General features: G+C 38.5%; 42 protein-coding genes and 1 pseudogene (1 of these 43 running past the window's edge). 16 read left to right on the forward strand and 27 right to left on the reverse strand.

Annotation, left to right across the window (positions count from 1 at the left end; all coding sequences use genetic code 11):
• The first annotated feature begins 519 nt into the window (after positions 1-519).
• Positions 520-1,542, forward strand: coding sequence for a DnaJ C-terminal domain-containing protein (locus BC008_RS24045; RefSeq protein WP_058183940.1), 1,023 nt, complete (start codon positions 520-522; stop codon positions 1,540-1,542).
• A gap of 250 nt (positions 1,543-1,792) precedes the next feature.
• Here BC008_RS24045 and BC008_RS24050 read toward each other — a convergent pair whose 3' ends face one another.
• From BC008_RS24050 to dnaG, 4 genes are all read right to left on the reverse strand, one after another.
• Positions 1,793-2,269 (reverse strand): YbjN domain-containing protein, encoded by a 477-nt coding sequence (locus tag BC008_RS24050; RefSeq protein WP_058183941.1) that lies wholly within the window; start codon positions 2,267-2,269, stop codon positions 1,793-1,795.
• A 249-nt stretch (positions 2,270-2,518) separates the two neighbouring features.
• Positions 2,519-2,950, reverse strand: a complete 432-nt coding sequence (locus tag BC008_RS24055) for a type II toxin-antitoxin system VapC family toxin (protein WP_027846394.1) — start codon at positions 2,948-2,950, stop codon at positions 2,519-2,521.
• Positions 2,947-3,192, reverse strand: a complete 246-nt coding sequence (locus BC008_RS24060; RefSeq protein WP_027846395.1) for a type II toxin-antitoxin system prevent-host-death family antitoxin — start codon at positions 3,190-3,192, stop codon at positions 2,947-2,949. Before BC008_RS24060 ends, BC008_RS24055 begins: the two co-directional genes overlap by 4 nt.
• 277 nt (positions 3,193-3,469) lie before the next feature.
• Positions 3,470-5,443, reverse strand: coding sequence for a DNA primase (gene dnaG, locus BC008_RS24065; protein ID WP_027846396.1), 1,974 nt, complete (start codon positions 5,441-5,443; stop codon positions 3,470-3,472).
• Positions 5,444-6,006: 563 nt separating this feature from the next.
• Here dnaG and tftA point away from each other — a divergent pair.
• Positions 6,007-7,365, forward strand: coding sequence for a hormogonium tapered terminus morphoprotein TftA (gene tftA / locus BC008_RS24070; protein WP_027846397.1), 1,359 nt, complete (start codon positions 6,007-6,009; stop codon positions 7,363-7,365).
• Here the strand turns inward: tftA and BC008_RS52170 are convergent.
• Positions 7,331-7,453, reverse strand: a complete 123-nt coding sequence (locus BC008_RS52170; RefSeq protein ID WP_268768245.1) for a hypothetical protein — start codon at positions 7,451-7,453, stop codon at positions 7,331-7,333. The genes tftA and BC008_RS52170 overlap by 35 nt on opposite strands.
• A 459-nt stretch (positions 7,454-7,912) precedes the next feature.
• Here BC008_RS52170 and BC008_RS24075 point away from each other — a divergent pair, with 459 nt between their 5' ends.
• Positions 7,913-8,992 carry a glycosyltransferase family 4 protein gene (locus BC008_RS24075; protein ID WP_027846988.1) on the forward strand — a complete coding sequence of 360 codons (1,080 nt, stop codon included), beginning with the start codon at positions 7,913-7,915 and terminating at the stop codon, positions 8,990-8,992.
• 517 nt (positions 8,993-9,509) lie between these two features.
• Here BC008_RS24075 and BC008_RS24080 read toward each other — a convergent pair.
• The 6 genes from BC008_RS24080 to metH form a co-directional block, all read right to left on the reverse strand.
• Entirely contained in the window at positions 9,510-10,436 is a 927-nt protein-coding gene (locus BC008_RS24080; RefSeq protein ID WP_027847094.1) for a hypothetical protein, read from the reverse strand.
• A gap of 163 nt (positions 10,437-10,599) precedes the next feature.
• Positions 10,600-11,916, reverse strand: a complete 1,317-nt coding sequence (locus BC008_RS24085; protein WP_027847025.1) for a flippase — start codon at positions 11,914-11,916, stop codon at positions 10,600-10,602.
• 321 nt (positions 11,917-12,237) lie between these two features.
• The gene (aspS, locus tag BC008_RS24090) at positions 12,238-14,043 is read right to left on the reverse strand and encodes an aspartate--tRNA ligase (RefSeq protein WP_027846926.1); all 1,806 of its coding nucleotides are present in this window, start codon (positions 14,041-14,043) and stop codon (positions 12,238-12,240) included.
• Between the two features lie 560 nt (positions 14,044-14,603).
• Positions 14,604-15,005, reverse strand: a complete 402-nt coding sequence (locus BC008_RS24095; RefSeq protein WP_058183942.1) for a hypothetical protein — start codon at positions 15,003-15,005, stop codon at positions 14,604-14,606.
• A 458-nt stretch (positions 15,006-15,463) separates the two neighbouring features.
• A complete protein-coding gene (locus tag BC008_RS24100; RefSeq protein ID WP_027847059.1) occupies positions 15,464-16,327 on the reverse strand; it encodes a M48 family metalloprotease in 864 nt (287 codons plus the stop codon).
• Positions 16,328-16,935: 608 nt separating this feature from the next.
• Positions 16,936-20,490: a methionine synthase gene (metH, locus tag BC008_RS24110; RefSeq protein WP_027842848.1), complete on the reverse strand. Its 3,555-nt coding sequence runs from the start codon at positions 20,488-20,490 to the stop codon at positions 16,936-16,938.
• 1,551 nt (positions 20,491-22,041) lie between these two features.
• On the opposite strand from metH, the gene BC008_RS24115 reads away from it, so the two are divergent.
• From BC008_RS24115 to BC008_RS24140, 6 genes are all read left to right on the forward strand, one after another.
• Complete coding sequence (locus BC008_RS24115) at positions 22,042-22,386, forward strand: hypothetical protein (protein ID WP_027842847.1); 345 nt, start codon at positions 22,042-22,044, stop codon at positions 22,384-22,386.
• 360 nt (positions 22,387-22,746) lie between these two features.
• Positions 22,747-22,905: a ribbon-helix-helix protein, CopG family gene (locus tag BC008_RS24120; RefSeq protein WP_036265212.1), complete on the forward strand. Its 159-nt coding sequence runs from the start codon at positions 22,747-22,749 to the stop codon at positions 22,903-22,905.
• Between the two features lie 416 nt (positions 22,906-23,321).
• On the forward strand, positions 23,322-24,761 hold the full coding sequence (zds, locus tag BC008_RS24125) for a 9,9'-di-cis-zeta-carotene desaturase (protein WP_027842846.1): 1,440 nt from the start codon (positions 23,322-23,324) through the stop codon (positions 24,759-24,761).
• Between the two features lie 128 nt (positions 24,762-24,889).
• Entirely contained in the window at positions 24,890-25,339 is a 450-nt protein-coding gene (locus BC008_RS24130) for an SRPBCC family protein (RefSeq protein ID WP_027842845.1), read from the forward strand.
• Between the two features lie 113 nt (positions 25,340-25,452).
• A complete protein-coding gene (locus BC008_RS24135; RefSeq protein WP_027842844.1) occupies positions 25,453-25,893 on the forward strand; it encodes an SRPBCC family protein in 441 nt (146 codons plus the stop codon).
• A gap of 203 nt (positions 25,894-26,096) precedes the next feature.
• The gene (locus BC008_RS24140; RefSeq protein ID WP_027842843.1) at positions 26,097-28,412 is read left to right on the forward strand and encodes a DUF5682 family protein; all 2,316 of its coding nucleotides are present in this window, start codon (positions 26,097-26,099) and stop codon (positions 28,410-28,412) included.
• A gap of 345 nt (positions 28,413-28,757) precedes the next feature.
• Here BC008_RS24140 and BC008_RS24145 read toward each other — a convergent pair whose 3' ends face one another.
• From BC008_RS24145 to BC008_RS24185, 9 genes are all read right to left on the reverse strand, one after another.
• A complete protein-coding gene (locus BC008_RS24145) occupies positions 28,758-29,537 on the reverse strand; it encodes a hypothetical protein (RefSeq protein WP_027842842.1) in 780 nt (259 codons plus the stop codon).
• 551 nt (positions 29,538-30,088) lie between these two features.
• The gene (locus BC008_RS24150) at positions 30,089-30,793 is read right to left on the reverse strand and encodes a uracil-DNA glycosylase (protein ID WP_027842841.1); all 705 of its coding nucleotides are present in this window, start codon (positions 30,791-30,793) and stop codon (positions 30,089-30,091) included.
• Positions 30,794-30,861: 68 nt separating this feature from the next.
• Positions 30,862-31,551, reverse strand: coding sequence for a hypothetical protein (locus tag BC008_RS24155; RefSeq protein WP_036265211.1), 690 nt, complete (start codon positions 31,549-31,551; stop codon positions 30,862-30,864).
• Positions 31,552-32,006: 455 nt separating this feature from the next.
• Positions 32,007-32,549 carry a BRO1 domain-containing protein gene (locus BC008_RS24160; protein WP_027842839.1) on the reverse strand — a complete coding sequence of 181 codons (543 nt, stop codon included), beginning with the start codon at positions 32,547-32,549 and terminating at the stop codon, positions 32,007-32,009.
• Positions 32,550-32,692: 143 nt separating this feature from the next.
• Positions 32,693-33,070 carry a bleomycin resistance protein gene (locus BC008_RS24165; RefSeq protein WP_036265210.1) on the reverse strand — a complete coding sequence of 126 codons (378 nt, stop codon included), beginning with the start codon at positions 33,068-33,070 and terminating at the stop codon, positions 32,693-32,695.
• Between the two features lie 62 nt (positions 33,071-33,132).
• Positions 33,133-35,844, reverse strand: coding sequence for an ATP-binding protein (locus tag BC008_RS24170; protein ID WP_027842837.1), 2,712 nt, complete (start codon positions 35,842-35,844; stop codon positions 33,133-33,135).
• A 183-nt stretch (positions 35,845-36,027) separates the two neighbouring features.
• Positions 36,028-37,362: a CHAT domain-containing protein gene (locus BC008_RS24175; RefSeq protein WP_027842836.1), complete on the reverse strand. Its 1,335-nt coding sequence runs from the start codon at positions 37,360-37,362 to the stop codon at positions 36,028-36,030.
• A 280-nt stretch (positions 37,363-37,642) separates the two neighbouring features.
• On the reverse strand, positions 37,643-38,668 hold the full coding sequence (locus BC008_RS24180) for an ABC transporter permease (protein ID WP_027842835.1): 1,026 nt from the start codon (positions 38,666-38,668) through the stop codon (positions 37,643-37,645).
• Positions 38,669-38,919: 251 nt separating this feature from the next.
• The gene (locus tag BC008_RS24185; protein ID WP_027842834.1) at positions 38,920-40,545 is read right to left on the reverse strand and encodes an ABC transporter substrate-binding protein; all 1,626 of its coding nucleotides are present in this window, start codon (positions 40,543-40,545) and stop codon (positions 38,920-38,922) included.
• A 627-nt stretch (positions 40,546-41,172) separates the two neighbouring features.
• On the opposite strand from BC008_RS24185, the gene BC008_RS24190 reads away from it, so the two are divergent.
• A complete protein-coding gene (locus BC008_RS24190) occupies positions 41,173-41,508 on the forward strand; it encodes a hypothetical protein (RefSeq protein WP_027842833.1) in 336 nt (111 codons plus the stop codon).
• Between the two features lie 191 nt (positions 41,509-41,699).
• Here BC008_RS24190 and BC008_RS50730 read toward each other — a convergent pair whose 3' ends face one another.
• Positions 41,700-41,984: a hypothetical protein gene (locus BC008_RS50730; protein WP_058183944.1), complete on the reverse strand. Its 285-nt coding sequence runs from the start codon at positions 41,982-41,984 to the stop codon at positions 41,700-41,702.
• 86 nt (positions 41,985-42,070) lie between these two features.
• Between BC008_RS50730 and psbB the strand changes: the two genes are divergently transcribed.
• From psbB to BC008_RS24210, 3 genes and pseudogenes are all read left to right on the forward strand, one after another.
• Entirely contained in the window at positions 42,071-43,600 is a 1,530-nt protein-coding gene (gene psbB / locus BC008_RS24200) for a photosystem II chlorophyll-binding protein CP47 (RefSeq protein ID WP_027842832.1), read from the forward strand.
• 205 nt (positions 43,601-43,805) lie between these two features.
• The gene (locus tag BC008_RS24205; protein WP_058183945.1) at positions 43,806-43,907 is read left to right on the forward strand and encodes a photosystem II reaction center protein T; all 102 of its coding nucleotides are present in this window, start codon (positions 43,806-43,808) and stop codon (positions 43,905-43,907) included.
• Positions 43,908-44,492: 585 nt separating this feature from the next.
• Positions 44,493-45,611, forward strand: a pseudogene (locus BC008_RS24210) (30S ribosomal protein S1); the annotation flags it as partial.
• A gap of 294 nt (positions 45,612-45,905) precedes the next feature.
• On the opposite strand, the gene BC008_RS24215 reads toward BC008_RS24210, so the two are convergent.
• The 6 genes from BC008_RS24215 to BC008_RS24240 all read right to left on the reverse strand — a co-directional run bounded on the left by BC008_RS24215 (position 45,906) and on the right by BC008_RS24240 (position 53,634).
• A complete protein-coding gene (locus BC008_RS24215; protein WP_058183947.1) occupies positions 45,906-47,060 on the reverse strand; it encodes a tetratricopeptide repeat protein in 1,155 nt (384 codons plus the stop codon).
• A 1,139-nt stretch (positions 47,061-48,199) separates the two neighbouring features.
• Positions 48,200-48,706 (reverse strand): sterol desaturase family protein, encoded by a 507-nt coding sequence (locus BC008_RS24220; protein WP_027845004.1) that lies wholly within the window; start codon positions 48,704-48,706, stop codon positions 48,200-48,202.
• Positions 48,707-48,811: 105 nt separating this feature from the next.
• Positions 48,812-49,783 carry an NAD-dependent epimerase/dehydratase family protein gene (locus BC008_RS24225; protein ID WP_027845003.1) on the reverse strand — a complete coding sequence of 324 codons (972 nt, stop codon included), beginning with the start codon at positions 49,781-49,783 and terminating at the stop codon, positions 48,812-48,814.
• Positions 49,784-49,861: 78 nt separating this feature from the next.
• Positions 49,862-51,001 (reverse strand): hypothetical protein, encoded by a 1,140-nt coding sequence (locus BC008_RS24230; RefSeq protein ID WP_027845002.1) that lies wholly within the window; start codon positions 50,999-51,001, stop codon positions 49,862-49,864.
• A gap of 376 nt (positions 51,002-51,377) precedes the next feature.
• A complete protein-coding gene (locus BC008_RS24235; RefSeq protein ID WP_027845001.1) occupies positions 51,378-52,664 on the reverse strand; it encodes an aminotransferase class I/II-fold pyridoxal phosphate-dependent enzyme in 1,287 nt (428 codons plus the stop codon).
• 217 nt (positions 52,665-52,881) lie between these two features.
• Positions 52,882-53,634 carry a hypothetical protein gene (locus tag BC008_RS24240; protein ID WP_027845000.1) on the reverse strand — a complete coding sequence of 251 codons (753 nt, stop codon included), beginning with the start codon at positions 53,632-53,634 and terminating at the stop codon, positions 52,882-52,884.
• A gap of 815 nt (positions 53,635-54,449) precedes the next feature.
• Here BC008_RS24240 and BC008_RS24245 point away from each other — a divergent pair.
• From BC008_RS24245 to BC008_RS24255, 3 genes are all read left to right on the forward strand, one after another.
• Complete coding sequence (locus tag BC008_RS24245; protein WP_027844999.1) at positions 54,450-55,625, forward strand: MFS transporter; 1,176 nt, start codon at positions 54,450-54,452, stop codon at positions 55,623-55,625.
• A gap of 244 nt (positions 55,626-55,869) precedes the next feature.
• Positions 55,870-56,544: a tetratricopeptide repeat protein gene (locus BC008_RS24250; protein WP_027844998.1), complete on the forward strand. Its 675-nt coding sequence runs from the start codon at positions 55,870-55,872 to the stop codon at positions 56,542-56,544.
• 118 nt (positions 56,545-56,662) lie between these two features.
• Positions 56,663-57,671, forward strand: partial view of a CapA family protein gene (locus BC008_RS24255; protein ID WP_058183948.1) — the 5' portion only. It continues 275 nt past the right edge of the window; the window shows 1,009 of its 1,284 coding nt (coding positions 1-1,009); it begins with the start codon at positions 56,663-56,665; its stop codon lies beyond the right edge, outside the window.

Here is a 57,671-nt window from a genome sequence, read left to right on the forward strand (position 1 = left end):
TAACTTACACACTTAACTTATACGTATTTTTTTACGTTCAATCTCAGCCTGAATTTTATTATGATGTATTTCAGCCTGGTTTAATAATTCTTGAAATTGCTCGTTGCTTATTCCCAGTATTTGTTTTGTGCGCTGTGGGTATTCTTGAATATAATGAAGTGGATTTTTCATTTTGGTAGACGGTGAAAACTCCGTTCTACCATTTTTTTGGCACCAAGTTAATATTCCGGACAGGTCTAATCTATAATAATTTTTTTGCTCAGGGAACTTGCTTTATGCTCCCTGTTAACTTTAGTTTCGCTAAGATAATCCCAATCAAATTACTATCGACCGGATACATCAACTCATCTATCTGGATAGTTCTTTAGGTATCATCCATCCGAATGGTTGTGGTGTTATGCGTAAGTCTGTAGAGATCCATCGTTACTTTAGAGAAATTTTAGGGAATTTTATAAGTGTAGCCCTTGGTTAGAAACTAATTTATTGCTGACCAGAATTTTTCTTAAGTAATTATGGATTATGTCTCGCAATTATTACTCTCATACCACTGCCAGTAAAATTCGAACTTGTATAAGAGCGAATCCTGGTTCGAGAGCAAAAAATATTGCTAAATTAATTGGGTTAAGACGAGAAACAGTTAACTCGTACTTATATAGTAAGCAATCAGGTGGCTTAGGAAATGAGGTTATACAGGACGAAAATTATGGCTGGCACTTGAAAGAAACTCTTAACAATGTTGTTCAAACTAGCAATAACTTATCATTTTTAACTAACACTAAGCAGTCTAGTCGAAACTTATCTCATTCACTAAACCGAGAAGTCTTATTAACTCTAAGTCTTGAGGAAGCATTTCGTGGAGGTGAAAAACGCTTTCAGTACCATGGTGAATGGCTCACAATAGATTTGCCTGCAGGAACTCGCCAACATGATAGGTTTCGAGTCTCAGGTAAAGGTGAATATGATGCTCACACTAATCAACGAGGAGACCTTTACTTAAACGTGAAGATTCTCCCTCACGATTGTTTTCAGCTTGATGGTGATGATGTACTTTATAAAGCTGTGATTAATTCTGAAGTTGCTAATTATGGAGGAGAGATTAAAGTACTAACACTCGATGGTCAAATTAATGTACATATTCCAGCAGGGATTCACTCTGGTCAGTCTCTGTGCTTGAGAGGAAAAGGATGGTTGATTACTGGAAGCAATCGGGGAAATCAGTTAATTCAAATTTTGGTAGAGCCATCTCAGAAACTAAAATGCTCAGTTAAGGAAGTTAAGACAATACTTCATCAAGATGATTACAGTACTTTGAATGATAACGAACAAGAGGAACTGCAATTACCTAAAATCTCAAATAAAGGACAGTCAGAACAGTTAAAACAAAAATTGATACAGACTCAAGGTCATTCCTTCATGGTGTTAAGGACGTGGTGGTTTTGGTTGGCTTTACTATTAGGAGGAATATTGAGTATTGGAACTTTATCACTAATTAACGGTTTACTTTTGCCATCCACAGCACCTGTGGAGAAAAACTCACGTTGATCATATAGTTATTTTTGAACATTGGCGAAGGCTCAAACCCATAACCAGTAAACTTACGTCCCGCGGACACGCGTTTAGCCTACGGTGACGGCAGATCCGCAGGTAACGTAGTTAGGTCTTCTATAGCTTCCCTACCCACGGTTAAGCCTTACGGCATCTTGGTACGCGTCTAACGACGAACGCTAACGGCGCAAGCCGCGTGCAATCCACTAATGACTTTTTACTTTTGACTTTTTACTTGCACTTAGCCCTATTGTGCAGCGGGTTCCTTTTCAACTTCTTCCACTTCACATATTGCATCTTCTGGCGAAGCTTCGGCGTAAATGACTTTAATCATTCCAAGAAAATAATCATCCATCATCGATATATTTGCATAAATCATTCTTTTGATAATGGGAAAATCTAATTCATTATCTGCCAAATAAATACTAGTTTTATAGCGAATTTCCCCATCTCTAAAATCCATTTCAAAATTACCTAAATTCATTCCATAATTTGCCCGAGTGAAGAACTCTGCCATTTCGGCGTACTTATTTTCAGGTACTTTCAATGGAGATATGGAATAAAATTTAAAATTTCTCTTTTCTTCATTGATAATTACGTAGCAGTTGTAGTTACTATTGTCCAAATCTACTGCTACTTTAAAAACTCTACCTTCTTCCACTTCTGTATAGTTCCAATCATCTTGTGCGAAGAAGTTAATAACTGATGTATATAAACTTTCCATTAGTATTTTCCTAATCTATAATAATTTTTTGCCCAGCGAGCTTATTTGATACTCCTTATTAGCTTTAGTTTCGCTACAATAATGGCAATCAAATTACTATCGACCGGATATATTAACTCATCTATCCGGATAGTTCTTTGGGTATCATCCACCCGGATAGTTATGGCGCTACGCGCAATTAAAAAGTAAGAAGTAAAAACTCAAAAATGTATAAAAACGGCAATTTGAGTGATAAGTAAGACTATTTGATTATCTGTTATGACCATTATCCCAAGGATTTAAGAGTAATACACCTGTAACCTCAAAATCTTTCACATTACGGGTCATCAAATGTAAACCATGACGTAAGGCTGTTGCTGCAATCAATCCATCTGCAGCAGCAAGAATAAATCCTTTCTTCTGTGCAATTGCTGTAATTTTACCCCAGATAGCCGCTATTTCTGAATCAATCTGTAAAACACGTTCTGCATAAACATGTTCAATATTGTTAAACCATACAGATAAATCTCGCTTACGACGACTTTCAGACAGCAGAGAAATTCCTTTACTGATTTCACCTAAAGTGATAACGCTGATATAAATATCGTTATCCAGAAGACTATCAACAGCAGTCTTAACAGACTTTAATGGTATTGGTTTGTACAGTTCGGATAAAACACAAGTGTCAAGTAAAACCCTCATAAATCCACTGTCCGCATGGAGCTTTTATCGCGTTCTAAGTCTATATCCTCCATGGTATGTGGGGGGTTTAAAAGATGTTGTTTAAAACTTGGTCTTTCTCCTATTAAGCGTTCATATTCTGCTTTTGATATCACAACCACTGTATCATTACGTCGGTGGATTATCTGTGGTCCTACGGTGAGTACTTTGTTCACCAGTTCAGTCAATCTATTCTTTGCATCCGCCAAACGCCATTCTTGCACTACGTTATTCCATAAATCTAGCTAATCTAGCTATATTGTATAACAAAATGACTAAGATTAATCCTGCAGGGTAGGGTTTAACATAACTGGTTCCTTGTCTCTGGCAAGGAACACCTTATTCGAGGCTCTGCCTCCGGTATAATTAAGAGGCGGAGCCTCTTGTATGGGTTCCAAGGCTCAGCCTTGGAACCAGACATCCAGCAAAGGCTCAGCCTTGGAACCAGACATCTAACAAATTAAATAACATTCTCATTCCCTGTTCCCCGTTCCCTTCTCCTCAAAACAAATCTGTCAGGGAAAATTGTCGTAAACGATCTAATTCCTGCAACTTCATTTTTTCCCCATAAAAAGCGTCATAATAAGATTGCCAGCGTTTGGGTTCTGCTTCTGGATCTGTTTGTTCCCAAAGTTCCAAATAGTGACGATAACGTTTTTCCCGCAATACCCTTTCCATACAAGCTGTGGTTGCGTGAACTACTTGAGGAGCACGAGTAAGTTCCTTTTCAGTTTTCTCATCAAGATGAAATAACCGGGAAACTAAACTCATCTCGATTTCAAATTCCAAACATCGGTCTTGCAATCGGGATATTAAATCTGTTTCTGCTGCAATATTGGGAGATATTTCTAAAATCTGTCGCCAGAAAAATCGATGGTGAGACAAACTAAATTGTAAATCCCGTTCTTCTAAAATTTGAGAAATTATTGGTCGCTGCAAAGGACAGTGAAGATAAATTTGCAGTAGTAATGCTTCTGCTTGTTCTAAAAGACTAGATTCATTGTTGAGAAGAGAAGATTTTCTCTGACTGGAGTTTTTATTAGAGTTTTTGTGTCCCGAACTAAAACGTTGCTTCGAACTAAATTTTGGATTCCATTCCCCCGAACTTTTCCCACTGCTAATCTGAGTTAATAGGTTCTCAACTCTTAGGGGTACCAATCTCGTATCTCCCAAACTAAGAATTTCCGCGCAATGGGAAACATAATAATTTCTAGTGTCACTGTTACTAATATTTTTCAGCAACTTCACCATTTTTTGGGAAACTTGTTGAAAATCAGTAGCTTGTTTGAGGTCACAATCTTTGGTAACTTGCTGAATCTGCCAATCTAACCACAAAGGAGCATTTGCTAATAATTGATGATAATCTTCCGAGCTATGACTTTGTAAGTATTCATCAGCATCCTTACCATCGGGAATATTGAGAATTTTCAATTGGACTTCGCCCTTATATGCAAGGTCTGCGATCGCACCAATTGCTCGTTCTGCTGCATTAGTTCCAGCTTTATCAGCGTCAAAATTAAGTATGAGTTGCTTTGAGTCGCAATAACGCAAAACTAACTTAACTTGATCTAAACTTAATGCCGTACCCAAAGAAGCAACTACATTATTAATACCTTTTTCGTGAAGTGCGATCGCATCAAAATATCCTTCCACCACCACAGCTTTATCAGATTGAGAAATCCCTGCTTTGGCTTGGTCGAGGGCAAATAAAGTTTTACCCTTATTAAATAATTCCGTTTCCGGAGAATTGAGATATTTTGGTTGGTCATCTCCCATAGTTCGACCACCGAAACCGATGGTACGTCCGAGTATATCTCGAATGGGAATCATCACGCGATCGCGAAATGCATCGTAATAACCCCCTCCTTCTTTCCGGGGTTTAATTAGTCCAGCTTTTTCTACCAATGGAGCGGGATAATTTTTATTTTCTACTAAATAACGATAAAGGGTTTGCCAACCCACAGGAGCATAACCCAAACCAAATTTTTTAATAGTTTCTGTTTGTAGTTGACGATTTTGAGTTAGATACTCCAGTGCTGACTTACTAACAGAAGGATTGCTGGGGGAATTCCACAAAGCATGTTGGTAAAACTGTGCAGTTACCGCCAAAACCTCATAAAGTTGTTCCCGTAGAGAAAGTTGGCGATGTAACTCTTGTCTTTGTTCCGGTTCGAGAGTTTTTACCTGGACTTGATAACGTCGTGCTAAATCTAACACAGTTTCAGCAAAGGAACGTTTTTCCAATTCCATCAAGAATTTAATCGCATTTCCCCCCGCCTGACAACCAAAGCAATAATACATCTGCTTGCTCGGGCTGACGCTAAAACTAGGTGTTTTCTCATTATGGAAAGGACACAAACCCAAAAAGTCTTTACCACGCTTCCGTAAAACTACGTAATCAGAGATCACCTCATATATATCTACTCTACTTTTAACTTCCTCAACAGTATCTGGGTGTAGGGAGGGGATTTGCATCATTACATGCTCAGTTCCAATTCTTAAATATCAATTAGCTGTCTTGAATAGTAGTATTTCTCATTAATTCCGGCAATTTGTAGAGACGCGTTAGCAAAGCGTTCCCGCAGGGAAACATGTCGCGTCTCTACGGGGTTTTGTAGAAAAACAAGGCTAATGGCTAACGTCACGCTGGCTGCGCTACCTACGGATTCGCTAACACAACAAATGAAAAGGAGTACTAGCTGTCAGTTATTTGCCGCTCGAATATCGGTGGCTTATGAGTTTCGACCTTATTATATTGTCGATCCTAAAGCAAGAACGATCTATAAATTTTTCAATCTTAATTATTTGAGTTTACTTATTTGAGTTTAATTGTTCGAAAGAATTATTCCATAAAATATGCCACTGAAATCATAAACGTCCGTAAATATGCGACTCGCGACGAATTAGTAATTATCATATTGTTATTGTTCGGGCAAGAGTGCTATGTAGACTTTTAAATTTTTCTCAATTTGTTTTCTCAATTTGTTTTCTCAATTTTTATTTTCGGATTTAACGATATAGAAAGGAACCAATATATTATGGGACGTATTTTTATTTCTGCAGCACATGGTGGTAGAGAAGCTGGAGGAATAGATCCAGGTTCAGTCGCAGGTGGTACAACCGAAGCCAAAGAAATGATTCAATTGCGAGATTTAATTTTAACAGAACTCAGATCGCGCAAATTTTCTGTTTTAGGAGTACCTGACGATTTAAGCGCGCGACAAACAATTAGCTGGATTAACGCCCGTGCTCGTAGAAATGATATCGCCGTAGAAATTCATGCTGACGCAGCATTTAATCCTTCTGTTCGGGGTTCCACAGTATTTTATATTGCTAATAATGAAGAACGGAGAAGACATGCGGAGTTGTTATTAGTGGGATTGTTGCGTCGCGTTCCCCAATTACCAAACCGGGGTGTAAAACCAGATACCGCTACAGGTGTAGGTCGCTTAATGTTCTGTCGTCAAGTTGCTGCACCTTCAATGTTAATGGAAGTTGGGTTTTTAAGTAGCCCAGAAGATCGTTCTTTATTGCAAAGCCGTCGGCGTGATTTTGCTGTAGGTATTGCTGATGGTCTTGCTTCTTGGAGCCGCACAATCGATCCCGGTTCTGCTCCCCCTCCTCCCTCTGAGCCGACTTATCCAGCAATTAACATTAAAATGAATGGGCAAAATTATGAAGAGCAAGGGATACTGGTTAGTGGTAATGCTTATATTCCCATAGATTTAATAGATCGTTTACGAATTGATTTATCCAAAAATCCCGACGTCCGTCGTATTACCTATCGGCGAGTAGTTTATGTCAAAGCAGTAGAACTACGAGATTTTAATGTTTCCGTTGGTTGGGATGCACCTACTCGCACTGTGATTTTGAAATCCAACTTACAAATTTGTGCTGGTAACATTGAGAGAATTATGTCCGCTGGCAATACATCTGAAGTCCAACTACAGTTATTTTTAAGAAATAATAATGAAAACTCCCTAGTCAAATTTCCCGATCTACCCAAACTTTACCGGGAAGAGGCAAGTATAGAAGGAGTTAATTATGATGTCGCCTTCTGTCAAATGTGTGTGGAAACAGGATTTTTGCGCTTTGGTGGCGATATCAAACCCGAACAAAATAACTTTGCTGGCTTGGGAACCATTGGTGGTGGTACAGATACAGCAATTTTTGAAAATGCCAGAATTGGGGTTAGGGCACATATCCAACACCTGAAAGCATATGCTAGCTTGGAGCCCCTAGTGAATGAAGTCGTAGACCCACGCTTTCGCTTTGTGACCCGAGGAATTGCACCCTTAATAGATCAACTATCTGGTAGATGGTCAGCAGATTTACAATACGGAGAGAAAATTAAAGCCATGCTCAAAAGACTTTATGAGTCAGCAGGAATCTTTTGAATTCCCCTCTTTCCACACTTCCCACACCTCCCACACTTCCCACACCTCCCACACTTTCCACACTTCCCACACTTCCCACACTTCTCACACTCCTCTCACTCGACCGATCAACCTTTTATCGGCATGCAAGTAGTCTTACCTAAATACTTAATCCCAGTTAAATTGTATTGGGATTAAGTTGACACGATCCAAATTTTAAGCCCCAAAGAATAAAGAAATATTAAATAAAATCAATTTAATATAAATTCAAAATTCATCAAAAATTTATATATGGAAAGGTTAATATCTTGACATCGCAAGTATCAGTACCATTGGGTACATACTAACTGTTTTTACACAAGTAGTATTTTTCCGAAAATCATTTAAAAAAACTCATTTATTAAGCTAAATCATAATAAATATTTATTCTTTATTCAGAAAAAATTACTCCGAAGAAATACCGTTACGAATATTTGTATAGTAAAATACTTTAAGCCTTACTAAAGGGGGGTGGAAATTTCCAGCTCTTTTGGCTACACTAAATATACATATAATCAAGGAGACTTACATGCGGATTGCTCAGGTCGCTCCACTGTGGGAAAGAGTACCGCCACCCGCATATGGCGGCGTAGAGTTAGTCGTAGGATTACTGTGTGATGAGTTAGTCCGACGCGGTCACGAAGTAACATTATTTGCATCAGGGGACTCAATCACCTTAGCTAACTTAGATTCAGTTTATCCGCGTTCTTTTCGCACAGATAAACTCGTCAAAGATTACAACGTCTACGAAGTACTGCAACTGAGTCGCCTTTACCAGCAAGCTGATAAGTTTGACATTATTCACTCTCACGTTGGCTATCCAGCCATCACTTATGCCAATTTAGTCAAAACCCCAACCGTGCACACCTTGCACGGTATTTTTACGCCTGATACCGAGAAAGTTTATATAGAGGGGCGTTCCCAGCCATACGTTAGTATCTCCAATGCTCAGCGCGAGCCAAGATTAGGGCTCAATTATGCCGCAACTGTATATAACGGTATCGATATTGATAGCCATCGTTTTTACCCAGAACACCAAGATCCTCCCTACCTAGCCTTTTTAGGTAGGATATCTCCAGAAAAAGGTACTCACCTTGCAATTGAAATTGCAAAAGCAGCTGGTATTCCCTTAAAGATGGCGGGGAAAGTAGATGTAGTAGATGTAGAGTATTTTGAAACTGAAATTAAGCACCACATTGATGGCGAGCAAATTCAGTATTTAGGTGAAGCCAATCATTTTGAGAAAAATGCCCTTTTAGGAGGAGCTATAGCAACATTATTCTCTATCACCTGGCGGGAACCTTTCGGGCTAGTGATGACAGAGTCTATGGCTGCTGGGACACCTGTGTTAGCTAAGCCTTTAGGTTCAGCACCAGAAGTTGTTGCTCATGGTAAGACAGGCTTTTTATGCGATACGATAGCAGACTTTGTGGATGCGATCGCTCGTATCAAAGAAATCGACCGTCACGAGTGTCGCAAGCATGTGGAGCAGAAGTTTAGCGTTTCCAGTATGATTGACGGGTACGAGGCTGTCTACAAACAACTCATACAAGATAAGTTTTCGTTAAATGGATACTCTCAAGAATTGATAGACAACATCATTCAGTAAAAAGAGGATGAGTTTAATAGGGGCACATCCATTTTTTGAATTCAAAACTTGAATTTGAGTTTTTGAATTTGAATTTTTGAATTTGAGTTGATGATAAGTTGTTGTTTGAAACTATAGAATTGTGTTGTGAGTGACGCTATTCCCATCCGTCTTCAACAACTTTATGTATAGACCCGTGTGACGCAGGTTGATGTTGTCACCAAGCTTAGCTTGTCTTTAATATGCCCTGTATGCATCTATTCCCGTTGTACCAGTCTTTTTATAAATCACAGTCCCCCCAATCTCTCATATTACGTCCGGCTAAACAGTTATCACATCTGTGGGGGCGAAGTAATGAGTAATAAGTAATAAGTAATAAGTAATAAGTAATGAGTAATAAGTAGTGAGTAATAAGTAGTGAGTAATGAGTAATGAGTAATGAGTAATGAGTAATGAGTAAAAGGGTTATTAGGTAATAACCGCCGTCTTTTCAATAGGGTTATATAGTAACTAATTAAGCGGACTTGATATCATCTGCTTAACCCAGTATATTTTTTTCTACCTTCTTCAAGGTTTCCTTAATTTTTGTTTTAAAAGGCATAAATACGCTAGGCTTATATAATGTTTCCTCAGTAAATTTATCAGCCTGCCAATTACGAATAAAATAGGGTGGATGTTTCAGTGGGAAAATCATTTCCATCGCTGGGATGTTAGCGTATTTACTCTTTGTATCTAAAGAATGGGTACCTTCAGTTCCAAAGCCAATATTAGAAATTAAATTGACGTTAGGAAGAATTCCCATACTGCGTTGTAACCAACAAGCGAGCGTCCATCTAGTAGCCCAACTATCCAACTTTCCTTGATAAGCAGCATCAAAAATTTTAGTCCATGTTGAAACAGCTGCAGGACTCCCTAAAATTTCTCTTAGTAAATGATTTTCCTTCACTTCGTTCCAAAGTTTCATTTCAAAGTCAAAATGACACCAAGCTCTTCGCCAACTAGCCCAACCCCAACAATGATTGTAACGGGAAAAATAATAACTATATCGGTTTATATTGCGTCCAAACTGAACATTTTGACCAGAAATTGAAGCGACTCTGGTATCAGTTTTATAGCGTTGAAGTAATTCTTCACAAAATGGGAAGAATGTCGGATGTGGGAAACAATCATCTTCTAAAATAATTGCTTCTTCTACCTGCTCAAATACCCAATCTAAACCACTCGAAACTCGTTTTGCACATCCTAAATTATTATCAGAATAATTTTTAAATACCTCACAATCCCAATCTACTCGTTCGATAATTTCTCGAGTCTTTTCACATCTTTTTACTTCATAAATATTATCAATGTGTGCCCCATCCGCAATCACAAAAAGTTGTGGTGGTTTTGCTTGACGAATTGCTTCAAAAACTTTTATCGTAGTTTCCGGTCTTTTGAATATGATAAAAGCAACTGGGGTTTTCATTTAATAAATCACCTCGACAATTCTGGAAATCCTTCACTTACCCATTACCAATTACCCATTGCCAATTACCAATTACCCATCACCAATTACCCATTACCCATTACCTAAAAATATAATAGACGTTTAAATATATGGCATGTGAGACAGGTCATGATTACCGACCTTAAATAGGTAAAAAAGATGCGATCTGGATCCAAAATAATTTTCGGGTTTGTGGATGCATTGCATTACCCAAAAATGAGGCGACTGCTTGGGATATGACAGTGGCGATCGCAGCTCCCACACCACCATATTTAGGAATCAGCAAAAAATTTAATATTATATTAATAATTGCTCCAGCTAAAGTCCGACGTAAAGAAAAATGAGTTAAACCTTCTGCAACAAACCATGGAGATGATGCAATCCCCATGAAAACAAATATACAAGCCCAAACATGAATTGCTAATATAGAGCCTGCGGCAATATAGCTTTTACCAAATAACAAAGTAATTAAACTTCCGGAAATAAAGGTCATAGGTAAAGCTATTACTAAAGCCAATACTACTAGTAACTTAATTAATTGTTTGAGCCGTCGATAGTAAATTGTTTCCGATTCTTCTTTGAATTTGTATAATTTTGGGGCTACAGAAGAGGAAATCGCTGTAGGGATAAAATACCAAACTTCAGACATCTTCGCAGCAGCTGAATAAATTCCAACAGCACCATTACCAACTATTTGTCCTAACATAATCTGGTCAATTTTCATATATATAATGATAGTTAAACCAGATAAAATTAAAGACCAACTTTCTTTCAATAAGCCTTGAGCAGTGGATAGATTCCAACGCCAAAACCGCAATGAACTACCTTCAAAGTGATACATAATTACCAACCCCAAGGCAGCTAAACTCAGTTCTGCTAGTACTGCTCCACCGAAAGCTAGTAATGGTGCTTGAATAGTAATTAAGATTATTTTGATGATTGTGACAATTATAAAAGCTGTGTTTTTGGCAATTACAGTATATTTAGAACGTACTTGTGATTGAAACCAAAGGTCAATTGTGTCGAAAGCTCTAAAAACAGTTGTAGTGGCTAAAATTGCAATCAGCCATATCGTTACTAAATCATTTTGAGGTAGTAAAGAAGCGCAGACTACAGCTAAAAGCGCAGAACTAATACCACCCAATAACCTCAAGCAGAAAGTTGTCCCTAAAATTTCTGTTTTATTTTCTGGGTCGCGGACAAGTTGACGAATAACAATATTATCTAGCCCTAAATTGGCAATTGAAGCAAATAAAGCGACAAAAGCAACAGCATAGTTAAATAAACCATATTGTTCCACTCCGAGATGACGCGCGATCCAAACTCCTACGAATAAGTTTGCACCCATGCGAAGAATGCGATCGGCAAATAGCCAGCTCGTATTTGCAATAATCGAACGCAATTCAGAACCAGATTTAAGTAGTGATAACCGTTGCCGAATTTTGAATTTATCGAACATTAACTATTTAATTTCCAAGGATTAATTGGCAACAGATATGCTAACTTTTGCTTTAAAAGTATTAATTAAATTAATAGTAATTCAGGTAAGGTGTGTTGAGCGTTTGATAATACATTATTTTAGTTGAGAAGCTAATATCAATTCGATAAATCATTGCAACAGATTCTCCGGTAGAGACGTTGCATGCAACGTCTCTACAAAATCTATCTGTCTCATTATTTTTCTAAATTGGTATAACCTTCAAACTACGAGTAGAGATGTAGTATCACCACATCTCTACAAGTATCATTAATTATCAGATTTAGAAAATCCAATTCAGATCTAAGAATCAGACTTGGGTTTGTATGTAGAAGCAACATGCAATTCTTTGAGTTGCTTGGGATCCACCTTCGAAGGTGCATCAGTGAGCATGCAACCAGCTTGTTGTGTTTTGGGAAAAGCAATTACATCACGAATCGACTCTTCACCTGCTAGTAACATAACCAATCGATCCAAACCATAGGCGATACCACCATGGGGAGGAGTACCATACTCAAATGCCTCCAATAAAAAGCCGAATTTATTATGAGCTTCTTCCTCAGAAAGACCAATTGCTTCAAACACTTGTTCTTGGATATCCCGTTGATAAATCCGCAAACTACCACCACCAACTTCAAAACCATTGAAAACCAAGTCATAGGCTTGAGCGCGAGCAGTTTTCAAGTCATCAATATCATCCGGGTGGGGAGCAGTAAATGGATGGTGTAATGCTTCTAGGCGTTTCTCATCTGCATTCCACTCAAACATTGGAAAATCGGTAATCCACAACAAATTGATTTTTTCGGGATCGATTAACCTAAATTCCTTCGCCATGAACTGACGCAATCGATCTAAAGTTTTGTTAACTGTGGCAGTATCCCCAGCACCAAACAACAATAAATGACCGGGTTTTGCATCGGTGCGACGCAAAATTTCTTGTTTTTGTTCGGCGCTCAGATTATCTTTGATTGCTCCGATGGTGTCAATTTCACCGTTTTCCCGCACTCGAATATAAGCTAAGCCCCTTGCACCAGCTTCACTAGCTTCCTTAAAGACATCACCACCGGGTTTAATCCGGACATTAGAAATTTCATTACCGCCAGGAATCGGTAATATTTTGACAATTCCCTTTTTGGCTACAGCTTCCCGAAAGACCTTAAAACCGCAATCTTTAACGACATCGGAAACATCAACTAGTTCCAAGCCAAAACGCGTATCCGGTTTATCCGAGCCATAACGATCCATGGCTTCAGCATAGGTGAGACGAGGGAAAGGTGACGGGAGGTCAATATCTTTAACACTTTTAGATTTAACGCTTTTGAAAATGTGACAGACTAAATCTTCATTCAGTGCAATAATTTCTTCCATAGACATGAAGCTCATTTCCATGTCTAATTGAGTAAATTCCGGTTGTCTATCAGCCCGTAAATCTTCATCGCGGAAACAACGGGCGATTTGATAGTACCTGTCACAACCCGATACCATCAATATTTGTTTGAAAAGCTGAGGAGATTGGGGTAAAGCAAACCATTCACCTGGGTTAGCGCGACTGGGAAGAATATAATCCCGCGCACCTTCAGGGGTCGAACGAGTTAGTACGGGAGTTTCGACTTCTATAAAACCGGCTTTATCTTCAAGATAGCGACGCATTGCTTTGACAACTTGATGGCGCAATTGAAGATTTTTTGCCATTCGTTCTCGACGCAAATCCAAATAACGATATTTTAAACGTAGTTCTTCCTTAACTGGTTCGCTATCAGCGGTAGAAACCTGAAACGGTAACTGTTTTCTAACAGCATTGAGTAACTCAATATTATCGGCGTAAATTTCTACTTCACCCGTTGGTAAGCGGGGGTTAAGAGAATCATCGGGACGTCGAGAAACTCTTCCTGTAACTTTTATGACGTACTCATTTCGCAGAGTATTCGCTTGTTCGTAGGAATCTGGGGTGCGTTGCGGATCGCTTACTATTTGGACAACGCCAGTGCGATCGCGTATATCTAAAAATATTACTCCTCCATGATCGCGGCGACGATCTACCCATCCGTACAAGGTTACGGTTTTATCAATATCTGACGCACGGAGTTCGCCGCAATAGTGAGTTCGCATAGGTATTAAATCTGAAGTCCTGGGGCTAGAAAATGCATGTTAATCTTAAAGCTTTTTGATTATCTAGCACCATATTAATTGTAAGTAATTTCTTGGTTACTGGTAATTTGTCAATATATTTTTGTCAATATATTAAAGATGTTAAGTTACGGCGCGGCGATAAAGGCGATCTAAAAATAAAACACTCTCTTATGTGTCTAAAAATCTTTGTATATTAATGTTAATGACCGCAGGTCATATTTTGAATTTTGTTAGCGGCTAGCGATAGCGTACCGTAGGTATTGCGTAACCGCAGGTTATATTTTGAATTTTGAATTCCCCCGAAGGGGGTTGACCATGTACAGTAAGGCAATAAGGTTGTATCGAAATAAGGTTTCTCTTGAACGTCTAATAACCTTTGTATGTTAATTTTGGGGCGGTGCGTTACGACGCAGCGAAAGAAATCGTCTGAAAAAGATATTCTCTTGCGCGCCTAACACACCCTACAGGTTTAAAGAGTTCTTACAAATAATAATTTGCTCAAAACCCATTACCCATTACCCATTACCCATTACCCATTATTATGATTTAGGACGTTCTGCTGTGAGTATATCCCATGCTGCTTGGGCTGCTTCTTGTAAGCGATCGCCTAAATCTTGAATTTCCTTAACGACTGAATCCCAGTTCTTTTGGGCTTCTTGTTGAATCATATCAAAAGCGTGTTCGATGCGATCGCGTTCGATAATTGGGTTATCTTCAATGGTTTGGCGCGCCTGACGCACCGCATTGAGATAAGTTTCGCGGGTCAGGGTTCCCGCTGACTGTGCTTCGACTTGGGCGCGTTTTTTAATGGCGTCAATTAATGCTTTAGTCTCATTTTTTACGTCGTCACTTGCACCAGCCATCTCTTTCTCAACCATTTCGTTAGTTTGAGGAGTGACTTCTACAATTGCGGAGGATTCTTCAATATTTTTATCAGTCATGATTTTAGATTTCCTTCTTTAAAATTTAAATGAGTCTATAAATTAAGAGAACGGGTGTTTTTTTAGAGTAATTAGTAATTTGTTTTCTGTCCTCTGTCGTTAGGCTTTTGTTATCGATTATTTGTGCACTCGCCAATTACCAATTACTACTTACCAATCAAAAGTCACAATTAAGAATCTAAGTAAGGATTTAACAATCGTCATGTGGCTAATATCAGGTAATATCAAGTCCGCTTAATTAGTTACTGTATAACCCTATTGAAAAGACAGCGGTTATTACCTAATAATCCTTCTACTCATTACTTGTTACTTATTACTTATTACTTATTACTCATTACTTTGCCCCCACAGATGTGATAACTGTTTAGCCGGACGTAATATAATACCCAGGATAAGACCTGCTAAAATGCCAGGAGCAACCTCTACACGGCGTTTGCTGTGACCTGGAGGTGCGATCGCTAAGCGCTTCTTAAGCCTTGCTGTTCTATCCTTAGTAATGCTTCAACTCTTTCTTCTGTGGAAGGATGAGTTCTAAACAGATTACCTAAGAAGTTACCAGAAAACGGATTGACAATTAATAATGGCTCAAATGCAGGGTTTGCGTCCATTGGCATTTGTCGTGCATTTGATTCTAAACGTTGTAAAGCACTGGCTAAAGCACGGGGGTTACCTGTTAATTTCGCTGCACCGGCATCTGCAGAAAACTCACGGGTACGAGAAATTGCTAGCTGAATTACTGTTGCAGCTAAAGGAGCAAGGGTTACCGTCAGAATTATTCCTAAGGGATTCCCACCACGGTCATTGTCGCGTCCGCCACCAAACCAAAGACTGTAACTTGCCATTTGTGCCACAAAGGATATTGCACCAGCAACCGTTGCAGATACTGCTTGAGTTAGGGTGTCACGATTAATAATATGGGTTAGTTCGTGGGCGATTACACCTTCTAGTTCCTCTTCAGAGAGTGCATTTAAAATTCCTTGGGTAACTGCAACTGCAGCATGTTCGGGATCGCGTCCAGTCGCAAAAGCGTTAGCACCGGAACTAGGAACAATGTACACACCAGGGGTGGGAATATTTGCTCGTTGCGAGAGTCTTTCAACCATGTGATAAAGCCCTGGTGCATCTGCTTCAGTTACGGGTTGGGCGCGGTAGGCTGCTAAGGCAATTTTGTCTGACTGATACCACGAAACTAAGTTAGTAACTGCAGCAAAACCTATGCCGGTTATTAAACCCATGGGTCCGCCAATTACGTAATAACCGATTGCAATTAGGAGACCGCTAAGTGCGGCTAACAAAGCAGCAGTTTTAAATTGATTTCCCATTATCGATATTCCTCTCCTTGTAATGCTTGCATTTGCTTTTGCAATCCCTATGACTGTTAGCATTACTCTTCGCATTTCGATTGTATCTACCCAAACTTGGATTTTCTGGGTAGGAAATGCTAATACCCAAGTACGGTTTTCCCGCTCTGTTGATATCTATAAAAATTGCAGGAGAATAGTGGGCTGTAACACCCCCGCTTTGCTGATGAATTCAGGAGACAGGAGCCAGGAGGAACCTGCTTTATGTCACAGCGAAGGAAGATGGAAGAAGGAAGAAGGAAGAAGGTTTTATGTTTGGAAGAAGCTTGTACTCCTCCCTTAGCGGATCCGTAGGTAGCGCAGCTATAGCTATAGCGTTGCGTCAGCAATGCTTGATGGAAGATTTTTTGGCTACGCACATCACGCAAGTGCGGGCTTACACTGCGTTTATGGAAAACGCGCTTCTTGACATCTTCCCTCTTCCGTCTTCCTTCAACATCCTCCGTTAGCGCAGCGTTACGTTAGTAAAAGTCGGTCAAAATGATAGTTTTTTAAGCTGTACCTCAATTGTAATATGACTTCCGACTCCTGACTTCCGACTCCTGACTTCTGACTTCTAGCTACTAAGATTACGCGCTAAAGTACTTGGCTACGGGATGATAAGTAATAATCGCTGTTGTGGACTGCTCTGGATAAATCTGTTCGCTTTCATCCATATACAGATTAATTCTGTTAGTTTCCAGCAATTCTAATTGCTTGTACTGGTCTTGAATATTCGGACAAGCTGGGTAACCAAAACTGTAACGGGAACCGCGATACCTTTGCGCCAAAGTGTCCCGAATATTATCCGGTTCTTTTGCGCCAAATCCTAATTCCCGACGAATGCGGGCGTGAGTCCATTCTGCTAGCGCTTCTGCGACTTGCACCGCCATACCATGAAAATAAAGATAATCGGTATATTGATTATCCGCGAACAGTTTTTGAGCAAATTCCGTAGCAATTTCTCCCACAGTTACTGCTTGCATGGGAAATACATCAATCATTCCCGATTCTTTTGGGGCAAAGAAATCTGCAATACACAATCTCCGCAAGGACTTTTGTCTGGGAAACTCAAAACTTGCCCTTAATTGTGCGTCCTTTATATCTTTACCACTGATTATTTCCTCATCGTAAACGTGCAATGTATTCCCCTGGGCTTGGCAAGGAAAATATCCATATATTACCTGGGGATGTAACAATTGTTCCGCAACGATTCGCTGTTTCCAATTTTCTAAAATTGGATATACTTTTTCTTCTAAGAAAACCTGATACTCTTCCTTTGATTGGTCTTTAGGTTTTCTAAACTGCCATTGTCCAGCAATCAAAGCTTGTAAATCTAAATACCAAAATACTTCCTCGATGGGAATATCCTCACCTTGAAGCCATCTTGTACCCCAGAAAGGTGGTGTGGGACGTTCGATATTTACATCAACTGCTTCAGAACGGCGAGTGTCAATAACCTGCGGTTCTTTAGGTGCTTTTTTCTTTGCTGGTTTTTCTCCCCCTGCTGACTGACGACCATTTTGAATAGCTTCTCCTTCGCTGAATTCATCTAAGAATCCTTTCGCATCATCCCACTTATTAGCAGCTTTGGCTGGCATTAATTTATCCATGAAATGCAAATCAGAGAATGCATCTTTCCCGTAAATCACCTTACCGTTATAAGTATTTTGACAATCTTCATGAACGAACTTGGGAGTCAGCGCCGCACCACCTAAAATTACCGGAACGGTAATTCCTTTCTCGTTGAATACATTTAAGTTTTCTTTCATGAAGGCGGTGGATTTTACTAATAAACCACTCATGGCAATACAGTCAGGATTATGCTTGTTATAAGCATCAATGATATTTTCTACTGGCTGTTTAATGCCTAGGTTAATTACCCGGTAACCATTGTTGGATAAAATAATATCCACCAGATTTTTACCAATATCGTGAACGTCGCCTTTTACCGTAGCGATCGCAAAAGTTCCTTTGCCACTATTACCATTTTCTGATTTTTCCATGTGCGGTTCTAAGAAAGCAACCGCCGCTTTCATGGTTTCGGCTGACTGCAACACGAAAGGTAACTGCATTTGTCCAGAACCGAACAATTCGCCCACTACTTTCATCCCATCCAATAGATAGACATTAACAATATCTAAAGGTGGATATTTTCCCATTGCTTCGGTGAGTGCTTCCTCCAAACCAATGCGTTCGCCGTCGATGATATGCTGTTTCAGACGTTCTTCAATGGGTAGACTAACATCAACGCCTTTATCACGCTTGGCGCTTACCCCTTCAAACATTGTGGTTAGTTCGCCCAAGGGGTCAAATACGCAGACATCTCCTTCAAATTTACGTTCATCGTAAATCAATTGGTGACATATTTCCTGATGTTTCTCCTCAATCTTAGAAAGTGGTAATATCTTGCTTGCACTGACAATTGCTGCATCCATCCCTGCAGCCATACACTCATGCAAAAACATTGAGTTGAGAACTATCCGTGCTGCGGGGTTCAAACCAAAGGAAACGTTAGAAACACCTAAAACTACGTGACATCCAGGTAATTCTTGACGAATGCGACTGATTGCTTCAATAGTTGCTTTACCATTTTCTCTGTCTTCTTCAATCCCGGTGGAAATTGGTAATGCTAAAGTGTCAAAGAAAATCTCATGGGCAGGGATACCATATTCTAAGGCTTGGCGATATGCGCGTTGGGCAATTTCAAATTTTTTATCAGCAGTTCGCGCCATTCCATCTTCATCAATGGTACCAATGACCACACCCGCACCATATTTCTTCGCTAATTCCAAGACTTTCAAAAAACGGGGTTCCCCATCTTCATAGTTGGTGGAATTAAGTAAACATTTACCTCCAGCAACTTTTAAACCCGCCTCCATTTTTTCCCATTCGGTGGAGTCCAACATTAAAGGTAAAGTTACATTATTAACCAGACGGGAAACCAATTGGTGCATATCTCGCACGCCATCGCGTCCCACATAGTCAACGTTCACATCCAAGATATGGGCTCCTTCTTTCACCTGGGATCTTCCCATAGAAACCAAGCCGTTCCAGTCCTCATCGTTGAGCATTGTCCGACATTTCTTGGAACCACTGGCGTTCAGCCGCTCGCCAATAATCAAGAAAGAATTATCTTGATCGTAAGGCTGAATGCCGTAAATCGAAGAAGCAGCCGGTTCCAATTCCGGTTCTCGAACTTTCGGCTTTAAACCTTCAGCAATTTCAGCTAAAGCTTGGATATGTTCTGGACGTGTCCCACAGCAACCCCCAATTACTTGGACACCCAGATCTTCGATAAAATGCATTAAGTGCATCTTCAATTCCGTTGGCGTTAACTTGTAGTGTGCTTGACCGCCAACGTTTTCCGGTAAACCTGCGTTAGGGATACAAGAAACAATAAATGGTGAATGTTCCGACAAATACTTGATGTGCGGTTTCATCAAGTCTGGACCAGTCGCACAGTTCAAACCGAGAATGTCAATTTGGTAGCCTTCTAAAATTGTCACTACGGCGCTAATTTCCGTACCTACCAACATGGTCCCCATAGTTTCCATTGTTACGGAAACCATCAAAGGACGACGATCGCCTTTTTTCGCGAACACTTCTTCTATTGCATTCAAAGCTGCTTTAATTTGCAGTACATCTTGACAGGTTTCGACAATAAATAAATCCACCCCACCATCAAACAAAGCTTCTGCTTGTTCGACATATGCAGTTTTTAATGTGTCAAAATCAATGTGACCTAACGTTGGTAACTTGGTTCCCGGTCCCATAGAACCTGCAACGAAACGAGGTTTTTCTGGAGTCGAAAATTCATTTGCAACCTGCTTAGCCAATTGAGCTGCAGTTTTATTTAAGTAATAAGCCTGATCCGCTAAGTCATATTCAGCTAATACAATGGATGTACCGCCAAAGGTATCGGTTTCGATAATATCCGCTCCAGCGGACAGAAAACCCCTATGAACCTTCTCTACGGCTTCTGGCTTGGTGTGGACGAGATATTCGTTACAACCTTCGTATTCCGCACCGCCAAAGTCTTCTGCTGTGAGATTTTGAACTTGAAGGTTTGTTCCCATCGCCCCATCAAAAACTAACACGGGACGTTCTGGACTATTCAAGTGTTCGAGGAAAGGATAAGCCATATTCTTGCACTAAGAAACCTGATTTGGAGAAAGAGATTTCTGACTCCATTTACTATTTTCCTGAATTTCGGTCGTTATATTTCGTATTAGTAAATGAAATAACAGATGTTTTTTGATTTTATATTTAATTTATCAAGCAGAATGAAACCTATGAATGCTCACAGCCAAAAAAAAATAACTCAAAATCATCAAATTCTTTCGGAAGAGTAATTTTGAAGACGAATATAGGTTGTACTGGATTGAAATGATGGGTGGGATCTGAAACGCAGGAAAAAGCTTGAGGGCTTTAGAGGTCGGGTAACTTATTTGACTTCTAACTCTAGCTGGTGGTTATTTCAAGTCGGGTCAACAACCACTCATATAAGCTAAGGTTGGAGAATACTGAAGAAACAATTTTATAGGCCATAGAGGCATAAACATAACAGATACAGAAGGTTAAGTAAAAATAACAGGCTTGTCAGAGTAATATTAGGAACTATGCTCAAATGAATTCGTAGATAAATTAAAAAATCTTTGCCTAGCTTATCCCTACAAGTTAAGGCGATGTTGTCTTTGTTATGGGAAGTTACGTGCTGCGATTTTAACTTAAAATTTTAACTTAAAGTTGTTGTTCTTAAGTAAATTCATCTAAATACTTCTTGACTAAAGACAGGTTTTATGTGAATAAACAATAATAAGATTTTTTGCTTAACTTGTTTCTTCAAGTGTTTAAGAACGAATACGCAAAGTAGAAGGAAGAGATATTAAGTGGGGTCTTGTACCCGTTTTAGGGCAAAAATGAGCATAGGAAACTTGCTCCAACATCTTCAACTTTTCCGACTTTTCCTTCTGTATTTTGTAACTTAATTTGTCCGTAGGAGTTCATCAAAATTACATCCAAAATCATTGTCAATAATTACAGTCGAATTTGTCAGTATTTTGGATATTTTATTCGCCAGATGCAAACACCATTTCTTCCCAAAAAAAACTTCCGTATGATTTCAGTTCAGTAGGAATCTATAGCTTGAAATATTTGTAGTGCAGTTATGCCCTCTAGTTTATTTGATATTAATTTCAAAATCGTACTGGCTTTAACCTATTGCACTTAAAAGTATAAGAAATCAAAAACTGCTGAATAGTAAATTGTTTAATATCAAGACAAAGATATTAATAAGTTTTTTTATAATTTTGGTTTTGATTAATTTGTTATAACTTATGAGTCAATAACCTAGATTATTTTATACAACATCAGTATTTGTTGGGACATTTAAACTTAAAGTTAATCTTAAGTAAAATATATTCGTTATTATCATGCACAGAGCTATCATGTCTTCAGGCTAAACTCTTGTTTTTATTGAATATTTTATTAATAAAAACTGAAAAAATATTAATTAATCTAATTTTTAATTAACGGTGAAACCCATGTTTTAAAAAGTATCAAAACGAATTCATTACTTCTTCCTAAATAAAGATTGGGTGAAGCGGCTAAGAGCCATAGGATATGCGGTTAAAATAGGATTATCGATTAATTCTGTTTTGAAATCGATTGTATATAATCAAAAAAACTAAGAAATGCAAACTTCATTCAGCACAAAATTAATTGATTTGGTAACGAAGAGAGAAGCTAAAAACTTAGCTTACGCTCTAAAGCATCAAATTAATAAAAACAATTTAAATCAACTTGCAATCAATATTTTCAAAACCTTAAACATTGATGAGATGTGTAATGCTTTACTCAAAAATTCCCATATAATATTAAGTCATTTTAATGACTTTCAATTTATTTTAGGGAAAAATCACTGCATGCGACAAATATATGTTCAGCTATCTGCTAAACTAACCAAAGCTTTTGGAATATGCTTTCAAGCATTGTTTAATTTTTTCTCACAAGAGATTTTTTGTGAGCACAAAACTTAGATTTGAATTTAGGTGATATTTGTGATGAGATGGCGCGGAGTAGTTTACTTGCTTGATACTTATTAATTAAGAATAAATTTCTTGCTTCTAGTTACTTTTTCCGCGTGGTTTTAATTGTTTCATTAACACGTGTAAATAATAAGCCGTGTTATAAATACTAGTGATTTCATCTGATGAATCATCTACCTAAATTTAGGTGTTCAAATTCTTTTCACCATGATTTCGATTATTAAATAAACAATATTGCAATATTGCTTTTTATTGTTTGTTTGAAGTAATCTAGTAGACAATTTTCATTTTTTATCTCTTGATTAAATGGACTCAACAACAACATACGGTAATGTAAATAATAAAAATAAAATGACAAATAAGAAATGGGCGGTCAAACGTATAACAGTGAACTTAGCAGCGCAAGAAGCGGAAAAGTTAGAAAAGTATTGTCAACAGACGGGTAGACCCGCAACTGACGTAATTAGAGAACTGATTCGTAGCTTACCTGTTGCCGAGGACGCGAAATAAATTTATCCCGTGCAGGCTAGTATCCCCAGATTACAATCATTACGTGTTGTATCACTTTGTTTTAATAGGGGATAAAATGAAACACATAAAGTTTGTAGAAGCACGGCAGTGCTGTGCTTCTAAATAATTCCCAACATCAGTCATTCGATAATTTCACCCTCATATTTGGTGTTGTGGAAAAGCTAAAAATTAAGTTAAATAAAAACATTAATATAGCAAATATCGCAACGCCAAAAAAATCACATATTGTCGAAATTTTACTTGTTTTTTCTTGTCCCTTTCTACAATTTATAGAAAGGGACTTGTAATTAAAAATGTCAGTACGACAAAATAACTGCTAAAGTTCTTGGGATGTTAGTAACTTCTGACGCGAAGACAGTTACAATTTGTAAAGAAACTGAGTAATTAAAGATTGAATGCGTGTTGCAATAGTAGGTGCAGGACTAGCAGGACTAGTAACTGCAATGGATTTAGTTGATGCAGGGTGTGAGGTCAGTATTTTTGAATCACGTCCTTTTGTGGGTGGAAAAGTTGGAAGTTGGGTTGATAAAGATGGTAACCACATAGAAATGGGGTTGCACGTTTTTTTTGGATGCTATTACCAACTATTTGAGTTAATGGAAAAAGTCGGAGCGGTAGAGCATCTTCGCATTAAGGAACATACCCATACTTTTATTAATAAGGGTGGAAAAACCGGAGAATTAGATTTTCGTTTTATCACTGGTGCACCTTTTAATGGCTTGAAAGCATTTTTTACCACTTCTCAACTTTCGTTATTGGACAAGGTAAGAAACTCCATGGCTTTGGCTACAAGTCCCGTAGTCCGAGGTTTAGTGGACTTTCAAGGTGCGATGAAAAATATCCGAGACCTGGATAAAATTAGTTTTGCTGACTGGTTTCGCTCCCATGGTGGTAATAACAGTAGTATTAAGCGGATGTGGGATCCCATTGCTTATGCTTTGGGTTTTATTGATTGTGAAAATATGTCGGCTCGATGTATGCTGACGATTTTTCAACTATTTGCAGTTAGAACTGAAGCTTCCAAGTTACGGATGCTAGAAGGTTCTCCCCATGAATATCTGCTTAAACCTCTAGTTAAATATCTCGAAACGAGAAATACGAAAATTTATACGCGTCAACAGATACGAGAAATTAAGTTTGTTGAAAAAGAAGGAACAACCCAAGTCACTGGTTTGGTTGTAGCGAATGGCGAAACAGAGGAAACTGTGACTGCTGACGTTTATGTTGCAGCTTGTGATGTACCGGGAATTAAAAGACTTTTACCTTCCCAATGGCGTCGTTGGTCGGAGTTTGACAATATATATAAACTAGATGCAGTACCAGTTGCAACGGTGCAATTGCGATTTGATGGTTGGGTCAGTGAACTTAAAGATCCCCAAAAACGCAAGCAATTAGAACATGCAGCAGGAATTGATAATTTACTTTATACACCGGATGCTGATTTTTCTTGTTTTGCGGATTTAGCTTTGACCAGTCCGAGTGATTATTACCGTCAAGGTCAGGGTTCCCTGTTACAGTTGGTTTTAACCCCAGGAGACCCTTTTATTAAGAAGAGCAATGAAGAAATTGCTCAACATGTCCTCAAGCAAGTGCATGAATTATTCCCATCTTCACGGGAACTGAACATGACTTGGTACAATGTGGTGAAATTAGCCCAGTCCTTGTATCGGGAAGCTCCGGGAATGGATATTTATCGTCCCGACCAGAAAACACCAGTTGCAAATTTCTTTTTAGCAGGAAGTTATACGCAGCAGGACTATATCGATAGCATGGAAGGAGCTACACTTTCTGGTAGACGCGCAGCAAAAGTGATTTTGGAAACTGTGAAGCAATAGTTTTCTTAAGGGTTTTTCCGAGGAAGAACTTTGCCAGATAAGGCTTTGCCGACACCGCAGGCTCTGCCTTATGGGCTGAACATTGATTGCATCATGCGGTAGCATTATAGACATAAAGGATACAAAGAATGTCGGACTGGCTAGAGCATAGCGTGCAGGTTGAGGTTGATGCTCCAATTGATTTAGTTTGGGGTCTGTGGTCGGACTTAGAGCAAATGCCACGTTGGATGAAGTGGATTGATTCTGTGAAAATACCGGAAGACGATCCAGATATATCTTTATGGACACTCAGTAGTAGTGGTTTTGAATTTACTTGGAAGTCTCGGATTATCAAAGTTATTAAGAATCAAATTATTCAGTGGGAATCTGTCGATGGTTTACCCAATCGGGGGGCTATTCGTTTTTACGATCGCAAGGAAAGCAGTATTGTTAAACTGACTGTTGCTTATGATATTCCCGGTATTGTGGGCAGAATAATGGATAACTTATTTTTGGGAAGAATTGTAGAATCAACGATTCAAGCAGATTTAGAGCGGTTTCGGGAATATGCTTTGAAGACACAGAATAATTTAAATTAGTAATCAATCGAGACGTTTCGGTGAAGCGTCTCCATATTATTAATGAGTGGCGATTTACAAATTAAATTTATTTATATTACCTGCTCGTATCAATAAATATCAGTCAAAAAATAATGTCAAACTGGCTAGAACATAGTGGACAGATTGAAGTTGACGCTCCAATGGATCTAATTTGGGATTTGTGGTCGGATCTGGAGCAAATGACAAGCTGGATGAAGTGGATTGATTCGGTGAAAATATCCGCAGATAATCCAGGCATATCGTTATGGAAACTTCGTAGCGGTACTTTTGAGTTTACTTGGAAAACTCGGATTATTAAAGTAATTACCCATCAAATTATTCAATGCGAATCAGTTGATGGTCTACCAAATCGCGCAACTGTAAGATTCTACGATCGCAAAAATAGTAGCATCATCAAACTCACTATTGCTTATGCCATTCCTGGAGTATTGGGCAAAATAATGGATAATCTAATTTTGGGGAGAATTGTTGAATCAACTCTTCAAGCCGATTTAGAACGTTTTAAAAAATATGCTTTGCAGGTAAAAGATTGATTTAGGTTAGGGAAAATAGCCTTGGAAGATGGATGATTATATTTAACAACAAGCAACTGATATTTTTGACCAAAAGAAAAATTGCAAATTATTTGAAATGCCATAACTTGTTGCGATTATTGGGTTATCAATGACAAACTACAAAGTACTTTCTTCCGTCAGGATGCGGTTGATTACGAATTACGAATCATTTTGGAAAAATTATGACTATCCACGTCTTCGGTATCCGCCATCACGGTTCCGGTTCTGCACGTAGCCTGCGTCAAGCATTAGAAGAACTCCAACCAGATACCATCCTCATTGAAGGTCCACCGGATGCAGAACCTTTAATACCATTAGTCGCTTCATCTGCAATGGAACCTCCGGTAGCATTATTAATTTATCAACCCGATCTACCTCAAGAAAGTGTTTACTACCCCTTTGCTATATTTTCTCCAGAATGGCAAGCAATCCAGCATGGTTTAAGTAACAATATCCCCGTGCGGTTTATGGACTTACCCCAAACCCATCGTTTGGCGTTGAAAGCTAAAAGGGAAGAATTACAACCAGAATCTCCATCCCCTGAAGGACTGGACAATGAAGAATTAGAAAAGCTAGATTCACATCAAATCGATCCCGATCACCTCGATTTAAATCAACTTCAAATTCCTCCTGATCCCTTGTCCTTACTCGCAGAAGCTGCAGGTTACAGCGATGGCGAACATTGGTGGGAGCATATGGTAGAGACTCGCAGCAATAGCGTCGATCTATTCGCAGCAATTTTGGAAGCCATGATAGCTGTACGCCAAGAATTACCACCTTCCCAAGACCCGATGGAAGCAAAGCGCGAAGCATATATGCGCAAAACTATCCGCCAAGCCCAGAAATCAGGTTTTGAACGTATTGCTGTAGTTTGTGGTGCTTGGCATGCCCCCGCACTTTCATCTATGCCCCCTGCAAAAGAAGATACCACTTTACTGAAAGAATTACCGAAAATAAAGGTGGAAGTAACTTGGATCCCCTGGACTTACGGACGCTTGGCTTACAGTAGTGGCTATGGTGCAGGGATAGAATCTCCTGGTTGGTATCATCATCTTTGGCAAGGCGGAACTAAGGAAAATAGCAATTCCCAATCTTCAAATGTAAATGTGACAATTAGTTGGATGACGCGGGTTGCACGATTGTTGCGAGAACAAGACTTAGATGCTTCTTCTGCACATGTGATTGAAGCGGTGCGCTTAGCAGAGTCTTTGGCGGCTTTGCGAGATCGTCCTTTACCTGGCTTACCGGAGTTAAATGAGGCTACACAAACAGTTTTATGTTTCGGTAGTAATTTACCGATGCAACTAATTCACGACAAGTTAATTGTCGGGGAATGTCTGGGTAAAGTCCCAGAAGACACACCGATGGTACCGTTACAAAAAGACCTAACTCGCCAACAAAAACGCTTGCGAATACCACCTCAACCTACTGAGAAGAATTACGATTTAGATCTACGCAAAGAAAACGATCTGGCGCGATCGCACCTACTCCATCGTCTGAATTTACTGGATATTCCTTGGGGAAAATTTCAAAAAAGTTACGGTAAGAAAGGTACTTTTCATGAATATTGGAATTTAATTTGGCATCCGGAATTTGCAGTTAACTTAATTGAAGCTGGAATTTGGGGTAACACAATTCGCGATGCTGCTGCTGCAAAAGCTTGCGATACAGCAAATAATGCTGAAGAGTTACCTGCGCTCACAAAATTGTTAGATAAAGTTATTTTGTCTGACTTACCAGATGCTGTTAATCACTTGATGTCTTGTTTAGAAAATGCTGCAGCTTTGGCCAGTGATGTAACTCATTTAATGGCTGCGTTACCGCCGTTGGCAAATGTGATGCGTTATGGAAACGTACGTCAAACAGACACGACTACCATTGTGCACGTAGTGGATGGCTTAGTTGCGAGAATTTGTATTGGTTTACCTGCTGCTTGCAGTTCTTTGGACGATGATGCAGCAGTTGCAATGTATGAGAATCTAATCAAGGTTAACGGTGCTATCAGTATATTGCAAAATCAAGAGCATGTTAATTCTTGGCAACAAGTTTTAGTTCAAATGGTTGACAACCCAAATTTACATGGTTTAATAGCCGGACGTTGCTGTCGTTTGTTACTTGATGCTGATGTGTTTGAAGCGAGCGAATCTGCACGTAGGATGGGTTTAGCACTGTCAGTAGCCACAGAACCACCCCAAGCGGCTGCATGGGTGGAAGGTTTTCTTAAGGGTAGCGGTTTATTGGTATTACATGACGATAATCTTTGGCAGGTTATTGATGATTGGGTAACTCAATTACCTGAAGAAATTTTTATTAATTTACTACCACTATTGAGACGTACTTTTGCAACGTTCACACAATCAGAACGCCGTCAAATGGGCGAGCGGGTCAAAAGGGGAATTACTGGTAAAAATAAATCTGTGACAACAGACAACAGTGAATTTAGTGAAGAGAATGCTGTTGTTGTTTTACCTATTATCAGACAATTATTGGGAGTTTGAAAAGTAATAAGTAATAAGTAATAAGTAATAAGTAATAAGTAATAAGTAATGGGTAACTGATAACTGTAGCCCGTAAGGGCGTGGCGTCAGCCATAAACTGTTAGCGGATCGGTAGGTAGCGGCTCCGTAGGTAGCGCAGCTATAGCCATAGTGTGCGCGTTCCTAGCGTAAGCGTACCGGATCCGTAGGTAGCGCAGCTATAGGTATTGCGCATTAACTCATAACTGATAACTGATTTTCAAATACAACACGAACACTAATAAGTGAAATAATTAAATGAAAAAATTAAAGTCAAACTTAAAATCTTAGGAATCTTAAAAACGAACAAAAACCACCCTAAATAAGTTATTTTAAAGGTCTTAAGCCTTGTGCTGTGGCAATAACTTTATTGTTCTGACGAACTATTAATGTTGATGGAGAAACAGAATGATGACCATTTTCTAAATTAATTCTGCCTTTGACAACATAATCTCGATCGCTATTTTTCCAAAGAATCGTGCATTCTCCCTCACGACAATTAACTTTACCACCCCTTAATCTGATACATCTTCCCCCAGAATTACATCCATAATAAGTAAGATTACCAGTATCATTCATACCGTCCCAAGAGTCTTGACCGCCGATCGCGATCGTCCACTGACCATTAGTGAAAGTCACAAAATCAGGAATATTTTTGCTTTGTGTCGCAGCATTAGGCAAAATATCCATTTTGGTAATTAAAGATTCCTCTTTGGTCTTACCACAGGGTTCATTACTCTCGCAGTCGTTAACTTTAACTGTTTCATAAGTCAAATTAACTTTTTTCGACAAGAACTTTTCTCCTTGGGCGCAGATATCGAAGACTGCACCCAATTCTTGCTTCATTCCTCCCTCATCCAGAATGCTAACGTAACATTTTAGATCTCCCTGAATCATGCTTCTGATGGTTGCAACTTTTGGTTTTCCATCTATAGTTTTCTGGACAATATCAGTTTTGGGTGCTGAGAACGAACTATCTGTAGTGGAAGCTATTGGCTCAGGCTCAGGGCTGACAACCCTATTATCCCAAGAGTGGTTGCGAATGCCCTGACAACCAACAAGGTAAAAGGAGGTAAGTAATAATGTGGTGGAGATTATTTTTTTCATTAAAACCTCTTGAATAAAACTCCAAAAACTTAAAGTCCAAAAAGATAAATTCCAAAAAATTAAGTCTTAAAAAAGCAAACCCCAAAAATAATGATTCCAATCTATTTTTTGATATAACTGAACTCAGGTTAATACAAAAAGTGTTCTTCCCAACATATATCTTGCGTGCTATTAATGAATAAACAAAATAAGTTGATATCAGCTAAAGAAAAAGGATGAGAATCTCTAATAGAATAAAATTACTTCCATTTTCATTGATTTAGCTAACAAGAGTCACCATAGAGAAAATAGTTCCTTAAAAAGCTTAAGATGAGAATTGATAATCTTTGCAGGGAAACAATTTATCATCTCAAATACCTCTGAAAATAAGTTATGGTGCTATGTGCAAGTCATAGGTTTTCGCATTCATAAATGTGTCAACCTAACTACGTAGTGCTATATATTATTTTTCAAGCTATTGCAGCAAGCCTATGTACCGTTAGCAAAGACATAGCAATATAAAATTTTCATATGGCAGTCAGAGTTTCTGCAGTGAACTGTTAACTAATAGATTAAATATTTAATTGATTTTTAGTATTAATATTTGATACTTTCCAATTAATTTCTGGCTTACCTAACTGCAATAAAGCCTGATTAATTGCTGAAAAGGGTTTACTACCAAAGAAACCATTACGTGCAGAAAGCGGTGAAGGGTGCGCTGATTGAATCACTATATGTCGGTTTGTGTCAATCAATTTAAGTTTCTTTTTGGCGTATCCACCCCATAGAACGAATACAACTGGATCTGGTTTTTCATTAACTTTTGCGATCGCAGCATCGGTAAACTTTTCCCAGCCCTTATTTTTATGAGAATTAGGTGAATGCGCTCGCACTGTTAAAACAGCATTTAACATCAGGATACCTTGTTTTGCCCAAGTAACAAGAAATCCATGTTCCGGAGTCGGAACCGCCAAGTCAGAATGAAGCTCTTTGAAGATATTAACCAATGATGGGGGTGGTTTTATTCCGGGCTTGACGGAAAAGCAAAGTCCATGAGCTTGATTGTGATTGTGGTAAGGGTCTTGTCCCAGTAACAGCACATTGACATTTTCGTAAGGTGTCAGTTCAAAAGCTGAAAATATATCTTCCTCTGCAGGAAAAATAGTCTGGGTTTCTCGTTCTTCGGCTAAAAAATTTTGAAGTTGCTGAAAATAAGGTTTTTTCAGTTCTTCGACTAATATATGTTCCCAAGATTTGGGAAGTGCAGGAAGTGTCATTTCAATTTTTGATACGGGATTTTAGATTTTTAATCGCAATTAGCAATTACCCCTTCCCATCATCAACTTTAGTCTAGAGCAGGTAAATTTTGCTCTGTTACTAATTTACGCTGAACAACATCAATTTCAGAAAAAATATTTTTTCCACCTGATTCATAAAAAACTAATACAGTATTTTGGTTTTTTTGATGGCTCCCAATTACTCTATCAACTTTCTTTATTACTTCAGTATAACCATTTCCAGAAACATCAGAAACTGCAATTGTTTTTTTGTCGCGAGAGTCTAAACGTCTATCATTGTTAGTGTCTTCTGTAACTAATGTGTACCAAATTCCGTTTACTTTATTAATTTTTGTTTGTGTATTTCGTTCTACCACATTGTTTGCATTAAGGAATAAAAAATCATTTTTTGTTAATAATTTTTTGGCGGACTTATCGTTACCATTGAAAAATAAATAATTACGAATGCTATTTGTGCTTTTATCGTAGTATGAGTGGCGATAGTTTTGTTGAGAACCGATTGGTGAGATTAGGTAAGGAGTTCCACTAAGTGGTTCGAAATTAGTCAAGCTCACTTTGACTTCGACGTCACTTGTTTGCTCTTGTCTTACTGAGTTATAGACGTTACGTTCTCGAGAAATATCTCCGAAAATGCGATAGCCGGCATAACCAAATACGACTAGCATTATTAAACCAAGAAAAAAGAATAGCAAAACATTTACAGATTTCAGCCAACGAAACAAAGGCGATTCACTCATTTTAAGATGTAATGTTGTAAGTGTTATTTATAACTAGTGTTCAAAAATAGTAGAGGTTTTATCCTCATGAATCTACTTAACTACAATTTATTGCGAGCGTTATCCAGGAATTTGCCTAATTCTTCACTATTTTTAAAGATTTTGAACTATGTCTTTCAGTTTGTGAGTTTGGAAGCAAAATGATTTATGAGTAAACAGGAACACACTTCCGTATGTCCCTAAAGATTAAAAAAATTGATGAATTATTTTTTTGGAATTTTTTTTTAACTACTTCCTAGTTTCTGATGCGAATAAAAAAAACAAGCAGCAAATTATTTACTAACTCCACTAAGAATTCTTCATGTTGGGAGTTATTGTAAGTACGCATAAAATCTATAGTTATACAAAATCTATAGTTATAAATGTGTGTGGTGCTAAAGCGTAAATATGTGGTGCTAAAGCATAAATGCGATCATTTACTTTTCAGTTTTTTCTTCAGAAGTAGGATTATTAATTGGTGTTTCTTCAGGAATTAAACTATTTAATTGATTGACATGTTTTAAAATTTGTCGCCGTTGTTTTTGTAAGTTGACTGCAACATTAATATTGGTTTGAGAAATATTCTTTTGCAATGAAGATATTTTATTGATATCTAAAGTACCGCTATTATCTTTAACTTCACCTAAAGCAGTAGACGCTTCTTGTAAACGAGTATTTGCTGTACCAAAATTACGTTGGTCTAAATCAACTGCGGAATGATACAATGCAGCCCGTGCTTGCATCAAATAACCGTAATTTCTTACTGCTTCGAGTTGATTTTGAGTTTGCTGTAATTCCTGTCGAACGGACTTGATTTCTTCTGTTATTTCTTCATTATTCACAGAAACGTGGGACCGTCCTTGCCACCAACCGATACCATAAATTGCAGCGCCAGTTACAATGGTTGCGCTGACACCAATAAGAATTAGTTTGATTTTGGGAAATGTTGGTGTTTTATTTGTTTCTACTGTATCGCTCATTTTTATTTACCTAAATTTTTGCCAGATACACCACACCATCTTATTCTTATGGCAAATCTGAACTCCTCACCTATGATTATCTCAAGGATACAGTAGAAAAGTATGTCGTAAATGAGACTCTTTTAAATCTTAAACTATCGCTATTAACTAGCTAATTCCATTGTGCAAGCTTGCGGTAATTCTGTTGTTTCCTGTCCTATCCTATGGAAATGTCCATCAATATCTTGAATTACAAATTCATGCATTCCCCAAGGTTGAAATTCTAGTCCGTGAACTATATTTGCACCATTCTGTTTGTATTTTTCATAAACAGCTTCAACATCTTCTGCGTCTAAATAGCAACAGCATCCAACAATCGGATTTTCGTTTTTGCAGAAAAATAACTGTACTTTGCCATTAGAAACACAGCCAAAATTATCTTCCCACAGCCAATCAATTTTGAATCCTAAAACGTCCCGATAATATTCCTGGGTTTTGACCACATCTTTTACTGGTAGTTGTGGCGTACAGTAATGAAACATATCTCTTACTACCCCTATGCAATCTTTACACAGGATAACACTATTTAAGTTCATTTGTACTACTAAGCTAACTGTAATTGCAAAACCCAGCGGCGGAATAGCTCTACGATAATATACCAACGCCCTTCGGTTTCTTGAATTACATCATGACGTTTAAGGGTGTTGAGGGCTTCTTGTACACTTTCCTCATCAATATTCTCTGTAGAGACGTTGCATGCAACGTCTCTACATGTAATGTTTCTACAATTTAATCCTCTGGGATGAGGCGCTAAGATTTTTAGTACCATTTGTTGCCCATCAGTACCTTGCGCTGCTTGACTCCAAACTCCATCAAAGTAATAGCGTCCCCGTTTGAAGAATTGAAGATCGTTGACGACAGCTTCAACTTCTTCCACAGTAAAAATTGGATCGCGCTTGCGTCCCATTTCAAATACTTGGTCATTGTAGCGACGAACAAGCTGGAACCCGATCAACTGAACTAAATATGGTTGTCCGTGGGTTAAATCGTAGATTTTATCTAGGGCTTCCGTCGTGTAATCTAGGGGAAAATCTTCCTGTAGAGACGTTGCATGCGGAGACGTTACATGTAACGTCTCTACATCTTGTACCGGGTTCGCTAAAATTTGCCTAGTTGCTGCGCGTTCCATGAAACCAACGTGGATGGGAATTACACTGGCGAAGAAAGGCTGAAAATAATCTGCTGTCATCTCCTCCAAGGTGTGCAAACCAGCAAAAGCAAAAGCTACCTGGGAATTCATTTGCACTAATCCCCGTAAATAACCCATAAAGTCTTGGGGTATTTCTCCCGCTTCTATCAGTTCTTCAATTTTCTCAAATTCGTCTAAAGCAATAATTAAACCTTGTAGAGACGTTGCATGCAACGTCTCTACGGTTTGTTTTAAATAACGTTCAAAGGTACGGTAGGGAATTTGCAGTAACTTGTCATCATCTGGGGGGGAAATATTTACCACTTCAGAAACAGCATCACATATCGCCATCAAAACTTCACCTACTCCCTCAGAAATGTTGCCAGCATTTAACATGTTGACGTAGGCGACTTTTACACCCGAACCTACAGAGCTAGCAGCATTCCGCAAGATGGAAGTTTTACCCATGCGCCTGTGACCGTAAATTACCACAGACTGCAATTGCTCCCCCATCACCCAAAGTTCTTCTAGTTGTCTCATTACGTCTTCTCTTCCCACAAAGCGATCGCCTAAAACTGGATCGCCGATAATATAGGGATTGCGGACAGGCTTGGTGATAGAAATTTCCCCAACTTCACCAGCAATTTGTAGTAAAGCTTTTTGCCAAGTTTGCGCGATATCAATGATGAGTCCCCGTTCTGCTTGGGGTAAGGTTTCGGAATTGTTGAGGATATTAGTGAGTTCTCCTTGGGCGCGGTTGAGAGCAAAAGCACGTGTTGCACGGGATACACTGCGCTGTATCAATTGGATATCTTCAACAACACGATGCAATCTAGAAATTGCTTGCCAAGTTGTTGCGCGTAAAAGAGCTTGCTCAGATGATTGTAAAAATGTTGGATCTTGTGATAATTCTAGAAACGTTGCATGCAAAGTCTCTACAGGAATATTGGTAATATCATCAAAATTCTTAACCTCATGAAATATTGCAAGATTGTGGCTGAGGGCATACATTTCCTCCCCATAAAGGAGAGAACGTACTACTGCAAAAGCTTTCTGTGCTTCAGCTGGTTCTTTTTCGTGGAGATACCAAAAACCAGCAGCTGTTGCACGGGCTGGGGTATCTAAACGGGTTTCTATTGGGAAACGATTCTGTAAACTTTGCTTCCAGCTAGGAAGTAGGAAAAATATACTTCTAATAGCTTCTGACTTAAGTTTTTCACTCAAATCAGCAGATACAAAACGCACTAAATTCCAGTCGAAAGGTTTTCCTGCTAACTGGGCTACACGATAAATGATTTGTTCTGCAGGTATTTTGTTGAGTACTTGATTAACAGCTTTGACAACAGGAATAAATTGTAGGGTGTAAGCAAGCAGCTGGTTAGCATTATGTAAACCTGCTTCCCAATCCTGTTGTAACCATTTTTTTAAACGAACAGAAAGATAAGGTAAGGGTAGAGAAGTAACAGGTAAAAAAAGCAAGCTATATTTTTGAAGATATGGGAGATTGAAGGATAAGCCAATCAACCAACTTTCTAGACGCAGAACCGCCACCCCAAAAGGTACGGCAAAAATGCCAAAAGCCACGCTAAAAACTACAATAAAAGCTATATAAAAATTTGCCCCTAAATCCATATCATCGGATACGCTCAATGCTATACCAAAAACTACGCTCAAAGTCAGACCAAAAGCCACACCACTAAAACCCACACCATCCACCATACCCAAAGCTACTCCAAAAGCCGTAGCAGAAAAGATGCCAAAAAATACGCCAAAAAATACGCCAAAAAAGATGCCAAAAAATATGCCAAAAGCTACCATCAGCCATTCAATAGAAACACCGATGCTCTCCTGCAAGATTCCGCTTAAAACCAATGGAATTAAAACTGTTAATACCAACCCTTGAAGAAATAAATTACGCCGAACAGTATTCTGCTTGAGCAACTCCCAATTCATCTCTTCTTGAGAAATATACCCACCCCCAAAAGTATTCACATACCACCGCAAAGCTTGGGGAAAATAAAATACCCAATACAACAGACGCAAATAATCTAAAGGATTCCACAGAGAGAGAGGGCGCTTGAGTTTTGGCGCTAAATCTAGACGGGGTACGGGAGTTTCTTGGGACATTTGTGGTTCTCCGCTATTCTTCGCCAAACCAAAATCTTGCCCAGAAATTAATTTCCGGGCTAATAGCCAAAGTCCTCTGAAGAGGGCTTAAAAAATCTTCAGTCCATTTGAATAGAATTGGACTATGAGCCTGGGATTTTAATCCAAGGCGGTTTTTGGTGCATATAGAGTCATAAAAAACCTTCATTTCATCTCCTCCATATACCGTGCGTAATTTTTATTACACATATACATGATTTTTTTGGGATGACCACCACAGCTTTCGATAATTCGTGCAATCTCTGTTTCTGTAAACCGAATTGGATTATTTCCCAAACGTTCATTAATAAAATCCCTAACAGTTGCTTCATCCCACAATTCAATTTCTTCCTCAAGACAAATATTTTGAAAAGGCGAAACCATCCCCAGTTCATGACTATCGGGGAAAAGTCGATCTAAGGAAGTAGAAGCAGCAACAACTAAACGTAAAGGTGCATCTCTCCCATTTGCTAAACCTCTTAGTTGTCCCCTGACCTGATTAGTAAAACCTTCCCAAGTCATTTTCTCAATTTCATCAAGCAATAGTAAAAATTTAAGACCTTGTTTTGTTAAAGTCCTATTCAAACGAAATCCTTTACATTGATCGATTCCAATCTCGTCACACAACGCAAAATAAAAATCTTCTTCGTCATAAACCTGGCTCATGTCTAGATAAATTGGTTTGCGAGACGGAGTTAATTTTGCTTCTGCTTGTTGACTAATCGCCCAGAGTAAAGAAGATTTACCAATTTCTCTTTTACCAATCAGCGCTACGCTGCTTCCACTGTTGAGGGTTTCAAATATCCAACGAATTTCTCGTTTTCTACCAAAGAATTTTTTTGAGTCTTTGACTATTCCTGTGAGGGGAAGGAAAGGGTTATTTATTTTTGTTTCTTTTGGCTTATCTGGAATTAGGACTTCTTTTCTAGGTTTTTTTGTGTAAATAACCGGCTTGAGATACTCCGGAATTCCCTGCAATCTAATTTCGACACAACCAAACTTGTAAGCATCTTCAATGGAACGATTTGCTCCCAAAGCTTTGTAAAAACCAACAGAAAATGCGATCGCAGCTTCATCCCCGATTACGTCATTCATCCCGATCGCAAAGGGAATATGTTTCGCGATCGCTTGCGCCTGAATTTCAGAATGACAAGCATTTAAAATCACGCAATTAACTTGAGATGCTAACAATTCAAATATTGCAGCTAAAGCATCAGCTTCCACAGGTTTTGCTATACCTATTTCATCTTCAAAACAAAGTTCTCCCTGACTGGTTCCATGTCCTGAAAAATGAATAATCTGTGGTTCAAAATCAAATATTGCTTGGGTTATATCACTAACCCGTACTGACTCTCGCTGTTCTAATTGGTATTTATCTGCTTCCTTCGCTATTCGCAATCTTCCTTTAATATCTCGTACTTCTTGCCCCAAACGCAACCGAGATTCATCGCTAGGATCGGCTGCTAAAAACAGAATTTTAATAGGGGAATAAATACTCATTTAGGTGAGTGTCAAAATTTACTTACTTAGGAATATAAGACTCAAATCATTTATCATATTCACATCTTTGATTGATACTTGTTGGCAAATATATTGTGGTGCAATTAATGTTATGCGGCGGTGCGTTACGGCGCGGTGATAGGTGTGACCTAAAAAAGATATTCTCTTGCGCGCCTAACGCACCCTACGATTTACTATATTTTTTCATGTCATTATTTCTTTTTGGTAGGGGCGCACCGATGTGCGCCCTAACAATTGGTATATTTTTTATTGAAAATTTCTAATACCGAATGCGCGGATCTACATAAGCATTCAAAATATCAATTAAAATACTCGCTCCCACAACAATCGCCCCAAAAAATACCATTATTCCTTGAACCGTAGGATAATCCCGTTCGGCGATACTTTCAAATAAACGATTTGCTAATCCCGGCCAAGAAAATGTTACTTCTGTTAATACTGCTCCACCCAGCAAAGATGCAAAGGTCAAACCCAAAACAGTAATTACGGGAATTAAAGCATTCTTCAAAGCGTGGGAAATTAAAATTTTTCGTTCGGGGATACCCCTAGCCCTTGCAGCTTCCACATAATCGGCTTGCATGGTTTGCTTTAAGTTAACCCGGACAATTCGCTCAAAAATACCACTGAGGAGTAATCCCAAAGTAAAGCTAGGGAGAATTAAATACTGAACTGCTGTAAAAAACTGTGTCAGGTTACCCTGCAAAAGACTATCAATGGTATATAAGCCAGTAATTCTATCCGGTGTAGCAAGGGAAGCCGGAAAACGAGTTCCAAAGGGAAACCATTCCAAACCAACTGCAAAAACTAATTGCAGCATCATTCCCGCCCAAAACATGGGCAAAGCATAAGTGATAATACCGAATAATCTACCGCTTAAGTCAAGAGATGTACCGGGACGAGAAGCAGCAAATACACCAACACTGATACCAATAAGTAAAGAAATAGAAATTGCAAATACTGCTAATTCAGCGGTTGCAGGAAAATATTGCCAAATAATGTCCCAAACAGGTTGTCCGCTGCTACTAATGGATTTTCCTAAATCGAAACTCAGTAGACTTTTGACATATTCAAGATACTGTAATGGCAAAGGCAAATTTAAATTTAACTGTTCGCGTAACGCTTGTTTAGCAGCTTCTGGAGCACGTCCACCCAGGATTGCATCAACCGGATCTCCCGGTGTAGCTCTGAGTAGCAAAAAAACAATAGTCACAATGGTTATTAGCTGGAGTGGTGCTAACAACAACCGAGAAGTAATGTAATATCCTAAAGCTTTAGAACGAGACATGTTTGTTGGGGATTGGCGATTAGGGATTGGGGACTGGGGATTAGGGATTGGGTATCAACTCAAGTGCTAGTTAAGCAAAACAGTTCAATTTTCTAAATTCCTTTCCAATGGGGTTAGGGGGATCCTTCCCAAGAAGTGAGCAGAATATAAATTTCATCAAATTGTGATTAGCAACTTATGTTATTGGGTATTAGTTGAGTAAGTTGTAACTGTTAACTGATAACTGTTAACTGATAACTGAAAACTCAAAACTATTTTTCCAAGTTTTTGTATATCAAATTTTGCGTCGGGTCTAACAACGCACCTTTGACATTTTTTTGAGCAAATATATTATCTTGGTTTTGCCACAAAGGAATATATGGAACATCCCGAGCAACTTGTTCTTGAATTTCGGCAAAAATTTGTTTGCGCTTGACAGGATCTTGTGTTTTCCGTTCTTGTTCAATCAATTTATTAATGCGATCGCTATAATAAAAAGAACCTTGGGTTTGACTACCACCATCTTCACATCCCTTTTCTGGGGTTCCTTTCTGACAAGCTAGAAATGGTTGAGTGTAGTTATCTGGATCTAAAAAGTCAGGATACCAACTCACTAAAGTTGTTGGATATAAACCTTGACCATTATTTTTAAAGAAGGTGGTACCTTCTACAGTATTAATATCAAACTCTAATAATCCACCCATAGTTTTTTTCGCCAGGGCTTTAAGTACCATTGCGGTTAATTGACGGGGTGCGGAGCCTGAAGGATACCAAATTTCCACAACAGCTGGCTTATCTTTAGTAAAACCAGCTTGTTTGAGTAGTTCTTTGGCTTTATCAGTATTTGCATCGCCATATCTCTCTTGAAATACTGGTTTGTAAACATCAAAACCAGTTGGGATTAAACTGTAGAGGGGATCTGCTTGTCCGTAAAGTACCCGTTCGGAAAGTACCTCCCGATTGACCATTGCAGCGATCGCCTGTCTCACCTCAATTCGATCTAAAGGTGGTTGATTGCGGTTAAGAGACCAAAAACTGATAACATTACCTTCGTTGGGTATCACATCCCACTTACCTTTTTTGGCGCTTTGTTGCAAACTGCGAACTTGGTCGGGATCCAAGGTTAAATATGCTATATCCACTGCTTGTTTGCGGAAAGCATTATATAAGTTAACCCCACTACTGAGGATTTGGACGTTAACACCTTGATTTTTCGGTTTTTTACCCCAATATCGATCAAATACATCAAAACGAATCAAATCGCTTCCATACCGAGCTAACTTGTAAGCTCCCGTACCGACAAAATTATTCGGGTTAAATTGACCTTCGCCAATTTTGTAAGCTTCGGGGGAAAGCGCACAAACTCCAGGGAAAGCTAACAAAGCTGGAAATGCTGCAAACTGATTTTTGAGCTGAATTGTTAATTCATACTCCCCTGTTGCTTCCACTGATTTAACAACATCACCTAATAAAAATGAGGGTTTACCTTTGTTCTGAATAAAACGTTTGATACTAAAAGCCATAGCTTCAGCATTAAAAGAGGTTCCATCATGGAAAACAACCCCCTTGCGAATGGGAATAGTATAAGTCAAACCATCTTCACTAACTTTTGGTAACGCAGTTGCTAAATCTGGCTTAACTTCTGGATCTCCAGGTTCGTAAGCGTATAAGCGATCGCTCATATTGGAAATCAAGGAAATTGAAGATAATTCGTAAGCGTCAGCTGGATCGAGAGTACGTGGTTTGCCTGTTGTCCCGATGGTAATACGATTGGATGATTGGGCTACCGTTTGGGGATTACTAGCACAGCTACTTAGTAAAATTAAACACGCACAAAACAGAGAAAATAATGGTTTAAGCCGACCCCAACTTTTTCTAGACAAAGGAAACCAGTACATAGCAGTGGGATGATTGAATTCAGTGGTGAGTTATTTTACTATATGTTTGACTGAACGCTATAGATTAGTTATTGCAATTTAGAAATCTCTAGCCAATCATTTAGCTCTGCGTAAAAAAGTATCAATAAAAGTTAAAAGAAATACAAAAACTCTAATACTTAAAACACGACTTAAAAAAGCAATTGAAATTTAAGAACATAATCTATAGAAAAGATATATTGAAATTGAAAATTTGCTATTAGAACCTATCCTTACAACCACGTTTTCCCAATTTAGTATGTTAATAAAATACTCTTATGTAAGAAATCAAAAAATGACAAACCCGCTACAATATTGAATTTAAATCCATACAATAATATTCCTTAATGATTGAAAAAGTTTAAGTGAAGTCAAGCAAATCAATCATTACCAAAGATAGCTTCAATTTCTTCTCTATATTCCGACATATTTATTAACTTTTTTTCACGACCTAACTTCACCGAGATAGGGTATATATTTGAATTGCCTAAAACTTTTATCTCCGATAGATTAATGGATAAAGATGATTTTATTTATACATTAAACTCCGAGATTGTCCTTAAATTACGAACGGCAAATTGAAAATCTAACGTAGAGAGTGAAAAGCTCGTGAAGTATTTCTTTTTAACCGAGGGCTGGAAAGTCGGCAGAGTATGGGCTGCTGAAGGATTATGGCAAACAACCGCATGGCGACGCCAACCCGAAATTCAACGCATTGATGTATCTCTGGAAGAAAAAAATGAAGTTCTTTGGCTTCATAGGGTAGAAGATACTATTGTCATGGTGGAAGTCATGCCAATACTACCCCCAAGTAAAAATGGTTCTGGACAAAAAATAGGTCAAGTAGTTCTCAAAAGGCTTATGAGTGCCGAACAAGTAATTGATCGCCTGGCTTCTGCTGAAACTAGATGTCTTTTACAAAATATTCAGTCAGTCGTGAATTAAAAAAGGACTGATAACCAGGGATAGCACTGCGTGCCACCTTACGGCATATAGGGACTAATGGCTGAGGACTATGTAAATATAGATACAGTTTTTCGCTTGAGTCAAATATATTTTCAGGTTCCAAAATATAGGGACGTAGCATTGCTACGTCTCTACAAGTATTTAAATACTCAATCTATAAACATAGTTTTTTACTTATAGTTACCAATCCAATACCTAATACCCAGTCCCCATATGCCGCTTGCGGCGGCACGCAGTGCTATCCCCAATCCCCAATCCCCAATCCCCAGTCGCCAACACCCACCCAACAGGTCAAGGCAAATATTTACACGCTTGCAAACAGCTCCACGAATAGTTACACTTTTTAAAACATTCTCATTTTTGCTGGTGAATGTTAATCCAACTCTACTGAGGCTATAACCTAGTACTGTTAAGGGTTTAACAAAATCACTGTGATGTTTATAAAAATTAGGCAAAGCAGCAATCTCAGCAAAAAAGTAGCAATAAAAACACTAAAAACTCATTTTTGCAAAAATTAACTCTTCTAGGAGGGGCGTAGTCGATGGGACTACCTTGGTACCGAGTACATACAGTCGTTCTGAACGATCCGGGGCGACTTATTTCTGTGCACCTAATGCATACAGCATTGGTAGCAGGCTGGGCTGGTTCGATGGCTCTTTACGAACTAGCAATTTTTGACCCCAGCGACCCAGTACTTAACCCAATGTGGCGTCAAGGCATGTTCGTGCTACCCTTCATGGCACGTTTAGGGGTTACAGGTTCTTGGGGCGGTTGGGATGTTACCGGCGCAGTTGGAAACGACCCTGGGTTCTGGTCTTTTGAAGGCGTTGCAGCAGCCCATATCGTTCTTTCTGGTTTATTATTCCTAGCTGCTGTTTGGCACTGGGTTTACTGGGATTTGGAATTATTTACCGATCCTCGGACTGGCGAACCCGCTCTTGACTTGCCAAAAATGTTTGGCATTCACTTATTCTTGTCTGGCTTACTTTGCTTCGGTTTTGGTGCATTCCACCTCACCGGACTTTGGGGTCCAGGAATGTGGGTTTCCGATGCTTACGGCATAACGGGACACATCCAAGGAGTAGCGCCAGAGTGGGGACCGGAGGGTTTTAACCCATATAATCCTGGGGGAATCGTCGCTCACCACATCGCTGCTGGTGTTGTTGGTATTATTGCTGGTTTATTCCATTTATCAGTTAGACCACCTGAAAGGCTGTATCGAGCCTTAAGAATGGGTAACATTGAAACTGTGTTATCAAGCAGTATCGCGGCTGTTTTCTTTGCAGCATTTGTAGTTGCCGGAACCATGTGGTACGGTAGCGCAACCAGTCCAATTGAATTATTTGGTCCTACCCGTTATCAATGGGATCAAGGTTATTTTAAACAGGAAATTGACCGTCGCGTTCAAGCAAGTGTTGCTGATGGCGCATCGCTTTCTGAAGCTTGGTCAGAAATTCCTGAAAAACTTGCTTTCTATGACTATGTTGGTAATAGCCCCGCAAAAGGTGGTTTATTCCGCGTTGGTCCCATGGTTCAGGGTGATGGTATTGCTCAATCATGGGCTGGTCATGCAGTATTCACAGATGGCGAAGGTAGAGAGTTAACTGTTCGTCGTCTACCTAACTTCTTTGAAACCTTCCCTGTAGTTCTGACTGACTCCGATGGAATTGTTCGCGCTGATATTCCTTTCCGACGTGCGGAATCTCAATACAGCTTTGAACAAACTGGTGTTACCGTTAGCTTCTACGGTGGCGATTTTAACGGACAAACCTTCACCGATCCTGCTGAAGTGAAGAAGTGGGCGCGTAAAGCACAAGGTGGAGAAGTCTTTGACTTCGACAGAGAAACCTTAAATTCTGACGGTGTATTCCGCAGTAGCCCCAGGGGTTGGTTTACCTTTGGGCACGCAGTATTTGCACTGTTGTTCTTCTTCGGTCATATCTGGCATGGTTCTAGAACCATTTACAGAGATGTATTCGCCGGCGTTGATGCGGATCTCGAAGAGCAAGTGGAATGGGGTCTATTCCAGAAAGTGGGTGACAAATCTACTCGCCGGAAGGAAGCTCTCTAAACTTTCTCTAAACTTTATGTAACAAAATGTTAATAATTGTTTAGAAGATTTTTCTTGAAATTGGGGATTGGATAATAGAAATCGGGAAGTAGATTTTTAACTGCGAGCCAAAATCTAATACTCGATCCCCAGTTTCTTCAAATATTCCCTCACAGTACTTTGGTACAATAATTAACAGCAGGCTAGATAGATAGGAGCTTGTGATATGGAAGCAATTGCATACGTTTTTATTTTGGCAGTATCTCTAGGAATTCTGTTCTTTGCGATCGCGTTTCGCGAGCCACCCCGCGTTGAAAAAGAAGATTAGATATTTCCTGTCAAATTCTTGTTGCCAGAATTCTTCGCGAATATATTTGGATTTAATATCAATATGTAGCGAATAAAATATAGCGAACTGAAGATGCTGCTATTACCAATATCGGTATTGGCAGCTTCTTTGATTTTTATTCACAAGCTATTCGAACAAGTAAATTCAAGGTTTTGCTAAATTCAAATTTAGCCGTCTCACCAAACCACATAACGGACTTTAAGCGTGATGGGGCTTAGGAGAGTGGGGTTATTGCAAAATGCTTATTGCGAAATATTAATTTTTGTTAATAATTTAGGTATTATCTGAGGAGTTGTTTGATTAACTCAAGATGTGAATTTTAACCCCATAGCTATGAATATCCTCTTCTTCTCTATCAATAATGAGAAATGAGAATGAACATTTTGATTGAATTATATTTATATCTGATATAATTTAATATCTGTAAGTCGATACCTGTAGATATTAGCTTTTCTACGCTAGGATGAAATAGGATGTAGGTGTAGACTGCCCCAAAATGGCGCTTGCATATACATCAGCTAGGAGGCAAAATTTTACGGAGAATAAACCTAGGAAACAGCAAGCATGGTAAATGTCAATCAGAAAACAACTGTGACAGATATAGGATTCACTCACGAGGAATTTGCAGCTTTACTTGATAAATACGATTATCATTTCAGTCCAGGTGATATCGTTCCAGGTACAGTATTTAGTATAGAGCCTCGGGGCGCTCTGATTGACATAGGAGCCAAGACAGCAGCATTTATACCTATACAAGAAATGTCTATCAACCGGGTGGATAACCCGGAAGAAGTACTACAGTCAAACGAAACACGAGAATTCTTTATTCTGACCGACGAAAATGAAGATGGTCAGTTGACACTTTCTATCCGCCGTATTGAATACATGCGAGCGTGGGAGAGAGTTCGTCAATTACAAGCGGAAGATGCCACAGTCCGTTCTGGCGTATTTGCGACTAATCGCGGTGGTGCGTTGGTAAGAATTGAAGGATTGCGTGGTTTTATTCCTGGCTCCCATATTAGCACTCGTAAGCCGAAAGAAGATTTGGTTGGTGAAGAATTGCCACTGAAATTTTTGGAGGTAGACGAAGAGCGCAACCGCCTAGTTCTTTCCCACCGCCGAGCGCTGGTTGAGCGTAAGATGAACCGTTTAGAGGTAGGCGAAGTAGTAATTGGTACTGTTCGCGGTATTAAGCCCTACGGTGCGTTTATTGATATTGGTGGTGTAAGTGGTCTGTTGCACATTTCGGAGATCTCCCACGAGCATATCGATACACCTCACAGCGTATTCAACGTTAATGATGAACTGAAAGTCATGATTATTGACTTGGATGCAGAAAGAGGTCGAATTTCTCTGTCTACCAAGCAATTGGAGCCAGAACCTGGTGACATGATCAAGAACCGGGATGTGGTGTTTGATAAAGCAGAAGAGATGGCTGCTAAGTACAGAGAGCAGATGCTAGCTAAACAACAAGGTTTAACACTTGAAAGCACCGACTCGGCAGAAGCAACTGCAGCAGAAGAACTAGAAGAAGTACCATCAGCAACTGAAGAACCAGAAGTTCCTACAGCAACTGAAGAACCAGAAGTTCCTACAGCAACTGAAGAACCAGAAGTTCCTACAGCAACTGMAGAACCAGAAGTTCCTACAGCAACTGAAGCTGAAGAAGCTAGCGAATCAGCTGAAGAAGCTAGTGAATCAAATGTAGTTGAAACAGTAGTATCAAATGTAGCTGAAACAGTAGCAAACGCTGTTGAAGCAGTAACAGATGCTGTTGAGACGGCAGTAGATGCCATTAGCCCAACAGAAGATTCTGCTGAACCAGTCGCCGAAACAGAGAAAGAGACGGATAAAGAGACAGAAGAAGTTTCATCAGTATCTGAAGCTTAATTAAAAGTAGTCAATTTACAAAAACCTACATATTTGTTGGCAAGAAGTTAGCAAAAAAGTATCTTATTGTAACATTGCTTTGGATGATTAAATACTTGGAAAAGGGGGATTATCCCCCTTTTTTATGTTAGTGGTCTCCTCAAATGGTAAAACTATATTTAATTGCTCTGCTATTTCTTCCATGTGACTACTATTGTTTAACCGATTGTAAATTTCCTTAGCTTCGAAATAATAAGATTTAGCTTCTGGATAATAATTTAACTGGTCACAGGTCGCAGCTAAAAGAAAGCTAGTTCCTGCTTGTGCAAAAGTATTATTTATATCTTGTGCAAAAAATAATGCGGCTTGTAAGGACTTTAGCGCTGAAGAATATTCTTTTTGTTGGTAGTAAGTGCAACCCATATTGAATAGTGTTTTTTGTTGTCCATCTTTAGCTTCTATTTTCTGAAAAATCCGTAGAGCATCTTTATAATATTTCAGTGCTTTGGTATAAATGCTCAGATGTTTATATATGTTAGCAATTCGAAATAATGCTGCAGCTTCTCCAAAAATATTCCCAATAAGGTGGCTAACATCCAATGATTGGATGTTATATTCGATCGCTTTTTCTAAGTCATTGGTTTTATAATATACATCACTTAAGCCTTGCAAGATAGCACTTCTGATTTTCATTTCGCCAATATCGTGAGAAATTTTCAATCCTGACTCGAAAAAATTGGTTGCTTTCTCGTATTCTTCAATTTCCTTGTATGCTTGACCTATGCGGTCAAGACTCATGAGTGAAAGTAATCGATGATTGATGTTTTGAGCAATGAATAAAGATTGATTACATAGTTTGATTGTCTCTTGATATTCACCTAACTGAAAGTAAATACCACCTAGATTTGCAAGAGAATTTGCTTCTGCTTGAATATCTTTAAGTTTGCGAGCAATCAAAAGTGCTTGTTGCTCAAATTCTAATGCTTTTTGGTAGTCACCAATCAGCTGATACAAGTTTCCTAAGGAAGTTAGAGCACTTTGTTGATAATTTAGGTCATTCATCTCACAGCCAATTTCTAGCTGTTTTTGAAGGAAGTCCCGAGCTTGTTCGTATTGTCCTAAATGTCGATATTTATTTTTCTGTTCCCCAATACCTAAAATTTCCATCAACCGATTACTTGCTTGGGAAGCAAGTTGAAGTAATTGAATAAAATACTCAATTACTTTGTTAACTTGATTAAGTCGAGATTTACAATTAGCCATATTGTAAAGCGCAACTTCTTGCCAACATAAGCTATTTACTCCTAGGTGATAAAAGTAACTTTTACTGAAGTCTAAATTTCGTTTGCAATCGGTTTTTACCTTTCAGTAAGAATTTACTTGGGTGAATAAAATATCATTACTATTTTTGAATTATCTTGTTCAGGAATAATCGATTTTTGTACTGATTTTCGGAATATAGATGCGTTTCAAAAAAAATTAAATGTATTAACTCTAGTTAGTTAATTGAGTGTAGCTAGTCGAAAAAAGTAATACTTATAACTTTTACCAAAAATCTATTTTTATTACGAAGAAAATATCTGAAAATACTTTTTATCTCAATATTAGATTTAATTTATTGTCAGATATAAGTTAAAATAATTATTTTTAAATATTTGTAATTATCACTATATGATTCCAAAAAATAGTTTTAATTACTTATGCAATAGATTTATTACCTCAAATTTATTTCAATAATGAAATCAAAAAATGAATTTAAACACGTACGCGATTACTTGATTGATGAATTATCAATTTTATTTACTCTATTTTAACTAACCAAAAGGCATAGTTATGTTATTGGTATGATACATTTATAGACTTATATGGTATCCCATAATAATTATGGTTATTTTGTTAGTTAAAAATTTATATTTGTTTGCGCATAATTACTACTAATATAAAAGTTTTAATAGTAATTTTAATTTGGATTTGATTTGATATTTTATCCCTAATTAGCCATAAATTAATTCTCAAATCTCTGATAAAGAGGTAGGAAATATTTAAATTATCTTGGTATTTAGTAAAGTATTTTCAAATCATATCTATTTCTAACTATATTAAATCGTTCGTGTGAATTGGAAAATTTCAGGATTTATTGTTTGAATATTTAAATTCTAATTTAATATTTTAAGAATAGTAATTAATAATACTATTTTTCTCTATATTCAATATAGTATTAAACTCAAAAATAGAAGAAATATCTAATTATTACAAAGTGACTGTTTTTAACGTTTGTAATGCAAATTAAAAATTACTCTAACAGTTATAAACTAACAAACCCGATTTCGTTAAGAAATCGGGTATTTGAGGGAAATATATTTAATTTAACCTTATATTGAAATTAAAGATTACAGAGGTAATTACCACCATTTCAGTTGTAAATAACCTCTTTCTGGCTGGTTTAATTCTTTTTCTGTTAGCCACTCAACGGATTTATAGGTACCAAATATGTGGTCCCACCAATCTACAGCCAACCCGAAATTATGTTCCCACATCCCATATTTATGATGTACGTAGTGAACTGGCATTTTCATCCAAAAACACTTGGTTGGGTTTTCATGTTGTAGTTGGTGTGCATAGGCTGAAAAAGCAGCATAAGTTAATGCACCTAAAAACCAGCCGGTACCAGCATCTACGGAGTAGAAAAACATCAAACACATAACAATAAAACTACCCCGGATATAATCGCGAAACTCCCATACCACTCCCTGTCCTTCGTTACGACGATGGTGGTCGCGGTGGCGTTCGCCAATCCGACGTGAAACATGCATTAGGCGATGTAGCCAGTATTCTACCAAACTTGCCAAAATAAATGCGATCGCAAAACAAATAATTACTCTGAATGAGCTTAGTAAAAAAGGATTCATATTTTTCCTAACTCTCTGTTTTTCCTGACAATCGTAACAAATGGCAAGAGGTATTAAATTTAAAACTCAAATTTAATACTTTAGTTTGAAACTCAAATTTAAAACTCAATTACTAGTTTGTAGTTGTTTGACGATTTCTTTTAAAATTTCATTTACTGGCTGATGTTTCCAGCCTAATTCTTTTCGTGCCTTTGTTGCATCTACTCGTACGCAACGTTCGTATAAATAATGTATTCTTTCTCGACCAATGGGAGGATTCCAATTAAGTAATTTACCAATAGGGTCAAGTAAATTCGCTGCAAAACGAACTATAGGTTGGGGAACTTCCGTAGGAATATTAATACCAGTTTCTTGGGAAATTATCTCAAACATTTCCCGAGTGGGCAGATCGCCAGCAGAAATGATGTAATGTTCCCCCGATTGACCACGCTCTGCAGCCAAAATCATGGCATTAACTAGATCGTCAACATGGACGATACCAGTCATGCGATCGCCCCCTAACCACAGTTTCAACCAACCTTTTAAAAATAATTTGAATACTGGGCCAAAATGGGGGTCATCTACACCTAAAATACCGGAGGGCATGATGCTAACAATAGGTAAGCCATCAGCAGCAAATTTATCTACCAACTTTTGTGCTTGGAATTTGGTGCGATCATAAGCTGAAGAAAAATTTTCTTGCGTGCGAGAGAAGGTCTCATTGACAACTTTCCCTTGGGTATCACCATAAACACCAATGGTGCTACAGTAAACTATTTTGGAAACACCTGTTTCTTTCGCAATTTCTAAAACAGCTTGGGTACCATCAACATTCACCCGTTCCATTTGTTGCTCGTCCACTAAACCCAGTTCCACGTATGCAGCAGTATGGAAAACTGTATCTACTTCCTGCATTGCTTGGTGCAAAGCATTGCGATCGGTAATATCGCCATATACCAACTGTACTTTAGTATCCTCGAGACGGGCTAAATTACTAGATTTACGGACTAAACCAACAACTTGATCGCCGCGTTTTTGGAGGGCTTTAACTAAATGAGAACCGGTGAAACCATTTGCACCCGTCACCAAAGCTTTCATAAAATCACAATGCTTTAATTAATTACAATACTTTAGTTAAAAGGCTTTAACTACAAAGCTTTAACTACAAAGCTTTAACTACAAAGCTTTCTCATACATTCGATAAGTCTTATAAATTTTACCGCCAGATGCTTCTATCAGTTTGCGCGAAGGTGAATTAGTTTCCCACACCCAACCCAATTCAGCTCTTTTATAAGGCTTACCTTTTTTTATTCCTCCTTGCATGCCGAGGTAAATTAAGGCTAAAGGCACCATTTTACGACGGTATTCAGGTAAAGAAACAATCACAGGTACCACTCCCTGGTCAATCTGGCGACGATACCAGAGGAATTTAATCATTCCCCACCAGTCAAACTTGCCGTTAAGGTGTTTTAAAACAATATTGTAATCGGGTAAACCCATCCAAAAACCAATCATTTCGCCGTTATGTTCCGCAATGGGAAAAACATCAGGATCTGCCATTTGTTGCAATTCCCTGGCTTGTGCCATAAATTCTTCCTGAGTGCGATAAATGTAACTATAGTTTTTGGCAAAAGCTTTACTCATCAGGTTATACATATTCTGGCAATCTTGCTCAAATTCTTCACCCTTAGTGCGGAGGGGGCGAAAAGTAATTCCTGATTTACAAGCAATTCGATAAGCTTTTTCAAATTTTGGATCTAAAGGTTTATCCAAAGGAAAATTATAAATATAGGCATCATTACCTTTTTCCCAACCAGCCTTTTCAATAAACTCAGGATAGTAGGACGGGTTGTAAGGTGTCATAATCATTGGCGGTAAATCAAATCTATCCACCTGAAATAAACACCTATTATGGGTAGATAAATCGATTGGACCCCGCACAGATTCCATATTGTGTTCGCGCAACCATTGACATGCAGCTTCTAATAACGCTTGGGCAACTTCAAAATCTTCAATACATTCGAAGTAACCAAAAATACCAATAGTTTTGCCCTCACTTTCAATCAGCCTATGATTGATCGCAGCAACAATTCTTCCTAAAGGTTTTCCCGTTTCCGAAAGGGCAATAAATTGTTGTAATTCTCCATGTTGTCGAAAGGCATTTTCTGAGGCTAGTTGTTTAGCAATGCTACTCCGGAAAGGCGGAACCCAATTGGCGTCATTTTTATAAACTATATGTGGGACATCCAAAAATATTTCCCGATCTTTGTCACTGCTAACTGCTTTAACCTGAAAATTTCTTGTTTGAGTCAACATATATGAAATTAAGTATTTTGAGTAATTAGGATTAGTCAGGATAAAATTTTTACACTAATTGCACAATACTAATTGGACAATAACTTAAATAATTCATCCCTTAAATAGCCTTAATATACGTAGAAACCTGCAGCACCGATATGACCGTAAAATCACAATAAGCACAAAATCGTAATTAAGATATACCCGTTAGACGGATATTTTTAGTAGCGCGACCCAGAGAATATCAATACTAACCCTGAGAAACGCGCCACTTTGTTACGAAAAGCTGCGTTAAGACCGCACACTAAAGTAAACACTGTTAAGCTAGGGAAAAATCTGGGCGCTTTACGTCTCTACGATTAGGCAAAAGTTCCAATCCTAATTACTGTGAAACCTAGGCTGTAGCAACAGTAGTAGGTTTATACAATTCATCTCGTACTGTCACCATTGCTTCTACCAAACGATCCATATCTTCTTTGGTATGGAGAGCGTTAGCAGTAATCCGGAGACGAGGTTTAGCTATAAACCAAATTGGTGAAACCCAAATACCGTAATTTTCCATCAAACTATTGGCAAAGACCTTTGGATTGAGTTCTGCCGGTAAAACAACAGGAATTACATTTGTTTCGCCAATTGCAGCGAAACCTTCCTCTTCCAGACGGGAGCGCAAATAACGGGTATTAGCCTGTAGTGTTGCTACAAGTTGGGGATTCTGACGCACTTGACGGATACTCTCAAGCGCTGCAGCCGTTGTTGGCGCAGGTAAAGAAATTGTACCGATAGAAGTAGGGCAAACATCCAATAAGTCAATCATTTCACGGGAATGACTACTGATTGCCGCACCCGCAGATGCTGCAAATTTGGAGAATGTGGTCATGATTAAAGGAACCATACCCCGATCCAAAACTTGAGAAGGCGAAATTCCAAAGTGGTCGTATATACCCCCTCCCTTTAAGCCAATTGCACCACTTGCATGGGCTTCATCCATGACTATGACACTACCCGGGTAGTTTTCTAAAACATTAAGCATTTCTGGTAATGGGGCAATATCGCCATCCATTGAGAAAACAGCATCAGAAACTACCAGAATCCGATCGTCAGGCTGAGCATAACGCCGTAATTTACGTGCTAGGTCATTGACATCACAATGACGATATGCTTTTACTCGGACATTGGGGCTATGGCTGAACATCTTTCCGGAACGATTTCCAGCATTGGCGACAGCAGATACTATACAGCCGTGGTTAAGAACATCTGTGAGAATTAAAGTTTCTCTGGTATTACGAAAACCCGGAATGTTAATTGCCAAATGACAAAAGCCATCTATCAAGGCTTGCATTGCCATCCAAGCATTCAGAAACAAATGGGTATGAGGCAGATGTTTAAACTCCGAAATTTCTTCTTCTAGCTGGCGGTGAAGGTCGATGCGACCGCTCAGTACCGAACAAGAACTATTAGATGTCCCGTACTGCAAAATAGCATCAATTGCTGCTTGTTTTACAGATTCTGATTGAACCAAACCCAAAACATCATTTGTGCAAAAGGTTAGAAGTTTGTATCTCTTACCATTTGCTGGATTTTCAATATCAACAATGTTTCCCTGCTTGTGATGACAAATGAACTTATCTGGATAGAGACCGCTTTCATTCAGTCTCTGCATATATTCTTCTACGACTTCCACTGTCTGCTCCTCTCACCTTTTGATGTATTGCCAACTGGTTATTGGTTCATGGAATTGAAAAAAATACCTTCCTCAATTAACCTTAATTAACCTTTGCAGGCCAGGTTGTCAAAATTATTTTTTGGCTAATGCCTTTTTTGGAAGAAATGATTTTTGATAATTTCCATTAGTACTATCCGATAATTGTTTAGATTGTTGCATAAATTTTTCATATTGATTAGACAATCGCCCTTTGTAGAGCAATGATAGGCAGATTAATTTCTACATAGCATCTATGTGAATTTTTTAAGTAAGTACATTGTTCGATTTCAACCATTTCAATATCTAGGTAAACATCTAGGTCAAAAAACTTTTTGGAAGAAAATTTTGATTTAGATGAGAATTGGAATAGGAATTTACAAAATAAACTCCAAATCAGTGGCACAAATTGTCCTTGAATTGGTTGAAATAAACACTGAGGAAGAAGAATTTTCAACAATAACAGAAAGAAAGAATATATTTCTTGTAGTCCCAGAGATAACTTTATCAACAACGGGGACAAGATACCTTCTAAAAAACTGCGATCGTATGGATAGTCCTCTTTAAATGAGATAGTGCCGGTTGTAACTTTCTCCCCACTAAATCTCCGAATGCAGTTGGGATTTACCAAATGACGAACTCGAATTTCACCTTGCTTCAATTCATCACCTTTACGAGAAAAAGCATTATTGAAGTTATGGAGTTTGGTATAGAGTTTACCAATTTGTTTTTCAAAATATGCTTGTAAATCAATAATGCTTTTTTGCCAAATTCGTTTCCAAAGCTGAACAGATATCAACCCATAGAGTTTTAACCCGTTACTCCAAGCCACTGGGAACCAATAATTTGGATCGATGCTTACTTCTCCGATAGGATTTTGAGCAGTCTGGCTTTTCAAGTTTGTAGTCAGTTCCATCCCATCCCACATTTTCTTGAGCGGTAGATACAACACAGAGCTAATCTCAATCCCAGAGTACTCTCCGATAATCTTATAAGAAATTTACAAATTACTAAGGAATTAGGCAAGAATTCATTGTTACACGGAAAGAATCATATAGAGATAATTGTCTTTTGGGTGACCCTGAAGGTTCCCACTATTTGTGGAGAATATCTTAGTTTTGACCTTTTGATAAACTTTCAACCCATTTTAACCACAAATATTTTTTGCTCTTCAAGCTAAAACTTAAGTAATTATAACTAGAATAAAAGCAAAAAAATGTCTCTAAATTAGGTTTAGTCGCTAATTATCAGCCGTTCAAAATATTTGAGACGGTCAATTAACAGTAGATAATTTTGGGGGTGTGTAATACTATCAACCATTTGCAACAAACGCATGGATTAATAACCCAAGTGGAGAAATACTGTCAAGGTTAAATAGTAAAAGGGTTTATAGTCTTATATTGAGGGTTGTGAATCACGGGTAGTTCAGCGCCCATATATCAGTATCCAGATCGATGTTTAGAATTTGAAGCTTTAGAATTTGAAGCTTTAGAATTTGAAGGCTTAGAATTTACTAAGAAAAACAAAATAATCTATGCTATTTAACTACCACGTATTGCGATAAATTTGCCCTGCAAGTATAAGTAAATTGCAGCACACTGCCACAAAGTAGGGCTTCAGCTTATCTTGCCACGGGGCTTTTCTTACCATAAGGTTTAATACTACTGGTTCTTATCTGTCATACAAAAATCTGCTGTGCTGGTAAACTAAATCTCCTGAGAATACGTCTTATCTCAAAAAATCCTTAGTAACTTATAATTACAGTCTATGTTGCCTGTTGGTAAAAAGTTCCGCAAACAAATTCCCACATTATCCGTATTGTTGGCAGCAGGCAGCTTGACTGCGATGACTGGAGGCGTAGTTTCTCCTGTCATGCCAGAAGTAAGGGAACAACTGCAAATAGACCCCCAATGGGCGGGTACGCTAGTGGGAATGCATTGTTTGACCATAGCTCTGTTTAGTCCAATTTCAGGCATTTTAGCTGATAAATTTGGTAAATTGCGGGTGCTTATCCCATCACTAATTTTTTATGCAATATTTGGGATGTCAGGAGCTTGGGCGCAGAATTTTCATTCTTTGTTGGTATCCCGAGCTTTGGTAGGAGCTGCTAGTGGTGGAGTTGCAGCAGCCAGCATTGGAATTATCAGTAGTATGTATGATGGGGAAGCACGGACACAAATTTTGGGTTATGCCACAAGTGCTTTAGCTATTAGTAGTATTATTTTTCCTCTTTTAGGAGGATTAGTTGGTTCGAGTAATTGGCAATATGCATTTTTTATATATGGCTTAGGTTTCCCAGTAGCGTTAAGCGCAGCCCTTGTATTGCGGGAAGAACCTCGTAAATCTTCCATGGTTGATATGAGCCAAAGTAAAAAGTTAATTCAAAGTTTGAAACAGCCTAGTGTTCTAACTTTATTTTTAGCCTTAGGTTTAACATCAGCTATTTTTTACGTGGTAATTGTTTATGCTCCCTTACACTTCAAAGCTGCAATTGGTGCGGGTACAGCTTTCAATGGAGCAATCTTAGCTTCTAGGGCAGTTGGAGCAGCAGTAATATCTGCTACAGGTGCCAGCCGCCTAGCAAAAAAACTAGGAAGTGCTAAAGCCATCGGCTTGGGATTCACCCTCATGGGATTATCATTAATTACAATTCCATTTTTATTGCAATTTTACTTGATTTTACCAACAGCAGTAATATTTGGTATGGGCTTTGGTATTGTTATGCCTAATCTCTACGATGCCCTATCCAAACTCAATTCTAAGGAAGTACGTTCGAGTGTTTTGGCTATTGGTACGGGTGCAAGTAATTTGGGACAATTTCTCTCCCCGCTATTTTTAGGACCTGTTTGGAAATATGGTGGTACAAATGTTTTTTATGTAGGCGCTTTAGTATCTTTAATCACTGCTGTCTTAAGCGTCAAACAAAGTAAAGCATTTCGTTAGTATTAGCAATGGAGTTATCAGTTATCAGTTATCAGTTGACAGTAATGAGTAACTGATAACTGTCAGCGGAACCGTAGGTAGCGTGCGCGGTCTAGCGTAAGCGTACTGTAAGTATTGCGCATGAACTGTAGCCCGTAAGGGCGTGCGTGGCGCAAGCCATAAACTGTTAACTGTTAACTGATGAGAAAAGCTTGCAAAATGACACAGCTATAATACGCACAAAAAAGCCCATAGGACAAAAATAATGAATCATATTAAGCGAAGTCTTGCGATCGCAGGAATCTTAAGTATTCTAAGTGTCTTTCCTAGTGCTGGTTGGGTATATGGAGCACAACCCAGCTTACAAAAGTTCGACTTTCGGAATTATTACCGCCAAGGAGTGGAAAACCTCGAAAGTGGTAATTTCAAAGGTGCAATTGCAAATTTTGATCGGTTAGTACAATTAAATCCCGGGTATTATGAAGGTTTTTGCTTGAGGGGATTAGCAAAATCACAATTGGGAAATTTTCAAGCTGCGATCGCTGACTACAGTCAAGCTTTAAAACTTAATCCCAATCACGCTGATGCTTATAACGGTAGGGGGAATATCTACGCGCAACTGGGTAAAATCGAAAATGCGATCGCTGATTTTCAAAATACTATCAAGGTAGATCCAAAGTCGGTTGACGGTTATTACAATTTAGGTTTGGCATATTTCCACCAAGGAAATCATAAGCAAGCAATATCAAGATTCAGTCAAGCAATCAAAATTGAGCCAGATCTGGCTAATGCATATGGTAATAGGGGGTTAGCAGAATATGCTTTGGGAGATAAGGATAGTGCTGTTGATGATTTACAAATAGCTGCTAATTTATTTCAGCAACAAGGTGATAACGCAGGGTATCAAAAGACAATAGCTTATCTCGAACAAATTCAGTAATAACAAAACCAGTAAATATTATTTGGGGAACAGGGAATAGGAAACCAGGAATATTAAAAAATTTCTGGGCTAAAAATATAGTGCTATATCATTTGTTTGTTCAATAGCTTATGTCCCAGTGAAAATTCCTCAAACAACTGATCGCCTTATCAAATTTGTTTTTATCAAATTGGTTTTAATTGTAGCGATCGCATTTTTCAGTTATTCACAAATTGTTCTCGCTCAACCAACTTACAACCAAGAATTAACGCTCCTTGCTGGTGGAGATGTTGAGTGGTCGCGAATGGCTAGGTGGAACTTATTTCATCGAGATATTATTCGATATCCACTTAAATTTGAATCGAAACAGGAAGAAGCACGTTACCCATTTATCAAAGTTAAATCTTTGCTTGAAAGTGCTGACTTGACCTTTGCGAACTTGGAAAGTCCGCTATCAGATAAAGCTAAGAGAGTAGGTGCTTTTCTTGCTCCAACTTCATTTACTGAAGGGCTGAAGTGGTCGGGAATTGATTTAGTGTCAGTTGCAAATAATCACGCCCTTGACGCTGGGGTTGAGGGTCTTAAAGATACTTTGAACAGTTTGGCGCAAAAGAATTTACCTGCAATTGGAGGAGGTGAAAACCTAGATTTAGCAAGGCGTCCATTTATCTTCAATAAAAATGGCGTGCGGTTAGGTTTTTTGGCTTACACAATGTCAGAAAATTCTGGCGATTCGAGCTACGCTCAACCAAATCGTCCTGGTGTAATGTCAACAGATTTCTCTTTGATTAAGGAAGATATTCAGAAGCTGCGTCAGCAAGTCGATTATGTAATATTGTCGTTTCATTGGGGTCTCAATAATGGAGAAAAACCACCTTTTTGGGTTCGCCATTTAGCCCATAAATCCATTGATGCGGGTGCTGATATTATATTAGGTCATCATCCCCACTACCCCCATGGAATTGAAGTATATAACGGTAAACCTATTATTTATTCTCTAGGTAATTTTATTTTTGGTCATAATCATCCAATTTGGACTGATAACTTTTTGGCTAGGTTAACCCTAACCCCCGAAGAAATCAAAAAAATTGAGATCTTACCTGTCGCTGGAGAGAATCAAGACCTCGCACAACCTTTTCTTCTAGACG

The sequence above is a fragment of the Mastigocoleus testarum BC008 genome (assembly GCF_001456025.1).
In the GTDB taxonomy this organism is placed as follows: domain Bacteria; phylum Cyanobacteriota; class Cyanobacteriia; order Cyanobacteriales; family Nostocaceae; genus Mastigocoleus; species Mastigocoleus testarum.

What these genes read in the sequence shown, in the direction of transcription:
- BC008_RS24140 (WP_027842843.1), top strand. Translation starts at nt 26,097, where the DNA reads ATGACTATCCACGTCTTCGGTATCCGCCATCACGGTTCCGGTTCTGCA.
- BC008_RS24095 (WP_058183942.1), bottom strand. Translation starts at nt 15,005, where the DNA reads ATGACTGATAAAAATATTGAAGAATCCTCCGCAATTGTAGAAGTCACT.
- BC008_RS24085 (WP_027847025.1), bottom strand. Translation starts at nt 11,916, where the DNA reads ATGTTCGATAAATTCAAAATTCGGCAACGGTTATCACTACTTAAATCT.
- BC008_RS24130 (WP_027842845.1), top strand. Translation starts at nt 24,890, where the DNA reads ATGTCGGACTGGCTAGAGCATAGCGTGCAGGTTGAGGTTGATGCTCCA.
- BC008_RS24245 (WP_027844999.1), top strand. Translation starts at nt 54,450, where the DNA reads ATGTTGCCTGTTGGTAAAAAGTTCCGCAAACAAATTCCCACATTATCC.
- tftA (WP_027846397.1), top strand. Translation starts at nt 6,007, where the DNA reads ATGGGACGTATTTTTATTTCTGCAGCACATGGTGGTAGAGAAGCTGGA.
- BC008_RS24230 (WP_027845002.1), bottom strand. Translation starts at nt 51,001, where the DNA reads ATGTTGACTCAAACAAGAAATTTTCAGGTTAAAGCAGTTAGCAGTGAC.
- BC008_RS24145 (WP_027842842.1), bottom strand. Translation starts at nt 29,537, where the DNA reads ATGAAAAAAATAATCTCCACCACATTATTACTTACCTCCTTTTACCTT.
- metH (WP_027842848.1), bottom strand. Translation starts at nt 20,490, where the DNA reads ATGGCTTATCCTTTCCTCGAACACTTGAATAGTCCAGAACGTCCCGTG.
- BC008_RS24150 (WP_027842841.1), bottom strand. Translation starts at nt 30,793, where the DNA reads ATGACACTTCCTGCACTTCCCAAATCTTGGGAACATATATTAGTCGAA.
- dnaG (WP_027846396.1), bottom strand. Translation starts at nt 5,443, where the DNA reads ATGCAAATCCCCTCCCTACACCCAGATACTGTTGAGGAAGTTAAAAGT.
- BC008_RS24175 (WP_027842836.1), bottom strand. Translation starts at nt 37,362, where the DNA reads ATGAGTATTTATTCCCCTATTAAAATTCTGTTTTTAGCAGCCGATCCT.
- BC008_RS24225 (WP_027845003.1), bottom strand. Translation starts at nt 49,783, where the DNA reads ATGAAAGCTTTGGTGACGGGTGCAAATGGTTTCACCGGTTCTCATTTA.
- BC008_RS24055 (WP_027846394.1), bottom strand. Translation starts at nt 2,950, where the DNA reads ATGAGGGTTTTACTTGACACTTGTGTTTTATCCGAACTGTACAAACCA.
- BC008_RS24050 (WP_058183941.1), bottom strand. Translation starts at nt 2,269, where the DNA reads ATGGAAAGTTTATATACATCAGTTATTAACTTCTTCGCACAAGATGAT.
- BC008_RS24180 (WP_027842835.1), bottom strand. Translation starts at nt 38,668, where the DNA reads ATGTCTCGTTCTAAAGCTTTAGGATATTACATTACTTCTCGGTTGTTG.
- zds (WP_027842846.1), top strand. Translation starts at nt 23,322, where the DNA reads ATGCGTGTTGCAATAGTAGGTGCAGGACTAGCAGGACTAGTAACTGCA.
- BC008_RS24165 (WP_036265210.1), bottom strand. Translation starts at nt 33,070, where the DNA reads ATGTTTCATTACTGTACGCCACAACTACCAGTAAAAGATGTGGTCAAA.
- BC008_RS24045 (WP_058183940.1), top strand. Translation starts at nt 520, where the DNA reads ATGTCTCGCAATTATTACTCTCATACCACTGCCAGTAAAATTCGAACT.
- aspS (WP_027846926.1), bottom strand. Translation starts at nt 14,043, where the DNA reads ATGCGAACTCACTATTGCGGCGAACTCCGTGCGTCAGATATTGATAAA.
- BC008_RS24100 (WP_027847059.1), bottom strand. Translation starts at nt 16,327, where the DNA reads ATGGGAAATCAATTTAAAACTGCTGCTTTGTTAGCCGCACTTAGCGGT.
- BC008_RS24160 (WP_027842839.1), bottom strand. Translation starts at nt 32,549, where the DNA reads ATGAGCGATACAGTAGAAACAAATAAAACACCAACATTTCCCAAAATC.
- psbB (WP_027842832.1), top strand. Translation starts at nt 42,071, where the DNA reads ATGGGACTACCTTGGTACCGAGTACATACAGTCGTTCTGAACGATCCG.
- BC008_RS24185 (WP_027842834.1), bottom strand. Translation starts at nt 40,545, where the DNA reads ATGTACTGGTTTCCTTTGTCTAGAAAAAGTTGGGGTCGGCTTAAACCA.
- BC008_RS24115 (WP_027842847.1), top strand. Translation starts at nt 22,042, where the DNA reads ATGCAAACTTCATTCAGCACAAAATTAATTGATTTGGTAACGAAGAGA.
- BC008_RS24075 (WP_027846988.1), top strand. Translation starts at nt 7,913, where the DNA reads ATGCGGATTGCTCAGGTCGCTCCACTGTGGGAAAGAGTACCGCCACCC.
- BC008_RS24250 (WP_027844998.1), top strand. Translation starts at nt 55,870, where the DNA reads ATGAATCATATTAAGCGAAGTCTTGCGATCGCAGGAATCTTAAGTATT.
- BC008_RS24080 (WP_027847094.1), bottom strand. Translation starts at nt 10,436, where the DNA reads ATGAAAACCCCAGTTGCTTTTATCATATTCAAAAGACCGGAAACTACG.
- BC008_RS24215 (WP_058183947.1), bottom strand. Translation starts at nt 47,060, where the DNA reads ATGGCTAATTGTAAATCTCGACTTAATCAAGTTAACAAAGTAATTGAG.
- BC008_RS24120 (WP_036265212.1), top strand. Translation starts at nt 22,747, where the DNA reads ATGACAAATAAGAAATGGGCGGTCAAACGTATAACAGTGAACTTAGCA.
- BC008_RS24135 (WP_027842844.1), top strand. Translation starts at nt 25,453, where the DNA reads ATGTCAAACTGGCTAGAACATAGTGGACAGATTGAAGTTGACGCTCCA.
- BC008_RS24155 (WP_036265211.1), bottom strand. Translation starts at nt 31,551, where the DNA reads ATGAGTGAATCGCCTTTGTTTCGTTGGCTGAAATCTGTAAATGTTTTG.
- BC008_RS24220 (WP_027845004.1), bottom strand. Translation starts at nt 48,706, where the DNA reads ATGAATCCTTTTTTACTAAGCTCATTCAGAGTAATTATTTGTTTTGCG.
- BC008_RS24170 (WP_027842837.1), bottom strand. Translation starts at nt 35,844, where the DNA reads ATGTCCCAAGAAACTCCCGTACCCCGTCTAGATTTAGCGCCAAAACTC.
- BC008_RS24205 (WP_058183945.1), top strand. Translation starts at nt 43,806, where the DNA reads ATGGAAGCAATTGCATACGTTTTTATTTTGGCAGTATCTCTAGGAATT.